Annotated in this window: 71 protein-coding genes, 1 tRNA gene and 1 riboswitch (1 of these 73 cut by a window edge); of the genes, 53 read left to right on the top strand and 19 right to left on the bottom strand. The window is 66.7% G+C overall.

The genetic code is table 11. The features are described 5' to 3' along the window. Both recN and CA234_RS18030 read left to right on the top strand, forming a co-directional pair. Positions 1–966 carry the 3' portion of a DNA repair protein RecN gene (recN, locus tag CA234_RS18035; RefSeq protein ID WP_126002396.1) on the top strand. 696 nt of this gene lie to the left of the window's left edge, so 966 of the gene's 1,662 nt are visible here — the last part of the coding sequence; its start codon lies off the left edge, out of view; it ends in the stop codon at positions 964–966. Between the two features lie 132 nt (positions 967–1,098). Next, a complete protein-coding gene (locus tag CA234_RS18030) occupies positions 1,099–1,428 on the top strand; it encodes a hypothetical protein (RefSeq protein ID WP_125974009.1) in 330 nt (109 codons plus the stop codon). Between the two features lie 371 nt (positions 1,429–1,799). Here CA234_RS18030 and CA234_RS18025 read toward each other — a convergent pair whose 3' ends face one another. From CA234_RS18025 to CA234_RS18015, 4 genes are all read right to left on the bottom strand, one after another. Beyond that, positions 1,800–2,342, bottom strand: coding sequence for a hypothetical protein (locus CA234_RS18025; protein ID WP_126002395.1), 543 nt, complete (start codon positions 2,340–2,342; stop codon positions 1,800–1,802). 78 nt (positions 2,343–2,420) lie between these two features. Then, complete coding sequence (locus CA234_RS24440) at positions 2,421–2,573, bottom strand: hypothetical protein (protein ID WP_164521862.1); 153 nt, start codon at positions 2,571–2,573, stop codon at positions 2,421–2,423. A gap of 47 nt (positions 2,574–2,620) precedes the next feature. Further along, positions 2,621–3,799: a glycosyltransferase gene (locus CA234_RS18020; protein ID WP_126002394.1), complete on the bottom strand. Its 1,179-nt coding sequence runs from the start codon at positions 3,797–3,799 to the stop codon at positions 2,621–2,623. A gap of 42 nt (positions 3,800–3,841) precedes the next feature. Then, positions 3,842–4,210, bottom strand: a complete 369-nt coding sequence (locus CA234_RS18015; RefSeq protein WP_125974003.1) for a glycine zipper 2TM domain-containing protein — start codon at positions 4,208–4,210, stop codon at positions 3,842–3,844. A 100-nt stretch (positions 4,211–4,310) separates the two neighbouring features. Between CA234_RS18015 and CA234_RS18010 the strand changes: the two genes are divergently transcribed. Both CA234_RS18010 and CA234_RS18005 read left to right on the top strand, forming a co-directional pair. Next, on the top strand, positions 4,311–4,739 hold the full coding sequence (locus CA234_RS18010) for a cupin domain-containing protein (RefSeq protein WP_241213570.1): 429 nt from the start codon (positions 4,311–4,313) through the stop codon (positions 4,737–4,739). A 432-nt stretch (positions 4,740–5,171) separates the two neighbouring features. Continuing rightward, positions 5,172–5,573, top strand: a complete 402-nt coding sequence (locus CA234_RS18005) for a low affinity iron permease family protein (protein ID WP_125973999.1) — start codon at positions 5,172–5,174, stop codon at positions 5,571–5,573. Positions 5,574–5,579: 6 nt separating this feature from the next. Here the strand turns inward: CA234_RS18005 and CA234_RS18000 are convergent, their stop codons facing one another. The 4 genes from CA234_RS18000 to CA234_RS17985 form a co-directional block, all read right to left on the bottom strand. Continuing rightward, the gene (locus CA234_RS18000) at positions 5,580–6,407 is read right to left on the bottom strand and encodes an ABC transporter substrate-binding protein (protein WP_126002392.1); all 828 of its coding nucleotides are present in this window, start codon (positions 6,405–6,407) and stop codon (positions 5,580–5,582) included. Continuing rightward, positions 6,404–8,254, bottom strand: a complete 1,851-nt coding sequence (locus CA234_RS17995) for a TonB-dependent receptor (protein ID WP_126002391.1) — start codon at positions 8,252–8,254, stop codon at positions 6,404–6,406. Before CA234_RS17995 ends, CA234_RS18000 begins: the two co-directional genes overlap by 4 nt. 100 nt (positions 8,255–8,354) lie before the next feature. After that, positions 8,355–8,552, bottom strand: a riboswitch (cobalamin riboswitch). A 37-nt stretch (positions 8,553–8,589) separates the two neighbouring features. Next, entirely contained in the window at positions 8,590–9,477 is an 888-nt protein-coding gene (locus CA234_RS17990; protein ID WP_126002390.1) for a bestrophin family ion channel, read from the bottom strand. A gap of 37 nt (positions 9,478–9,514) precedes the next feature. Beyond that, positions 9,515–9,682, bottom strand: coding sequence for a hypothetical protein (locus CA234_RS17985; RefSeq protein ID WP_241213569.1), 168 nt, complete (start codon positions 9,680–9,682; stop codon positions 9,515–9,517). 282 nt (positions 9,683–9,964) lie between these two features. Here CA234_RS17985 and CA234_RS17980 point away from each other — a divergent pair, with 282 nt between their 5' ends. Then, positions 9,965–10,582: a DUF4142 domain-containing protein gene (locus tag CA234_RS17980; RefSeq protein WP_125973989.1), complete on the top strand. Its 618-nt coding sequence runs from the start codon at positions 9,965–9,967 to the stop codon at positions 10,580–10,582. 18 nt (positions 10,583–10,600) lie between these two features. Here the strand turns inward: CA234_RS17980 and CA234_RS17975 are convergent, their stop codons facing one another. Beyond that, positions 10,601–11,041 carry a polymer-forming cytoskeletal protein gene (locus tag CA234_RS17975; protein WP_125974140.1) on the bottom strand — a complete coding sequence of 147 codons (441 nt, stop codon included), beginning with the start codon at positions 11,039–11,041 and terminating at the stop codon, positions 10,601–10,603. A 299-nt stretch (positions 11,042–11,340) separates the two neighbouring features. Here CA234_RS17975 and rpsL point away from each other — a divergent pair, with 299 nt between their 5' ends. The 37 genes from rpsL to CA234_RS17795 all read left to right on the top strand — a co-directional run bounded on the left by rpsL (position 11,341) and on the right by CA234_RS17795 (position 37,084). Further along, entirely contained in the window at positions 11,341–11,712 is a 372-nt protein-coding gene (rpsL, locus tag CA234_RS17970) for a 30S ribosomal protein S12 (protein ID WP_010545715.1), read from the top strand. Between the two features lie 63 nt (positions 11,713–11,775). Beyond that, complete coding sequence (gene rpsG, locus CA234_RS17965; protein WP_010545716.1) at positions 11,776–12,246, top strand: 30S ribosomal protein S7; 471 nt, start codon at positions 11,776–11,778, stop codon at positions 12,244–12,246. Positions 12,247–12,312: 66 nt separating this feature from the next. Beyond that, entirely contained in the window at positions 12,313–14,409 is a 2,097-nt protein-coding gene (fusA, locus tag CA234_RS17960; protein WP_125973987.1) for an elongation factor G, read from the top strand. Between the two features lie 81 nt (positions 14,410–14,490). Beyond that, the gene (gene tuf, locus CA234_RS17955) at positions 14,491–15,684 is read left to right on the top strand and encodes an elongation factor Tu (RefSeq protein WP_010545718.1); all 1,194 of its coding nucleotides are present in this window, start codon (positions 14,491–14,493) and stop codon (positions 15,682–15,684) included. Positions 15,685–15,987: 303 nt separating this feature from the next. Beyond that, positions 15,988–16,299 carry a 30S ribosomal protein S10 gene (rpsJ, locus tag CA234_RS17950; protein WP_010545719.1) on the top strand — a complete coding sequence of 104 codons (312 nt, stop codon included), beginning with the start codon at positions 15,988–15,990 and terminating at the stop codon, positions 16,297–16,299. A 364-nt stretch (positions 16,300–16,663) separates the two neighbouring features. After that, positions 16,664–17,413: a 50S ribosomal protein L3 gene (rplC, locus tag CA234_RS17945; RefSeq protein ID WP_126002388.1), complete on the top strand. Its 750-nt coding sequence runs from the start codon at positions 16,664–16,666 to the stop codon at positions 17,411–17,413. Then, the gene (gene rplD, locus CA234_RS17940) at positions 17,414–18,040 is read left to right on the top strand and encodes a 50S ribosomal protein L4 (RefSeq protein WP_064313339.1); all 627 of its coding nucleotides are present in this window, start codon (positions 17,414–17,416) and stop codon (positions 18,038–18,040) included. Further along, a complete protein-coding gene (locus CA234_RS17935) occupies positions 18,033–18,344 on the top strand; it encodes a 50S ribosomal protein L23 (protein WP_010545722.1) in 312 nt (103 codons plus the stop codon). Before rplD ends, CA234_RS17935 begins: the two co-directional genes overlap by 8 nt. A gap of 4 nt (positions 18,345–18,348) precedes the next feature. Beyond that, positions 18,349–19,200 (top strand): 50S ribosomal protein L2, encoded by an 852-nt coding sequence (gene rplB, locus CA234_RS17930; RefSeq protein ID WP_126002387.1) that lies wholly within the window; start codon positions 18,349–18,351, stop codon positions 19,198–19,200. 3 nt (positions 19,201–19,203) lie between these two features. Beyond that, a complete protein-coding gene (gene rpsS / locus CA234_RS17925; RefSeq protein ID WP_010545724.1) occupies positions 19,204–19,482 on the top strand; it encodes a 30S ribosomal protein S19 in 279 nt (92 codons plus the stop codon). Beyond that, positions 19,482–19,859: a 50S ribosomal protein L22 gene (rplV, locus tag CA234_RS17920; protein WP_010545725.1), complete on the top strand. Its 378-nt coding sequence runs from the start codon at positions 19,482–19,484 to the stop codon at positions 19,857–19,859. The genes rpsS and rplV overlap by 1 nt, the downstream gene beginning before the upstream one ends. Then, positions 19,859–20,569, top strand: a complete 711-nt coding sequence (rpsC, locus tag CA234_RS17915) for a 30S ribosomal protein S3 (RefSeq protein WP_010545726.1) — start codon at positions 19,859–19,861, stop codon at positions 20,567–20,569. Before rplV ends, rpsC begins: the two co-directional genes overlap by 1 nt. 16 nt (positions 20,570–20,585) lie before the next feature. After that, positions 20,586–21,017, top strand: coding sequence for a 50S ribosomal protein L16 (gene rplP, locus CA234_RS17910; RefSeq protein WP_064313338.1), 432 nt, complete (start codon positions 20,586–20,588; stop codon positions 21,015–21,017). A gap of 5 nt (positions 21,018–21,022) precedes the next feature. Continuing rightward, positions 21,023–21,226 carry a 50S ribosomal protein L29 gene (rpmC, locus tag CA234_RS17905; protein WP_010545728.1) on the top strand — a complete coding sequence of 68 codons (204 nt, stop codon included), beginning with the start codon at positions 21,023–21,025 and terminating at the stop codon, positions 21,224–21,226. 13 nt (positions 21,227–21,239) lie between these two features. Continuing rightward, positions 21,240–21,506: a 30S ribosomal protein S17 gene (gene rpsQ, locus CA234_RS17900; protein WP_064313337.1), complete on the top strand. Its 267-nt coding sequence runs from the start codon at positions 21,240–21,242 to the stop codon at positions 21,504–21,506. A 142-nt stretch (positions 21,507–21,648) separates the two neighbouring features. After that, positions 21,649–22,017 carry a 50S ribosomal protein L14 gene (rplN, locus tag CA234_RS17895; protein ID WP_010545730.1) on the top strand — a complete coding sequence of 123 codons (369 nt, stop codon included), beginning with the start codon at positions 21,649–21,651 and terminating at the stop codon, positions 22,015–22,017. Further along, entirely contained in the window at positions 22,017–22,334 is a 318-nt protein-coding gene (gene rplX / locus CA234_RS17890) for a 50S ribosomal protein L24 (protein WP_064313336.1), read from the top strand. The genes rplN and rplX overlap by 1 nt, the downstream gene beginning before the upstream one ends. Beyond that, positions 22,327–22,908 carry a 50S ribosomal protein L5 gene (gene rplE, locus CA234_RS17885; protein WP_010545732.1) on the top strand — a complete coding sequence of 194 codons (582 nt, stop codon included), beginning with the start codon at positions 22,327–22,329 and terminating at the stop codon, positions 22,906–22,908. Before rplX ends, rplE begins: the two co-directional genes overlap by 8 nt. Before the next feature lie 19 nt (positions 22,909–22,927). Further along, on the top strand, positions 22,928–23,233 hold the full coding sequence (gene rpsN, locus CA234_RS17880; protein WP_010545733.1) for a 30S ribosomal protein S14: 306 nt from the start codon (positions 22,928–22,930) through the stop codon (positions 23,231–23,233). A gap of 12 nt (positions 23,234–23,245) precedes the next feature. Then, a complete protein-coding gene (gene rpsH, locus CA234_RS17875) occupies positions 23,246–23,641 on the top strand; it encodes a 30S ribosomal protein S8 (RefSeq protein WP_010545734.1) in 396 nt (131 codons plus the stop codon). After that, positions 23,641–24,174 (top strand): 50S ribosomal protein L6, encoded by a 534-nt coding sequence (gene rplF / locus CA234_RS17870; protein ID WP_010545735.1) that lies wholly within the window; start codon positions 23,641–23,643, stop codon positions 24,172–24,174. Before rpsH ends, rplF begins: the two co-directional genes overlap by 1 nt. Then, positions 24,174–24,533 carry a 50S ribosomal protein L18 gene (gene rplR / locus CA234_RS17865; RefSeq protein ID WP_174539078.1) on the top strand — a complete coding sequence of 120 codons (360 nt, stop codon included), beginning with the start codon at positions 24,174–24,176 and terminating at the stop codon, positions 24,531–24,533. Before rplF ends, rplR begins: the two co-directional genes overlap by 1 nt. A 1-nt stretch (position 24,534) precedes the next feature. Then, positions 24,535–25,275, top strand: a complete 741-nt coding sequence (gene rpsE / locus CA234_RS17860) for a 30S ribosomal protein S5 (protein ID WP_064313333.1) — start codon at positions 24,535–24,537, stop codon at positions 25,273–25,275. 6 nt (positions 25,276–25,281) lie between these two features. Continuing rightward, entirely contained in the window at positions 25,282–25,461 is a 180-nt protein-coding gene (rpmD, locus tag CA234_RS17855; RefSeq protein WP_019369689.1) for a 50S ribosomal protein L30, read from the top strand. A 148-nt stretch (positions 25,462–25,609) separates the two neighbouring features. Further along, positions 25,610–26,911 carry a cation:proton antiporter gene (locus CA234_RS17850; RefSeq protein WP_126002386.1) on the top strand — a complete coding sequence of 434 codons (1,302 nt, stop codon included), beginning with the start codon at positions 25,610–25,612 and terminating at the stop codon, positions 26,909–26,911. Between the two features lie 137 nt (positions 26,912–27,048). Further along, positions 27,049–27,579, top strand: coding sequence for a 50S ribosomal protein L15 (rplO, locus tag CA234_RS17845; RefSeq protein ID WP_084583901.1), 531 nt, complete (start codon positions 27,049–27,051; stop codon positions 27,577–27,579). Positions 27,580–27,896: 317 nt separating this feature from the next. Continuing rightward, positions 27,897–29,261, top strand: coding sequence for a preprotein translocase subunit SecY (gene secY / locus CA234_RS17840; protein ID WP_125973981.1), 1,365 nt, complete (start codon positions 27,897–27,899; stop codon positions 29,259–29,261). 29 nt (positions 29,262–29,290) lie between these two features. Next, complete coding sequence (locus tag CA234_RS17835) at positions 29,291–29,944, top strand: adenylate kinase (RefSeq protein WP_126002385.1); 654 nt, start codon at positions 29,291–29,293, stop codon at positions 29,942–29,944. A gap of 361 nt (positions 29,945–30,305) precedes the next feature. Beyond that, positions 30,306–30,506 (top strand): hypothetical protein, encoded by a 201-nt coding sequence (locus CA234_RS17830; RefSeq protein WP_126002384.1) that lies wholly within the window; start codon positions 30,306–30,308, stop codon positions 30,504–30,506. 432 nt (positions 30,507–30,938) lie between these two features. Further along, positions 30,939–31,307, top strand: coding sequence for a 30S ribosomal protein S13 (rpsM, locus tag CA234_RS17825; RefSeq protein ID WP_010545744.1), 369 nt, complete (start codon positions 30,939–30,941; stop codon positions 31,305–31,307). A gap of 79 nt (positions 31,308–31,386) precedes the next feature. Then, a complete protein-coding gene (gene rpsK, locus CA234_RS17820; RefSeq protein WP_019368402.1) occupies positions 31,387–31,776 on the top strand; it encodes a 30S ribosomal protein S11 in 390 nt (129 codons plus the stop codon). A gap of 99 nt (positions 31,777–31,875) precedes the next feature. Beyond that, on the top strand, positions 31,876–32,943 hold the full coding sequence (locus CA234_RS17815) for a DNA-directed RNA polymerase subunit alpha (RefSeq protein ID WP_010545746.1): 1,068 nt from the start codon (positions 31,876–31,878) through the stop codon (positions 32,941–32,943). A 120-nt stretch (positions 32,944–33,063) separates the two neighbouring features. Further along, on the top strand, positions 33,064–33,528 hold the full coding sequence (locus CA234_RS17810) for a hypothetical protein (protein ID WP_126002383.1): 465 nt from the start codon (positions 33,064–33,066) through the stop codon (positions 33,526–33,528). A gap of 137 nt (positions 33,529–33,665) precedes the next feature. Further along, positions 33,666–34,088 (top strand): 50S ribosomal protein L17, encoded by a 423-nt coding sequence (gene rplQ, locus CA234_RS17805; protein WP_126002382.1) that lies wholly within the window; start codon positions 33,666–33,668, stop codon positions 34,086–34,088. A 181-nt stretch (positions 34,089–34,269) separates the two neighbouring features. Then, on the top strand, positions 34,270–34,398 hold the full coding sequence (locus CA234_RS25275; protein WP_277600222.1) for a hypothetical protein: 129 nt from the start codon (positions 34,270–34,272) through the stop codon (positions 34,396–34,398). 51 nt (positions 34,399–34,449) lie between these two features. Further along, entirely contained in the window at positions 34,450–36,591 is a 2,142-nt protein-coding gene (locus CA234_RS17800; RefSeq protein ID WP_126002381.1) for a prolyl oligopeptidase family serine peptidase, read from the top strand. Between the two features lie 16 nt (positions 36,592–36,607). Then, on the top strand, positions 36,608–37,084 hold the full coding sequence (locus CA234_RS17795; protein WP_126002380.1) for a vgr related protein: 477 nt from the start codon (positions 36,608–36,610) through the stop codon (positions 37,082–37,084). A gap of 154 nt (positions 37,085–37,238) precedes the next feature. Here the strand turns inward: CA234_RS17795 and CA234_RS17790 are convergent, their stop codons facing one another. Together CA234_RS17790 and CA234_RS17785 are read right to left on the bottom strand one after the other, a co-directional pair. Continuing rightward, a complete protein-coding gene (locus tag CA234_RS17790; protein ID WP_126002379.1) occupies positions 37,239–37,622 on the bottom strand; it encodes a VOC family protein in 384 nt (127 codons plus the stop codon). A gap of 16 nt (positions 37,623–37,638) precedes the next feature. Then, positions 37,639–40,386, bottom strand: a complete 2,748-nt coding sequence (locus CA234_RS17785; protein ID WP_125973967.1) for a [protein-PII] uridylyltransferase — start codon at positions 40,384–40,386, stop codon at positions 37,639–37,641. A gap of 181 nt (positions 40,387–40,567) precedes the next feature. Here CA234_RS17785 and CA234_RS17780 point away from each other — a divergent pair, with 181 nt between their 5' ends. The 4 genes from CA234_RS17780 to CA234_RS17765 all read left to right on the top strand — a co-directional run bounded on the left by CA234_RS17780 (position 40,568) and on the right by CA234_RS17765 (position 42,567). After that, complete coding sequence (locus CA234_RS17780) at positions 40,568–41,029, top strand: hypothetical protein (RefSeq protein ID WP_125973965.1); 462 nt, start codon at positions 40,568–40,570, stop codon at positions 41,027–41,029. A 68-nt stretch (positions 41,030–41,097) separates the two neighbouring features. Beyond that, entirely contained in the window at positions 41,098–41,592 is a 495-nt protein-coding gene (locus CA234_RS24655; RefSeq protein ID WP_206431234.1) for a hypothetical protein, read from the top strand. Positions 41,593–41,678: 86 nt separating this feature from the next. Next, the gene (locus tag CA234_RS17770) at positions 41,679–42,089 is read left to right on the top strand and encodes a glycine zipper 2TM domain-containing protein (protein ID WP_125973963.1); all 411 of its coding nucleotides are present in this window, start codon (positions 41,679–41,681) and stop codon (positions 42,087–42,089) included. 52 nt (positions 42,090–42,141) lie between these two features. Continuing rightward, positions 42,142–42,567: an OsmC family protein gene (locus CA234_RS17765; protein ID WP_125973961.1), complete on the top strand. Its 426-nt coding sequence runs from the start codon at positions 42,142–42,144 to the stop codon at positions 42,565–42,567. Between the two features lie 64 nt (positions 42,568–42,631). Here CA234_RS17765 and CA234_RS17760 read toward each other — a convergent pair whose 3' ends face one another. Genes CA234_RS17760 through CA234_RS17750 form a run of 3 tightly spaced genes read right to left on the bottom strand, consistent with a single transcriptional unit; the run spans position 42,632 to position 45,725 of the window. Further along, entirely contained in the window at positions 42,632–43,363 is a 732-nt protein-coding gene (locus tag CA234_RS17760; protein WP_241213568.1) for a hypothetical protein, read from the bottom strand. A gap of 11 nt (positions 43,364–43,374) precedes the next feature. After that, entirely contained in the window at positions 43,375–44,121 is a 747-nt protein-coding gene (gene rlmB, locus CA234_RS17755) for a 23S rRNA (guanosine(2251)-2'-O)-methyltransferase RlmB (protein ID WP_125973959.1), read from the bottom strand. After that, positions 44,121–45,725 carry a M20/M25/M40 family metallo-hydrolase gene (locus CA234_RS17750; protein ID WP_126002378.1) on the bottom strand — a complete coding sequence of 535 codons (1,605 nt, stop codon included), beginning with the start codon at positions 45,723–45,725 and terminating at the stop codon, positions 44,121–44,123. The genes rlmB and CA234_RS17750 overlap by 1 nt, the downstream gene beginning before the upstream one ends. Before the next feature lie 122 nt (positions 45,726–45,847). On the opposite strand from CA234_RS17750, the gene CA234_RS17745 reads away from it, so the two are divergent. Continuing rightward, positions 45,848–45,934: transfer RNA gene (locus CA234_RS17745), tRNA-Tyr, on the top strand. Between the two features lie 68 nt (positions 45,935–46,002). Here CA234_RS17745 and CA234_RS17740 read toward each other — a convergent pair. Then, entirely contained in the window at positions 46,003–46,203 is a 201-nt protein-coding gene (locus tag CA234_RS17740) for a hypothetical protein (RefSeq protein WP_125973955.1), read from the bottom strand. Positions 46,204–46,411: 208 nt separating this feature from the next. Between CA234_RS17740 and CA234_RS24435 the strand changes: the two genes are divergently transcribed. Next, positions 46,412–46,561: a hypothetical protein gene (locus CA234_RS24435; protein WP_164521861.1), complete on the top strand. Its 150-nt coding sequence runs from the start codon at positions 46,412–46,414 to the stop codon at positions 46,559–46,561. On the opposite strand, the gene CA234_RS17735 is transcribed toward CA234_RS24435, so the two are convergent. The 3 genes from CA234_RS17735 to rph form a co-directional block, all read right to left on the bottom strand. Continuing rightward, entirely contained in the window at positions 46,524–46,994 is a 471-nt protein-coding gene (locus CA234_RS17735) for a transcriptional regulator (protein WP_241213567.1), read from the bottom strand. The two genes, CA234_RS24435 and CA234_RS17735, sit on opposite strands and share 38 nt — an antisense overlap. Before the next feature lie 127 nt (positions 46,995–47,121). After that, positions 47,122–47,793, bottom strand: coding sequence for an RdgB/HAM1 family non-canonical purine NTP pyrophosphatase (gene rdgB, locus CA234_RS17730; RefSeq protein ID WP_125973951.1), 672 nt, complete (start codon positions 47,791–47,793; stop codon positions 47,122–47,124). Continuing rightward, positions 47,790–48,503, bottom strand: coding sequence for a ribonuclease PH (gene rph / locus CA234_RS17725; protein ID WP_126002377.1), 714 nt, complete (start codon positions 48,501–48,503; stop codon positions 47,790–47,792). Before rph ends, rdgB begins: the two co-directional genes overlap by 4 nt. Positions 48,504–48,593: 90 nt before the next feature. Between rph and CA234_RS17720 the strand changes: the two genes are divergently transcribed. The 5 genes from CA234_RS17720 to CA234_RS17700 all read left to right on the top strand — a co-directional run bounded on the left by CA234_RS17720 (position 48,594) and on the right by CA234_RS17700 (position 51,552). Beyond that, positions 48,594–49,175: a DUF6438 domain-containing protein gene (locus CA234_RS17720; RefSeq protein ID WP_126002376.1), complete on the top strand. Its 582-nt coding sequence runs from the start codon at positions 48,594–48,596 to the stop codon at positions 49,173–49,175. A gap of 35 nt (positions 49,176–49,210) precedes the next feature. Beyond that, complete coding sequence (hrcA, locus tag CA234_RS17715; RefSeq protein WP_125973945.1) at positions 49,211–50,254, top strand: heat-inducible transcriptional repressor HrcA; 1,044 nt, start codon at positions 49,211–49,213, stop codon at positions 50,252–50,254. 15 nt (positions 50,255–50,269) lie between these two features. Beyond that, positions 50,270–50,827, top strand: coding sequence for a nucleotide exchange factor GrpE (gene grpE / locus CA234_RS17710; RefSeq protein ID WP_126002375.1), 558 nt, complete (start codon positions 50,270–50,272; stop codon positions 50,825–50,827). A gap of 231 nt (positions 50,828–51,058) precedes the next feature. Continuing rightward, the gene (locus CA234_RS17705) at positions 51,059–51,271 is read left to right on the top strand and encodes a cold-shock protein (RefSeq protein ID WP_125973941.1); all 213 of its coding nucleotides are present in this window, start codon (positions 51,059–51,061) and stop codon (positions 51,269–51,271) included. 83 nt (positions 51,272–51,354) lie between these two features. Beyond that, positions 51,355–51,552: a hypothetical protein gene (locus CA234_RS17700; RefSeq protein ID WP_125973939.1), complete on the top strand. Its 198-nt coding sequence runs from the start codon at positions 51,355–51,357 to the stop codon at positions 51,550–51,552. 10 nt (positions 51,553–51,562) lie between these two features. On the opposite strand, the gene CA234_RS17695 is transcribed toward CA234_RS17700, so the two are convergent. Then, the gene (locus CA234_RS17695; protein WP_125973937.1) at positions 51,563–52,009 is read right to left on the bottom strand and encodes a DUF1003 domain-containing protein; all 447 of its coding nucleotides are present in this window, start codon (positions 52,007–52,009) and stop codon (positions 51,563–51,565) included. Positions 52,010–52,297 lie beyond the last annotated feature (288 nt).

Genomic DNA, 52,297 nt, shown 5'->3' with positions numbered 1-52,297 from the left:
GATCTGCTCGAAGGCTCCGACGGCGGGCTGGCGCGGCTGCGGCAGGCGGCGCGGATACTGGAGCGTGTGTCCGACGATCACGAAGCGCTGGCGGAGGCGCTGGCGGCGATCGATCGCGCGATCACCGAAGGCAGCGAGGCGCAGGCACAGGTCGATGCCGCGGCCGAGGCGCTGGCCTTCGATCCCGCCGCGCTGGAGGCCGACGAGGCGCGGCTGTTCGAGCTCCGCGCCGTCGCCCGCAAGCATCGCGTACAGCCGGACGACCTTCCCGCGCTGCTCGCCGAGCTGTCCGGCCGGATGGAACGGCTGAGCAGCGGCGGCGCGGGCATCGCCAGGCTGGAGAAGGCGGCGGCGGCGGCCCATGCCAGCTATCGCGAGGCGGCGCAGACGCTCTCCGCGATGCGCACCATGGCGGCGGCGCGGCTCGATGCGGCGGTGGCGGCCGAGCTCAAGCCGCTCAAGCTCGATGCAGCACGCTTCCGCACCATGGTCGAGCCGCTCGACGAGCACCAGTGGAGCGCCGCCGGCATGGACCGGGTGGAGTTCGAGGTCTCGACCAACCCCGGCGCGCCCTTCGCCCCGCTGATGAAGATCGCCAGCGGCGGCGAACTCTCGCGCTTCATCCTCGCGATGAAGGTGGCGCTGGCGGAGGAAGGCGGGGCGCGGACGCTGATCTTCGACGAGATCGATCGCGGCGTTGGCGGCGCGGTCGCCGATGCGATCGGCGAGCGGCTGGCGCGGCTGGCCCAGGGCTCGCAGCTGCTGGTGGTGACGCACAGCCCGCAGGTCGCGGCACGCGGGGCGCGGCATCTGCTGATCGCCAAGCGCCACGACGGCATCGTCACCCGCACCGGCGTCACCCCGCTGAGCCCCGAGCAGCGGCGCGAGGAAATCGCGCGGATGCTCTCGGGCGCCGAGATTACCCCCGAGGCGCGGGCCCAGGCGGAACGGCTGCTCGCCGCCTGAACCTGAACGAAGGTCGCAGGCTTGCGACAATTGGTGACGCAAAACCGCAGGGGGTGGGACAAAATCGCGACATCGGCGTTCCACAACGGCTCTCGACCGCAGGGGCGGTCTCGTCGAAGTGAGGAGTATCCGATGAAGAAGTTCATGCTGCTGATCGCAGGCCTTGGTGTCGCCACCGCTGCCGTTCCTGCATCGGCGCAGCCGGGCTGGCAGGCCATCAACGCCCGTCAGGATCGCATCGAGCAGCGCATCAACCAGGGCATCCGCTCGGGTTCGCTGAGCCGCCGCGAGGCGACGCAGATCCGCAACGAGTATCGCGGCCTGGTGCGCCTCGAGGCCCGCTATCGCGCCTCGCGCCCCGGCCTGACCCTGCAGGAGCGCCGCGATCTCGACCGCCGCTACGACGCGCTGTCGGCCAAGATCCGCTACGAAAAGCACGATCGCAACAACCGCCGCCGCTGATCGCGGCGGCTAACCAGCGAGACGGGCCTCGCCGCATGGCGGGGCCCGTTTTCTATGGGAATTTCGGAAAACCCCTTTCCGTCATTCCGGCGAAAGCCGGAATCCATTCGCCACTCGTTAGTAGCTGGAGCCCACACGGAGACCCCAATGGATCCCGGCTTTCGCCGGGATGACGATGTGGCAAGGCGGCGCGGGTCACCCCCGCAGCGGGGCGATCCGCTGGAGCAGCAGCCGCCACAAGGGAATCGTCGCCAGCGTCATCTGCGAGGCGAAGGGCAGCACCGGCGCCACCCGGAAGAACCATAAGAACGGCACAGTGCGTCTAGCGCTTGGTTGTTCTGCCGTGTCCCGGTGTCCCGGCAATCAGGCGATCAGCTCTCCGTCTTGGGCGGCGTGCGGCGGGTGCGCGGCTTGGTGGTGGTGTCTGCCTTCTTGCGGGTACGCCGCGGCGGCGGTGCCTTGGCGGGCTTGGCGGGCGCCGCCTCGGTGGCGACGGGCGCCGCGGGCGTGGCCGCGGCCTTCTCGACGGCAGCGGGCTTGCGGGGGCGACGTACCGGCGCGGGCTTGCCGGCGGCGGCAGCCTCGGGCGCGGCGGCGGGCTTGCGGATGCGCTTCACGGCCGGCTTGGCGGGGGTTGCCGCCGCTTCGGCCGCAGCCGGTGCGGGCGTGGCGTCTGGGGCGGGCGCCGGTTCGGCTGGGGTCTCGGCCTTGCCGCCGTCGCCCTTGATCCGTTGGGCGAGCGCGACCAGGCCGGAGGCGAGCAGATCGGCGATGACCGGATGCTTGGCGAGGGCGGTGAGCTGGCGGCGGGCATCCTTGGGCAGCTTGATGCCGTCGATCACCTTGGGCAGGAACGACGTCTTCTTGTCGTCCTTCTTCGCCTTCTTCGCCTTCTTCTCTTTCTTGCCGGCCATGCCGCACCTCCCTCTCTGGGTGAAGCGGCCAGCTTCCGCCAAGCGATTCGCGCTGTCAACGTTTGGCGGCGGACGCGCTCAGTGCTGGGTGGGGCCGTCGGCTTCCCATTCGAAGACGATGTCGAAATCGGTCTCGGCCGGCGCGGTGGCGGCGCGACGCAGCCGGCGCGGCGGCTGCGCGGCCGGGGAGGGGCGTCGGCGCGGCGATCGATAGGGCTTGGGCTTCTGCATCACGGGCTCCTTCAGCCCCCCGCAGCTACGAACCCCTGCAGATACGCTCAGGTTCCGCGACGTCGGGCGACGAGCCGTTCGAGGTGCCGGTGCAATCGTTCGCTGTTTGCCTCCCAGGTGAACGGGGCGGCGATACGGCGAACATCCTCGGGGGCAGGGGGGGCGGCGAGCAGCTGGGCAATGCCGGCGGCGAGCGCGGCGGGGGTGCGCGCGACGATGCGCCCAGCACTGGGCGACGTCACCACCTGCCGCGCGCCGCCGACATCGGGGATGACGATCGGCGTCCCGCTTGCCAGCGCCTCGAGCCAGGCATTGGCGAGTCCTTCGGAGGCGGAGGCGAGCGCCATCACATCGGCGGCGGCGAGCAGGTCGGCGATGGAATCGGGGGGAAGCGGGCCGCACAGTCGGATGCGCTCGCCGCAGCCCAGCGCCGCTATGCGGGCGGCGAGGCGATCGGCCTCCGGTCCCTGGCCGGCGATGGCGAGATGGACGCCGGGCAGGCCGGCGACTGCGTCGATCAGCAGGTCGTGCCCCTTGAGCGGGATCAGCGCGCCGACCGAGGCGACCAGTGGTCCCGCGATCCCCAGCGCGCGCTTGGCGGCGGCGCGGTCGCGCGGGGCGAAGCGGGCGAGGTCGACGCCGGTGACGATGCAGTCGGTCCGCTCGGCCGGCATGCCAAGCGCGAGCATGTCGTCGCGCAGTGCCAGTGATACCGAGAGCAGCCCGTCGGCTGCCTGTCCCGCCCGCACGATCTGGCGGGCGATGGCGGGGCGCCGGGTCCATTGGTGGATGTCGGAGCCCCGGGCCTTGATCGACACCGGCACGCCGAACGCCTTGCCCAGCGCGATCGCGGCTGGGCCATCCGGAAAGAAGAACTCGCCGTTGATCACGTCGAAGCGGAAGGCGCGGCGCAGGTCGGTGAGCGCCGGGCGGAGCGCGCGGGCGAGCATCGCGGCATGGAAGCGGCCGCCGGTGCCGGGCAGATTGAGGAAGCGCGGGCGGTGGACGGCGAGGCCGTTCCAATCCTCGCGCGCTGGCTGATCGGCGAGCGCGGCATAGCGCGGGTGACGATCGAGCGGGAAAGGCGGCAACCCGCGGGGAGCGACCACCCGAACCTCCACCCCGTCCCGCGCCGCGAGCGCCCGGGTCTGGCGCTCGACGAAGATGCCGAAATTCGGGCGCGCGGCATCCGGGAACAGGGTGGAGAGGATCAGGACACGAAGCATGCCCCGGGGTGTCTAGCACCCCGGGGTTAATGCTTCAGCGCATCAGCGGCAGTTGCTGCCGCCCTTTTCGATCGCGCGACCGGCCAGCGCGCCGGCGACGCCGCCGAGCAGGGTGCCGGCCATGCGGTCGCCGTCGGTGTCGATGGTGCGGCCGAGCAGCGCGCCGCCGACCGCACCGACCACGGTGCCGGTGGTGCCGTCGGGCTTGCGGCAATAGCGGCGGCCGTCGCGGCCGCGCCACTCGCGATAGGCGTAGCGGCGATTGTCATGGCGATAGCGGCGGTCGTCATGGCCGCGATAATAACGGTCCTGGCCGATCGATGCCTTGGCCTCGGCCTGGGTGGCGGGCAGCACGACCGCCGCGGGAATGGCGAGCGCCGCGGCGCTGAGCGAAAGCAGAAGGGTACGCATGGGATACTCCCCGAGTTGTTGTTGATGAAACGAACGTGTCGGGTTTAATCCCGGTTGCATGAACCCAATACTACGTCGCGTTCAGGCAGGAGGCAGGCAGTTGAACGAGGCGCGGGCAATCATCGAGAAACTGGGGCTGGCGGCGCATCCCGAGGGCGGCTGGTACCGCGAGACGTGGCGGGCGTCCGCCGAGGGGGAGAGCCGCTCGCCGGGCACGGGGATCCTGTTCCTGCTCGAGGCGGGGAAGCGCTCGCACTGGCACCGAGTGGATGCCGATGAGCTGTGGCTTTGGCACGCCGGATCGCCGCTCGACCTGCTGATCGAGGAGCCGGACCGGGCGATCGAACCGGTCCTGCTCGGCGGCGACGTGCTGGCGGGGCAGGTGCCGCAGGCGCGCGTGCCCGCCGGCCGCTGGCAAGCGACCGAGGCGTCGCGCGGCTGGGGGCTGGTTAGCTGCGTGGTGGTGCCGGGCTTCGACTTTGCCGGGTTCGAGCTCGCTGCGCCGGGCTGGGCGCCGCCGAGGGTCTGAGCGCGGGTTATCCCCGTTATCCACAGTATCAACAGGCGATGCTGCTTGGTGCGACTCGCCGCGAGTGAGACCCTCAGACCTGTAAGAAGGCTGGCGGCGCGGAGGCAAACCGAAGCAAGGTCAGCAGCTTGCAAGCTGGTGTCGGCGCTGGTCCCTTAGGGAAACCGCGCGACCCGGCAGGTGCGCGACGATCGCCCCTCCCGGTGGCGGTTCGCGTGCCGATCCGGCGAGCGTCCCCCTGCCGGGGCGCTTGCCGCAGGCCGCCGACGGGCCAGGCGATGCGCTTCGGCGCACCACCCGACCGGCCGGCGACATGGGGGGCTGGCGGCAACGCCGGCCCCCCTTTAGCGCCCTCACACCCCGGTAGAGCCCCGATTGGCAAGCGCCCGGCGCGCGCGCATAGCGGCGCAGCCAAGGATCGGGAGCATCGGCTTGGGACGGATTTTCGAACGGTTCGCACAAAGCGTCGCGGCATGGGCGGGGCGTCCGCCGGCCTTCGTCCTCGCCTTCCTGGTCATCATCGTCTGGGGGGTGAGCGGACCGGTGTTCCACTGGTCGGACACCTGGCAGCTGGTGATCAACACCGGCACCACCATCGTCACCTTCCTGATGGTGTTCCTGATCCAGAATGCGCAGAACCGCGACGCCGCCGCGCTGCAGGCCAAGCTGGACGAAGTGATCCGCGCGATCGCCGAGGCGCGCAACGAGTTCATCGGCATCGAGCATCTCAGCGAAAAGCAGCTGCTCGACATCCGCGACCGGCTGGAGCGCGAGTTCGGCGCGGCCGATCCGGCGCGGCACGAGTCGATCGAGAAGGTGCTTTCGCGCCGCTGAGGCGGCTTAGCGCACTTGCCGGCGGATCTCGGCGAGGCGGGCGAGCGCGGCGGGGATCACCGGGCCGCCGCAATTGACCAGCTGGCGCGCGAACTGCGCCTGGGTGACCTTGAGGCCGGTCTCGGCGATGGCGCGCTTGCGCAGGATCGCGGCGCGCGAATCGCTGTCGTGCCCGGCGCCTTCGGGAGCGAGCATCACGCGGGGCGGGTCAGCGATCACCCGCTCCATCGGCAGATGGCCGGTATGGGTGAGGCCATAATGCGCCGCCTGGTTGGAGAAGCCGGTAGTGGTCATCAGGTCGTCGAGCAGCGTCTGGCCGCCGGTGACGAGGTTGCCGCCGATCCACAGCAGGGCGGGGGCTTTGGGACCGGTCCAGCGGGCGGCGGCCATCGCAGCGTCGATGCGGGCGTTGAGCGCGGCGCCCTTGGCGGGGACACCCACGGCGTCGGCGAGGTCGGTAACCTGCGCCTTGCTGTCGGCGATCGAGGGCGGGATGCCGAGGTAGAGCACCTTCAGGCCAGCCCGTGCAAACGCCTCGCGGGTCGAGGGCGCGGTGAAGCTGCTGGCGATCACCAGATCGGGCTTGAGGCCGATCACTTCCTCGGCGGTGCCGTTGTTGCCGCGGAAGCGGCGGGCGACGTCGAGCGGGATCGAGGTGGAGTCGGGCGCTTGCGAATAATGGCTGATCGCGGCGATCCGCGACGGCGGGACCAGTTCCAGCAGCGTCGCGTCGGCGCAGGGATTCATTGAGACGATGCCCCCGCCGCCTTGGGACGGCGGCGCCGCGCAGCCCGCGAGCCCCAGGCAGGCAAGCAGCGCGGCGCCGAACCTCACTGGAAGCGCACCCGCACGCCGCCAAAGGCAGCGCGGCCATAGGTGCCGTAGCCGGTGATCTGCTGGTAGCGCACGTCGCCGATATTATCGACGCGGCCATAGACCGAAAGCAGCTTCGTCACCGGCATCTCCGCCCGCACGCCGGCCAGCGCATAGCCGTCGATCGGGGTCAGGTTGCCGACATCGTTGAAGCTGTCGCCCACCATCGTCACCGTGCCGCCGATCGCCAGCCCGAAGGGGAAGCGATAGTCGGCCGAGACATTGGCGGTATCGCGCGGGCGGCGCGGCAGGTCGTTGCTGCGATAGTCGGCGCTGCGATTCTCCGAGAAGACGTGCGTCACGTTCGCCCGCACCGTCAGCGCCTGCACCGGCTGGAGCAGCGCTTCGAGCTCCACGCCCTGGGCGCGGGTCTTGTTGAGGTTGTAATAGGTCGAGGTGTCGAAGTTGTAATCGATCTGCTTGTCCGAATCGCGGTGGAACCAGGTTGCGCCCAGCGCGACTTTGCCGCCGGCCAGCGTCTGGCGCACGCCGGCTTCGTAGCTCCTGGTGGTCTCGGGGCGGAGGGCGCGATCGCCATAGGCGCTGTAGAGCTGGTAGAGCGTCGGCGCCTTGAAGCCTTCGCCGAAGCTCGCGTGCAGCACGGTGCCGGCGGTGGCGCGCACGGCGAGATCGGCGTTCCAGGTCCAGTGGCCGCCGAAGGTATCGTGGTCGTCGTGGCGGACGCCGCCGGTCAGCGTCACGGGTGCTACCGGCGTGACGATCGCCTGGCCGTAGACGCTGGTGATGCCCACCGAGTAGCGCCCCCCGCTGCCGAAGCCCTCGTCATAGCGGATGCGGCTCTGCTCATGCTCGGCGCCGAACACCAGGCGGAGCTGCTCGGCCAGCGTCGCGTCGCCCTGATAGGTGTAGCGCTCGGCGCGGCCGCGATACCGGTACGCGATCGACGAATCTTCATTGTAGCCGTCGCGGTGGATGTCGGAGAGGGTGAAGCCCAGCCGGTTGTGCAGCCTGCCGCCGAACGCCTCATTCTTAAGCCCGGCATAGCCGTAGAGCTCCTGGGTCTTGGCATATTCGCCCGTGTCGCCAAAGGCGTAGGTTGGCGGGGCATAGCCGTCGAGATCGACCTTGCTGTCGGCATAATAGCCGCGCAGGTCGAGCGCGAGGCCGGGGGCCAGCTGCACCTCGACATTGCCGGTCGCGCCGACCTGGCGATAGCCGTCCGCCTCCTTGCCGTTCGCGGCCGCCGAAATGCCGTCGGTGGTGAGATAGCCCGCGGTCAGCCCGGCGGTGATGCGGTCGTTGCCGCCGGCGATCGCCGCGTTGCCGTTGAACGTGCCGAACGACCCGCCCTCGGCATTGCCGCGCACGTGCAGCCCCTGCGCGCCCTGCAGCGTGGTGACGTTGACCACGCCGCCGATCGCCTGGCTGCCCCAGATCACCGAATTGGGCCCGCGCAGCACCTCGACGCGCTCGACCGATCCGGCGAGCAGGCTGGCGAAGTTGTACGCCCCGCCGGTGGCGGAGGGGTCGGCCACGCGAATGCCGTCGATCAGCACCAGCGTCTGGTCGCTCTGCGCGCCGCGGATGCTGAGCGCGGTCGCGGTGCCGAGTCCGCCGTTGCGCACGGCGGTGACGCCCGGGGTTGTGGCGAGCAGGTCCGAGAGCGCGACGGTCTGGCGCTGCTCGATCTCGTCGCGGTCGATGGTGGTGATCGACCGCCCGACGGTGTCGGCGCGCTGGGCGACGCCGCTGGCGACGACGACGATGCGGTCGTCGTCGGGATCGGCATGGGCGACGAGCGGCGCGAGCGCGGCGGTGGCGAACAGGGAAAGCTTGCAGAAGTTCATTTCAGACACCCGAGATGGGGGAGCGCGATGCTCCCGCATGGTTTGGTGTCGCTCACACGGGGATTTCAGCCCCGATCACCCGGTGCACCCCGCCCGCGTGAAGGAATCGACCGTAGCGGGCAGGTCTCCTGGCTCCCGGGTCGTCGCAGGCACGCCGCCTTCCCGGAAGCATGCGGCTCCAGTGGCAGATTGGCGCGCCGGCTCACCGGCTACAGTTGCGGGGGCAGCGCCGGACTCTGGACCGGCTTCCCTTTTCACCCTCCCGTCGGGGGAAGGCACCCGTTACCCGGCGGCCTTTAGCGGCAAGCAGGGCAGGGCGGCAAGCCGCTGCGACATCACCACAGCACGCCGGCCTTGTCGGGTGTTGCCGGTTCGGGGGCGGGGTCGCCGATCGATTGCAGCAGGTCGATCTCGATCGTGCGGCACATCGCATTGAGCGGCAGGTCGTGCACCGTGTTGGCGAACGGGTCGACCAGGTCGTCGCCGATCGCGAGCACCGCCAGGAACATCAGTCCGGCGATGGTCGAGCCCAGTGGCGTGGCGACGCCCAGCGTCTCGACCAGCCCGATCGGCAGCAGCACGCAGAAGATATGGGTGAAGGCAGTCGGCACGAAGCGGAATTGCATCGGCAGCGGCGTGTTCTTCAGCCGCTCCATGCCGCCCTGGGCATTGGCGATGTCGATCAGCACGCTTTCCATCGAATGCTGCTGCATCGGATTGATCCAGCCCTTCGACCGCGCGATCTCGATCCGCCGGCCGGTGCCGTCGACGATGCCGTTGGCGATGTTGGTGCGGGCCAGCGCATAGTCCGCCTCGCCCCGCGAGAGGAAGCGCAGCACTTCCTGGTCCGCCGGCTGGCGGCGCAGCTGGCAGCGCAGCGCATTCACATAGGCGACCTGGCGCAGCACGATGGTGCGCTTGAGATCCACCGCCTCGCCGTCGGGCAGGTAGTTGCGCGCCATCCGCGCCAGGTTGCGGCTGGCGTTGATCATCAGCCCCCACAGTCCGCGGCCTTCCCACCAGCGCTGATAGGCGGAGTTGGAGCGGAAGCCGAGGAACAGCGCCAGCACCGATCCGAACAGCGTCAGCGGCAACGACGGCGCGCGGAACGGCAGCACGAAATAGACGATGGTGACGATGACGTCCCAGAGGAACAGCAGCGCCAGCGGCATCCAGATTTCGCGGAGGACCTGTTTGGCGCGGGGGGCGGTGGTGACGATCATGGGCGGACTATACGCGCGAGAAGGTTTGTAGGTCCGCTCAGCCGTCGTTCCGGTCGGGCGCGGGGCTCGCCGCGTGCGACATCGCCGCGGCGGTGCCGCTCGCGGGGCGCAGGTGGAACCATTCGGGGCGATCGATCGCGATCAGGAAAGCGAGCGTGCACAGCCCGAACAGCAGCAGCGCGATCGAGCTTCGCAGGCGTTCCATGCGGCGGGTTCGTTCATCCTGGTGCATTGTGGGCGTCCTTTTGCAGGTGAGGCGCCACAGCTAAGGATCGATTTTAACCGATAAATGGATGCAAAGTAACGTAAGTTTGCGCGCTGCATCAATCGCGCTGCGCTGCACCAATTTGTCGATGAATCGTGCGGCGCCGGCGCCAACAATTCGACGAATTTCATAACTTATGATGTTAACTCAAGCAGATAAGATGTTTGCTTCGGAACGCGGCCGGGGGCGGGGCGTTCGGTCCCGGAAACCCTGGAGGCCTGTATGATGAAGAAGCACCTGTTGATCCTGAGCGCCGCCCCGATCTTCGCGCTCGCCGCCTGCGGCGGCAACAGCAACGGCGGCACCGATGCCATGAACAGCGGCGACACCGTTACCAACGTTCCCGCCGGCGAGACCTCCATGGGCGACAATATGGGCGGCATGAACGGCATGGACGGCAACGCCATGGCCGCCACGCCGATGACCGGCCAGGACTTCGCCAACACGGTGGCGGCGAGCGACGCCTATGAGATCGCCGCCGGCAAGCTCGCCCAGCAAAAGGCGACGGCGAGCGACCTGAAGGATTTCGGCAAGCAGATGGTGGAGGACCACACCAAGTCCACCGCGATGCTGAAGACCGCAGGCAGCAAGGCCAGCCCGGCGATCACCCCGGCGCCGGCGATGACCGACGAGCAGCAGGCGAACCTGCAGACGCTGCAGTCGGCGACCGGCACCGCGTTCGATACGGCGTACAAGAGCCAGCAGGTCGTCGCGCACCAGAAGGCGCTCGCGGCGGTGCAGGCCTATGCGGGTGGCGGGGACGTGGCGCAGCTGCGCGACTTCGCGAAGGATGCGGAGCCCGTGATCTCCAAGCACTACGACATGATCAAGGGCATGTAAGAGCCGGGGGAAGCGGCCTCAGGCCGCTTCCTCGCTCGCCTTGATCAGCACCGGCGGCGCGACCGTGGCGGTCGCGCCGCCGATATGCTTGAGCCGGCCGTCGATATGGCCGCCCTGTTCGACCATGATCGTCTCATACTCGACGTCGCCGGTGATCCGTGCGGTGCGCTCGATCGTGAGCTGGCGGGCGCGCACCGATCCCTCGACGGCCCCGGCGAGCCGGGCGTCCTCGGCCTCGACTCGGCCGAAGATCTGGCTCTCGGCGCCCTGGACCAGGCTGCCGCAGCGGACGTCGCCCTCGATCCGCCCGTCGATATGCAGGTCCGAGGTGGCGACAAGGTTGCCGGTGATGACGATGTCGGCGCCGAGCACCGAGAACTGCCCGCGCCGGGCATTGCCCTGCGCCGCGCTTGCCGAGGCGCTGTTGCGATCCTCCCGATTGCGATTACCGTTGAACATGCGCGACACCCCCATGCGGAACCCATTCGGCACGCGGGCTAGCACAGCTGCCGCCGGGGATCAGCCCCTGGAAAGGGTTAACGCCGGCGCTGCGTCGGCTTGGGGGCGGCGCTGTTGACCGGATCGCCGCGCATCGGTATAGGCCGCCCGGTTCCGGGTAGGGCGATTCCTGCCTTGGGTACAAAGAGCTGAACGTTGCTGGAGACGCAATCGCCCGGGGGGCTGAGGCCTTCGGGGCTTTTTCGTATTCTGTCCAACAGGGCTCCAGCAAAGTAACCATCTGAAAGGTGAAGGGCTTCATGCCGACGATTAACCAGCTGGTCCGCAAGGGCCGCGAACCGCAGAAGGCCAAGTCCAAGGTCCCTGCGATGGAACAGAACCCGCAGAAGCGCGGTGTCTGCACCCGCGTGTACACGACGACCCCGAAGAAGCCGAACTCGGCGCTTCGCAAGGTGGCCAAGGTCCGTCTGACCAACAGCCGCGAAGTCATCAGCTACATCCCGGGCGAAGGCCACAACCTGCAGGAGCACTCGGTGGTGCTCATCCGCGGTGGCCGTGTGCGCGACCTTCCCGGCGTCCGCTACCATGTCCTTCGCGGCGTGCTCGATACGCAGGGCGTCAAGGATCGCAAGCAGAGCCGTTCGAAGTACGGCGCGAAGCGTCCGAAGTAATCAGGCCATAGTAAGCCCCGGACATGTTCCGGATCGGCTGAAGATCAGAAGGAATTAGTTGAGATGGCACGTCGTCGTCGTCCCGAAAAGCGGGAAATCCTGCCCGATCCCGTCTATGGGGATCAGGTCCTGTCGAAGTTCATGAATTCGGTCATGCTGGATGGCAAGAAGGCAGTCGCGGAAGCGATCGTCTATGGCGCCCTCCAGACCGTCGAGCAGCGCGCCAAGCGCGAGCCGATCGGCGTCTTCCATGACGCGCTGAACAACGTGAAGCCCGGCATCGAAGTCCGCAGCCGCCGCGTCGGCGGTGCGACCTACCAGGTTCCGGTCGAAGTCCGTCCGGAGCGTGCGCAGGCGCTCGCGATCCGCTGGCTGATCGCCTCGGCCCGCAACCGCAGCGAGCACACCATGGCCGCCCGTCTTTCGGGTGAGCTGATGGATGCGGCGAACAACCGCGGCAACGCGGTGAAGAAGCGCGAAGACACGCACCGCATGGCGGAAGCGAACCGCGCCTTCAGCCACTACCGCTGGTAACTTTCGACCCTACATATTGGGGAGCCGGACGGTCCGGCTCCCCAAATTTTCAAGGAAACCACGATCATGGCCCGCAGCCATCCGCTCGAGCGTTACCGCAACATCGGCATCATGGCCCATATCGACGCCGGTAAGACGACCACGACCGAGCGTATCCTTTATTACACCGGCAAGTCCTACAAGATCGGCGAAGTGCACGAAGGCACCGCGACGATGGACTGGATGGAGCAGGAGCAGGAGCGCGGGATCACGATCACGTCCGCTGCTACCACCTGCTTCTGGCGCGCCCAGGACGGCAAGGGCGAAGAGCACCGGATCAACATCATCGACACCCCCGGCCACGTCGACTTCACCATCGAAGTCGAGCGTTCGCTGCGTGTGCTCGACGGTGCGGTCGCGTGCTTCGACGGCGTTGCCGGCGTTGAGCCGCAGTCCGAAACCGTGTGGCGCCAGGCCGACAAGTACGGCGTGCCGCGCATGTGCTTCGTCAACAAGCTCGACCGCACCGGCGCCGACTTCTATTTCTGCGTGAACTCGATCATCGACCGCCTCGGCGCGCGTCCGGCGGTGCTGTATCTCCCGATCGGCATCGAGGGCGGCTTCAAGGGTCTCGTCGACCTGGTCGAGAACCGCGCGATCATCTGGCTCGAGGAGAGCCTGGGCGCGAAGTTCGAATATCAGGAGATTCCGGCGGATCTCGCCGAGAAGGCCGCGAAGTATCGCAGCGACCTGATCGAGATGGCCGTCGAGCTCGACGACGCGCTTATGGAAGCCTATCTCGAGGGCAACGAGCCGAGCGTCGCCGACCTCAAGCGTCTGATCCGCAAGGGCACGCTCGAGATGGCGTTCGTGCCGGTGATCTGCGGCTCGGCGTTCAAGAACAAGGGCGTGCAGCCCCTGCTCGACGCCGTGATCGACTATCTGCCGAGCCCGCTCGACGTTCCGGCGATCAAGGGCGTCAAGCTCGACGGCGAGACGCCGGACGAGCGTCCGTCCTCGGACACCGAGCCGTTCGCGGCGCTGGCGTTCAAGATCATGAACGACCCGTTCGTCGGCACCCTGACCTTCGCGCGCATCTATTCGGGCAAGCTCGAAGCGGCCACCACCGTGATGAACTCGGTGAAGGACAAGAAGGAAAAGGTCGGCCGCATGCTGCTGATGCATGCGAACAGCCGTGAGGACATCCAGGAAGCCTATGCGGGCGACATCGTCGCTCTCGCCGGCCTCAAGGATACCACGACCGGTGACACGCTCTGCGCGCAGAACGCCCCGATCATCCTCGAGCGGATGGAATTCCCCGAGCCCGTGATCGAGCTGTCGGTGGAGCCGAAGACCAAGGCGGACCAGGAAAAGATGGGCGTCGCGCTCAATCGCCTTGCCCGCGAGGACCCATCGTTCCGCGTCTCGTCCGACTCGGAGAGCGGCCAGACCATCATCAAGGGCATGGGCGAGCTCCATCTCGAGATCCTGGTCGACCGCATGAAGCGCGAGTTCAAGGTCGAGGCCAATGTCGGCGCGCCGCAGGTGGCGTATCGCGAATATCTCGCGAAGCCGGTCGACATCGACTACACGCACAAGAAGCAGTCGGGCGGCACCGGCCAGTTCGGTCGCGTCAAGGTCAAGCTGACGCCGGGCGAGCGTGGTTCGGGCATCGTCTTCAAGGACGAGATCAAGGGCGGTAACATTCCGAAGGAATATATCCCCGCGATCGAAAAGGGCTTCCGCGAGACGGCGGCTACGGGCTCGCTGGTCGGCTTCCCGATCATCGACTTCGAAGTGCTGCTGTATGACGGTGCGTACCACGACGTCGACTCGTCGGCGCTTGCGTTCGAAATCACCGCCCGTGCAGCGATGCGCGAAGCGGCGCAGAAGGCCGGCATCAAGCTGCTCGAGCCGATCATGAAGGTCGAAGTCGTCACCCCGGAAGACTATCTGGGCGACGTCATCGGCGACATGAACAGCCGTCGTGGCCAGATCCAGGGCACGGACACCCGCGGTAACGCGCAGGCCGTCACTGCCATGGTGCCGCTGGCGAACATGTTCGGCTATGTGAACGCGCTTCGCTCGTTCACCCAGGGCCGTGCGCAGTACACGATGCAGTTCTCGCACTATGACGAGGTGCCCGCCAACGTCGCCGACGAAGTGAAGGCAAAGCTGGCGTAATCGGAAAACAGCCGCTATGGGGCCGCGTTCTCGCGAGTCCCCATGGCGGCACGGGAAATTGAATCAGAAGGTAGGAAGACAATGGCGAAGGCAAAGTTCGATCGGAGCAAACCGCACCTCAACATCGGCACCATCGGTCACGTCGACCATGGCAAGACGTCGCTGACGGCTGCGATCACGAAGATCCTGGCGGAGAACGTTGCGGGCAACGCAGCGGTCGATTTCGCGAACATCGACAAGGCTCCGGAAGAGCGCGAGCGCGGCATCACCATCTCGACCGCGCACGTCGAGTATGAGACGAACAGCCGTCACTATGCGCACGTCGACTGCCCGGGTCACGCCGACTACGTGAAGAACATGATCACCGGCGCAGCGCAGATGGACGGCGCGATCCTGGTGGTGGCAGCGACCGACGGTCCGATGCCGCAGACCAAGGAGCACATCCTGCTCGCCCGTCAGGTCGGCGTGCCGACCATGGTCGTGTTCCTCAACAAGTGCGACCTGGTCGACGACGAGGAAATCCTCGAGCTGGTCGAAATGGAAATCCGCGAAGAGCTCTCCAAGCGTGAGTTCGACGGCGACAACATTCCGATCATCCGTGGTTCGGCGACCGCTGCTCTGAACGGCACCGACGACAAGCTGGGCAAGGACGCCATTCTGGCGCTCATGGCCGCTGTCGACGAGTCGATCCCGGAGCCGGAGCGTCCGCTCGACAAGCCGTTCATGATGCCGATCGAAGACGTGTTCTCGATCTCGGGTCGCGGCACCGTGGTGACCGGCCGTGTCGAAACCGGCATCATCAAGGTTGGTGAAGAAGTCGAGATCGTCGGCATCCACGACACCCGCAAGACCACCGTCACGGGCGTCGAAATGTTCCGCAAGCTGCTCGACCAGGGCCAGGCCGGCGACAACGTCGGTGCGCTGCTGCGCGGCGTCGCTCGCGACGAGGTGGAGCGTGGTCAGGTTCTGGCGAAGCCGGGCTCGATCAAGCCGCACACCGAGTTCAAGTCGGAAGTGTACGTCCTGTCGAAGGACGAGGGTGGCCGTCACACGCCGTTCTTCGCGAACTATCGTCCGCAGTTCTACTTCCGTACCACGGACGTGACCGGCACCGTCGAGCTGCCCGAGGGCACCGAGATGGTGATGCCGGGCGACAACATCGCCCTCGGCGTCAAGCTGATCGCGCCGATCGCCATGGACGTCGGCCAGCGCTTCACCATCCGTGAAGGCGGTCGTACCGTCGGCGCGGGCGTGGTTGCCTCGATCGACAAGTAAGCACCCCGCCGGCGTCCGCCGGCAGGTTGTAAGTACCTTGCGGGCCTCGGCCCGCCGGTGACTGCAAAAAGGTTCCGCCCGGCACTCAGAAAATGAGTGTCGGGCGGTTGCCTTTTTATAGAAGGCCCGTTAAAGGCGCGCCCTTCGAGTTTTGAGTTCAACAGCAAGAGGCGGCCATCCAGCCGCCGTTCCGGTTCAACCGGCGCCGCCCGAATCGCTCTAGCAAGCGGATGGGGCAGGGGCCGGGGCTTCGCCGGGATGGCAATTGGGTGCGTTGCCCCGCTCTTTCGCATCGGTAGGACCATGGAAACGCAGAATATCCGCATTCGCCTCAAGGCGTTCGATCACCGCGTGCTCGATCAGGCTGCCGGCGACATTGCCGACACCGCCCGCCGTACCGGCGCCCTCATCCGTGGCCCCATCCCGCTCCCGACTCACATCGATAAGTTCACGGTCAACCGTGGCCCGCACATCGATAAGAAGTCGCGCGAGCAGTTCGAGACGCGCACCTACAAGCGCATGCTCGACATCGTTCAGCCGACCCCGCAGACCGTGGACGCGCTCATGAAGCTCGACCTGGCCGCCGGCGTCGACGTCGAGATCAAGCTGGCCTGAGCCGGCTGACGCCCCCGCGCTTCGCGGGGGCTTTTGGCGTTCACCCTTTAATGCGGTGGACATGGAAGCCTAGCTGACGTAAAGGCGCCGCTTCCACGAGATTCGCGGCTCCGCATGCGGAGTCGCCATCCTCCTCGACCGGATCGTTTCCCGATCCAACGCAAGGAGTGGCGGGCCGACCAGGTCCGCAGCGACAAGGGATACCGCCGGCGGCTTTCGAGTGGCCGGGCCTGCGTCCCCCGTCTCTTCCACCGCAAGGTGGAGGTTCAGCCCGGACGGGGGCTTCGCAGTAAAGCATTCAGGGTTGAACACGCACCCGCGGGAATGGTCCCGGGGGTGCCTCTGTAATAGGAGCAACAGGCCGATGCGCACTGGCGTTATCGCGAAGAAGATGGGGATGACCCGCCTGTTCCAGGACGACGGCCGGCACGTGCCGGTGACCGTTCTGGCACTGGAAGGCGTCCAGGTGGTCGCACAGCGCACCACCGAAAAGGATGGCTATGTGGCCGTTCAGGTCGGCGCCGGCACGGCGAAGGCCAAGAACGTCGCCAAGCCGCAGCGCGGCCACTTCGGCAAGGCCGAAGTCGAGCCGAAGGCGATCCTCTGCGAATTCCGCGTCGAGGAAGATGGTCTGCTGGACGTGGGCGCCGAGATCTCGGCCGACCATTTCGTCGCGGGCCAGCTGGTCGACGTGTCGGGCCGTACCCAGGGTAAGGGTTTCGCCGGCGCCATGAAGCGTTGGGGCTTCGGCGGTCTGCGCGCCACCCACGGCGTTTCCGTCTCGCACCGTTCGCACGGTTCGACCGGTAACCGCCAGGATCCGGGTCGCGTCTTCAAGAACAAGAAGATGGCCGGTCACATGGGCGACCGCAATCGCACCCAGCAGAATCTGGAAGTGGTCGGCACCGATGCCGAGCGCGGCCTGATCTTCGTCAAGGGTTCGGTTCCGGGCTCGAAGGGCGGCTGGCTGATCGTGAAGGACGCCGTCAAGGTCGCCCGTCACGCCGAAGCGCCGTACCCCGCCGGTCTGAAGGCCGTCGCGAACAGCAACGAGGCTCCCGCCGAAGCGCCCGCCGTGGCCGCTCCGGAAGCCACCGAAGGCCAGGAGGGCTAAGTGAAGGTCAAGGTTCAAACCCTCGACGCCGCCGAGAAGGGCGATATCGAGCTCAACGACGAGATCTTCGGTCTCGATCCGCGCGCCGACATCCTGCACCGCGTCGTCACCTGGCAGCTCGAGAAGCGTCGCGGCACTGCCCGTGGCACCCGCGAGCGTTCGGACGTTGCGCGTTCGGGCAAGAAGTGGGGCCGCCAGAAGGGCGGTGGTACCGCCCGTCACGGCGATCGCCGCGCGCCGGTGTTCATCGGCGGTGGTAAGGCGCACGGTGCCCGTGTTCGCGACTTCAATCCGTCGCTGAACAAGAAGATCCGCGCGCTGGGCCTGAAGATGGCGCTGTCGAGCCACGCCAAGGCGGGTTCGCTGATCGTCATGGACAGCCTGGTCGTCGAGAACGGCAAGACCAAGGTCCTGGCCGGCAACCTCGAGAAGCTGGGCTTCGGCAAGAAGGCCCTGGTGATCGATGGCGACACCATCGAGAACAGCTTCGCGCTGGCGGCAGGCAACCTGCACCAGGTGGACGTGCTGCCGGCGATCGGCGCCAACGTCTACGACATCCTGAAGAGCGACACGCTGGTCCTGACCCGCGCTGCCGTCGAGAAGCTGGAGGCGCGCTTCAATGGCTAAGCAGTCCAAGCCGGTCGACATCCGTCACTACGACGTGGTGCTCGCCCCGCACATCACCGAAAAGTCGACGCTCGTCTCCGAGGCGAACGCCGTGGTCTTCAAGGTCGCCAACGACGCGACCAAGCCGGAGATCAAGGCTGCCGTCGAGGCGCTGTTCAACGTCAAGGTCACCGGCGTGAACACCCTCGTCCAGAAGGGCAAGACCAAGAAGTGGAAGGGCGCGCCCTACCGCCGTTCGGACTTTAAGAAAGCGGTCGTGACGCTCGCCCAGGGCGAACAGATCGACGTGACCACGGGGATCTGAGACCATGGCGCTCAAGAACTATAATCCGACGTCGCCTGGCGTCCGCGGGCTGATCCTGATCGACCGCTCGCAGCTCTTCAAGGGTCGCCCCGTCAAGGCGCTGACCGAAGGCAAGACGAAGAGCGGCGGCCGTAACAACAAGGGCCATGTCACCTCGCGTGGCATCGGCGGCGGTCACAAGCAGCGCTATCGCATCGTCGATTTCAAGCGCCGCCTGTGGGACGTCGAGGGCACCGTCGAGCGGATCGAGTATGACCCGAACCGCACCGCCTTCATCGCGCTGATCAACTACGGCGCCGACGAAGCCGGCAAGGATCGTCTGGCCTACATCATCGCGCCGCAGCGTCTCGCTGTCGGCGACAAGGTGATCGCGGGCAAGAAGACCGACGTGAAGCCGGGTAACGCCATGGAACTGGGCCAGATGCCGGTCGGCACCATCGTCCACAATGTGGAGATGAAGCCGGGCAAGGGCGGTCAGATCGCCCGCTCTGCCGGTGCGTACGTGCAGGTCGTCGGTCGTGACCGCGGCATGGTGATCGTGCGCCTGGGCTCGGGTGAGCAGCGCTACATCCACGCCGCCTGCATGGCGACGGTGGGTGCGGTGTCGAACCCCGACAACCAGAACCAGAACTTCGGCAAGGCCGGTCGTAGCCGCTGGCAGGGTGCGCGTCCGCTCACCCGCGGTGTTGCGAAGAACCCGGTCGACCACCCGCACGGCGGTGGTGAAGGCCGTACCTCGGGCGGCCGTCACCCGGTTACCCCGTGGGGCAAGCCGACCAAGGGTGCGCGCACCCGCCACAACAAGGCGACGGACAAGATGATCATCCGTTCGCGTCACGCGAAGAAGAAGGGCTGATAGATGGCTCGCTCCGTATGGAAGGGTCCGTTCGTGGACCTGCACCTTCTCAAGAAGGCAGAAGCCGCCCAGGATCAGGGCACGCGCGCTGGTCCGATCAAGACCTGGTCGCGTCGCTCGACGATCCTCCCGCAGTTCGTTGGTCTGACGTTCAACGTCTACAACGGCCGCAAGTTCGTGCCGGTGTCGGTCAACGAGGAAATGGTCGGCATGAAGCTCGGCGAGTTCGCGCCGACCCGCTTCTTCCCCGGCCACGCCGCCGACAAGAAGGGTAAGCGCTAATGAGCAAGCAGGCAGCCCCCCGTAAGGTCGGCGACAAGGAAGCCCTTGCCGTCGCCACCCAGATCCGTGGTTCGGCCCAGAAGCTGAACCTGGTTGCCGGTCTGATCCGTGGCCGCACCGCCGCGGAAGCGATGAACATCCTCGCCTTCTCGAAGAAGGCGATGGCGGTCGACGCCCGCAAGGTGCTGGCTTCGGCCATCGCCAATGCCGAGAACAACCACAACCTCGACGTCGACGCGCTCGTCGTCGCCGAGGCCTCGGTCGGCAAGTCGATCACGATGAAGCGCTTCGCGACGCGCGGCCGTGGCAAGTCCACCCGCATCCTGAAGCCGTTCAGCCGTCTGCGCATCGTCGTGCGCGAGCAGGAAGAAGCATAATGGGTCAGAAGAGCAATCCCATCGGTCTGCGCCTGCAGATCAACCGCACCTGGGACAGCCGCTGGTTCGCGGAAGGTCATGACTATGGCCGTCTGCTGCTGGAGGACCTCAAGATCCGCAAGTTCATCCTCAAGACGCTGCCGCAGGCCGCGATCTCAAAGGTGGTCATCGAGCGCCCGGCCAAGCTGTGCCGCATCTCGATCTTCGCGGCGCGTCCCGGTGTGATCATCGGCAAGAAGGGCGCGGACATCGAGAAGCTGCGCAAGACGCTCGGCGCGATGACCTCGTCCGACGTCTCGCTCAACATCGTCGAGATCCGCAAGCCGGAAGTCGATGCGAAGCTCGTCGCGCAGGGCGTGGCGGACCAGCTGGAGCGCCGTATCGCGTTCCGTCGTGCGATGAAGCGCGCGGTGCAGTCGGCCCTCCGTCTCGGCGCCGAAGGCATTCGTATCACCTGCGCCGGCCGTCTGGGCGGCGCGGAAATCGCCCGCACCGAATGGTACCGTGAAGGCCGCGTTCCGCTGCACACGCTGCGCGCGAACGTCGACTATGCCGAGGCCGAAGCCCACACCGCCTATGGCGTGTGCGGCGTGAAGGTCTGGATCTTCAAGGGCGAAATCCTCGGTCACGATCCGATGGCGCAGGACCGGCTGAACCTCGAGGCACAGACCTCGGGTGTTCGTCCGTCGCGCGACGATCATCGCCGCTAAGGACTAGGACAGAACAATGCTGCAACCGAAGCGCACCAAGTTCCGTAAGGCCTTCAAGGGCCGCATCCATGGCGATGCCAAGGGTGGTACGGCGCTCAACTTCGGCTCCTATGGCCTGAAGGCGATGGAGCCCGAGCGGATCACCGCGCGCCAGATCGAGGCGGCTCGCCGCGCGATCACGCGTCACATCAAGCGTCAGGGTCGTCTCTGGATCCGCATCTTCCCGGACGTTCCCGTTTCGTCGAAGCCGGCCGAAGTCCGCATGGGCTCGGGCAAGGGTTCGCCGGAATTCTGGGTCGCCCGCGTCAAGCCGGGCCGCATCCTGTTCGAGCTGGACGGCGTCCCCGGCCCGCTCGCAGCGGAAGCGTTCGAGCGCGCCGCGATGAAGCTGCCGATCAAGACCAAGGTCGTCGCTCGCCTCGGCGACACGACGCACCTGGAGGGCTGAGAGAAATGACCAAGGCAACCGACTTTCGGGCCAACACCGACGACCAGCTCGCCGAGCAGCTGGGCAACCTGAAGCGCGAGCAGTTCAACCTGCGCTTCCAAGCGGCCACCAGCCAGCTCGAGAAGCCGACCCGCGTGCGGGAAGTGCGTCGCGACATCGCCCGTATCAAGACGCTGCAGAACGAGCGCTCGCGCTCGACTGCCAAGTAAGAGGACCGAGACCATGCCGAAGCGCGTGCTGACCGGAAATGTCGTCTCGGACAAGGGCGACAAGACCGTGGTGGTTCTGGTGGAGCGTAAGGTGAAGCACCCGCTCTACGGGAAGATCATCCGCCGCTCGAAGAAGTACCACGCCCATGACGAGGCGAATGAGTACAAGGCCGGCGAGACCGTGCGCATCGAAGAGACTGCGCCGATCTCCAAGCTGAAGACCTGGAAGGTGATCGGGCGGGTTGATACCCACGCGACGCCGAACACGGTCGACGCATAATCGTCATCTCCGCTCTTGCGGAGAACTCGAGTTGCGGTCATAGGCCGCCGCTTTGGTGCCCCGGCCGTGAGGCCGGGGTGACGCATTAGAAACGGAACCACCGGGCGCGTCCCGGCAGGCCAAACGAGAAGGAACCGGATCGATGATCCAGATGCAGTCCAATCTCGACGTCGCTGACAACAGCGGCGCGAAGCGGGTGCAGTGCATCAAGGTGCTGGGCGGGTCGAAGCGTCGCTTCGCCGGCGTGGGCGACGTCATCGTCGTCAGCATCAAGGAAGCCGCTCCCCGCGGCAAGGTTAAGAAGGGCGACGTCCACCGCGCGGTTATCGTCCGCACGGCGAAGGACATCCGCCGCACCGACGGCTCGGTGATCCGTTTCGACGGTAACGCTGCCGTGCTGGTCAACAAGAACGAGGAGCCGATCGGCACCCGTATCTTTGGCCCGGTGGTCCGCGAGCTCCGCTCGAAGGGCTTCATGAAGATCATTTCGCTCGCCCCCGAGGTGCTGTGATGGCTGCTGCCAAGATCAAGAAGGGCGACAAGGTCGTTGTCCTGTCCGGCAAGGACAAGGGCAAGACCGGTGAGGTCGTCAAGTCGCTGCCGAAGGACGACAAGGTCGTCGTTTCCGGCGTGAACATCGCCGTGCGTCACAAGAAGCCGACCCAGGGCGAGCCCCAGGGTGGCCTGGTGCGCATCGAGGCGCCGCTGCATGTCTCGAAGGTCGCGCACGTGACCGCCGACGGCAAGCCCACGCGCGTCCGCTTCGAAGAACGCGACGGCAAGAAGGTTCGCGTCGCCGTCAAGACCGGGGAGGTCATCAATGGCTGACAAGTACACGCCCCGCCTGCGCAAGCTCTATGACGAGCAGATCGTCAAGGCGATGACCGAGAAGTTCGGCTACAAGAACGTCATGGAAATTCCGCGCATCGAAAAGATCGTGCTGAACATGGGCGTTGGCGAAGCCACCCAGGACAAGAAGAAGGTCGAGCAGGCCGCTTCTGAAATGGAACTGATCGCCGGCCAGAAGCCCGTCGTGACCAAGGCGAAGAAGTCGATCGCGCAGTTCAAGCTGCGTGAGGGCATGCCGATCGGCGCGAAGGTTACCCTTCGTCGTGAGCGCATGTACGAGTTCCTCGATCGTTTCATCACGATCGCGCTCCCGCGCGTCCGCGACTTCCGCGGCCTGAACCCGAAGTCGTTCGACGGTCGTGGCAACTATGCCTGCGGCCTGAAGGAACAGCTCGTGTTCCCCGAAATCAACTATGACCGCATCGACAAGGTGCGCGGCATGGACGTGATCGTTACCACCACTGCCAAGACGGATGACGAGGCTCGCGAGCTTCTCCGTCTCTTCGGTTTCCCGTTCCCGCAGGCGGACGGCGAAACGAAGCAGGCGGCGTAAGGAAGGAAGAACTTAAGTCATGGCGAAACTGAGTTCGATCAACAAGAACGAGCGTCGCAAGCAGCTGGTGAAGAAGTATGCCGGCAAGTATGCGAAGCTCAAGGCGATTGCGAACGACGAAAGCCTGGATGAGACCGAGCGTCTCATCGCACGGCTCAAGATGGCCGAGATTCCCCGCAACGGGAACCCGACCCGCATTCGCAACCGGTGTGAGCTGACGGGTCGTCCCCGCGCTTATTACCGCAAGTTCCGTCTCGCACGTGTCATGCTGCGCGATCTGGCCAACAAGGGCCTGATCCCGGGTGTCACGAAGTCGAGCTGGTAAAGGACACGCAAGATGGCAGTGACCGATCCCCTGGGTGACATGCTCACCCGCATCCGCAACGGTCAGCGCGCGCGCAAGGACTCCGTCCTCACGCCGGCGTCGAAGTTGCGTGTCCGTGTCCTCGACGTGCTTCAGCGCGAGGGCTATATCCGTGGCTACAGCGAAGAGCAGATGGGCCCCGCGGCCGGCATCCGCATCGAGCTGAAGTATTTCGAGGGTCAGCCGGCGATCAAGCACGTCGCGCGCATCTCGAAGCCCGGCCGCCGTGTCTATTCGGGTTCGCAGGAGCTTCCGCGCGTCCGCAACGGCCTCGGCATCACGATCGTCTCGACGCCTCGCGGCGTTCTGTCCGACGCCGAAGCGCGCGAACAGAATGTCGGCGGCGAAGTGCTGGCGGAGGTGTTCTGATGAGCCGCATCGGTAAGAAGCCGGTTCCCGTCCCTGCGGGCGTGACCGCGAACATCGACGGCGGGCAGATCTCGGTGAAGGGTCCCAAGGGCACCCTCACCATGCCGCTCGCGGACGACATCAAGTACGAGCTCACCGACGGCGGCATCTCGGTGCAGCCGGCGAACGAGACCAAGCGCGCGCGTGCCTTCTGGGGCATGCAGCGTACCCTGGTGCAGAACCTCGTCACCGGCGTGACCACCGGCTTCACCAAGAAGCTGCTGATCACCGGCGTGGGCTACCGCGCTGCCTCGCAGGGCAAGGTCCTGAAGCTGCAGCTCGGCTATTCGCACGACGTCAACTTCGACATCCCCGAGGGGATCGAGATCAAGACGCCGGATCAGACCACGGTCGAGATCTCGGGCATCGACAAGCAGAAGGTCGGCCAGGTGGCCGCGGAAATCCGCCGTTGGCGCAAGCCGGAGCCCTATAAGGGCAAGGGCATCAAGTACGATGGCGAATTCATCTTCCGCAAGGAAGGGAAGAAGAAGTGATCAGCACCAAGGGTCTTTCGCTTTTCGAAAAGCGTCGTCGCCGCAACCGTACCGCGCTTCGTGCGCGGGCCGGTGGCCGTCCTCGTCTGTCGATCCATCGCTCGGGCAAGCACATCTATGCCCAGGTGATCGACGACGCCGCAGGTCGCACCGTCGCCTCGGCTTCCACGCTCGAGAAGGACGTGCGTGGCCAAACCGGCGCCACGATCGCCGCGGCACAGGAAGTGGGCAAGCGCGTTGCCGAGGCCGCCAAGGCCGCCGGCATCACCCAGGTCGTCTTCGACCGCGGTGGCTTCCTCTACCATGGTCGCGTCAAGGCGCTGGCGGATGCCGCGCGTGAGAGCGGATTGGAGTTCTAAGATGGCCGATGAAATCAACACGACCGAAGCACCGGTCGAGGCGCAGGACGCCGGCCAGGCGGCTCCCGACCAGCAGCAGCAGGGTCGTGGTTCGCGTGGCGGCCGTGGCCGTGGCGGCCCGGGCGGCGGCGGTGACAACCGCGGCCGTGGCGGTCGCGATGGCAACCGTGGTCGCCGCGACGATCGTCGCGGTGGTCCGCAGGACGACGGTGGCGAGGAGCTGATTGAAAAGCTCGTCCACATCAACCGCGTCTCGAAGACGGTGAAGGGCGGCAAGCGCTTCGGCTTCGCAGCGCTCGTCGTCGTCGGCGACGGCAAGGGCCGTGTCGGCTTCGGTCATGGCAAGGCGCGCGAAGTGCCGGAAGCCATCTCGAAGGCGACCGCTTCGGCGAAGAAGGCGATGATCCGCGTTCCGCTGAAGGAAGGCCGCACGCTCCACCACGATGGCAACGGCCATTTCGGCGCAGGCCGCGTGACCGTCCGTTCGGCGCCCCAGGGTACCGGCATCATCGCCGGCGGCCCGATGCGCGCGATCTTCGAATCGCTGGGCGTGGCCGATGTGGTGACCAAGTCTGTCGGCACCTCGAACCCGTACAACATGATCCGCGCCACGTTCGAGGCACTGGGTGAGCAGACTTCGCCGAAGTCGGTCGCGCAGCGCCGTGGCAAGAAGATCGCCGACCTGCTCGGCCGCGGTGGTTCGCAGACCGCCGAGGCGGACGCTGCGGCCGTTACGGAGTAAACGATCATGGCGAAGATCAAGATCAAGCAGATCGGCTCGCCGATCCGCCGCACCAAGGATCAGCGCGCCACGCTGATCGGCCTTGGCCTCAACAAGATGCACAAGGTTTCGGAGCTGGAAGACAGCCCCGAGGTCCGCGGCATGATCCGCAAGCTGCCGCACATGGTGGAAGTGATCGAGGGCTGAGCCTTCGGTCTGCCGAGCCAGGCGACAAAACGAAAAGGGCGGTGGGCAACCACCGCCCTTTTTCGTTGTGACCGACGGAGAGGGGCGGGGCGGCGTGCAAATCGCCGCCGGCGAGGACCGATCCGCTACCCCGATCGCTTATCCAGCGATGAACGCCACTGCTCTGTTTCCAGACCCGTACATCCTGATCCTGACGGGGTTGGGCGTGCTTATCGCGCTGGTCGCGTGGCTGCCCTTGGCGCTGCGGCGGTTGCCGTTGTCGCTTCCGATCGTCTGCATTGCCATCGGGGCGGGTATCTTCCTGCTCCCCGGCGTGACGCTGCGCCCGCTGCCCTGGCGCTATCCCGAGATCACCGAGCGCTTCACCGAGCTGATCGTGATCATCGCGCTGATGGGGGCCGGGCTGAAGATCGACCGCCTGTTCGGCGTGCGGCGCTGGGCCTGCACCTGGCGGCTGATCGGTGTAACGATGCCGCTCAGCATCCTCGCCATCGCCATGCTCGCAGGATGGGCGCTCGGCTTGCCGATCGCGATAGCGCTGCTGCTGGCGGCCAGTCTCGCGCCGACAGACCCCGTATTGGCAGCGGATGTCCAGGTGGGGCCGCCGAGGACCGGCGAGGAGGACGAGGTTCGGTTCGGGCTGACGTCGGAGGCCGGTGTCAACGACGGTGCGGCCTTCCCGTTCGTCCACTTGGCCGTCATGCTCGCTGCTGCCACCGCGTCCGGGACGCCGTGGCTCGTGGAATGGCTCACCTATCGGGTGGCCTGGGAAATCGTGGGGGGTGGGGTCGCGGGATGGCTGGTCGGCCGCGCTTTTGGTTGGGTCACCTTCCACATCCAGGCAGAGACCAAGCTGGCGAGGACCGGGGACGGTCTGATCGCCCTGTCCGCCACCTTCGTTTCCTACGGCCTCACCGAGGCGATCCACGTCTATGGCTTCCTGGCGGTCTTCGTAACCGCGCTCACCTTCCGCCATGCCCACCGGGAGCATGATCTACATCACGAGATGCACACCATCATCGAGCAGGTGGAGCGGCTAGTGATGATGATCCTGCTGATCCTGTTCGGCGGTGCCCTGGTGAGCGGCTTGCTGGCGGCGGTGACCTGGATCGATGCCGCCGTTGCCGCAGTGATCCTGCTGGTGATCCGGCCCCTCTGCGGCTGGATCGGCCTGCTGGGATATCCCGCCGATGCGGGAGAGAAATGGACGCTGGCGTTCTTCGGGATCCGCGGAGTGGGAACGATCTACTACCTCGCATATGGCCTGAATCACATGGAGGTGGCCGATGCAGGGCGGCTTTGGGGCCTGGTCGGTCTCGTCGTATTCTTCTCGATCCTGCTGCATGGCCTGACGGTGACGCCGATCATGCGCTCGCTGGACCGATGGCATGGCCGGGATCCGGATGCCGCGGGTGCCCCACCGGGGCTGCAGGGGCCTGCGCACGACTGATCGGCTGAAGCCCGTGCCCCGATCGATGCGAACCGGCTCCGCAAGGGTCAAACAAGAGTCGACATTCCCCCCGCTCGCCGCTATGAGCCCGCGCTTCCCATCAACGCGCGACAAAAGCGAAAGCGAGTGCACACATCATGAAGCTGAACGAACTCAACGACAACCAGGGCGCCCGTCATCGCCGCATGCGCATCGGCCGTGGTATCGGCTCGGGCAAGGGCAAGACCGGTGGCCGCGGCGTCAAGGGTCAGAAGAGCCGCGAAGGCGTCTCGATCAAGGGCTTCGAGGGCGGTCAGATGCCGCTCCACATGCGCCTGCCGAAGCGTGGCTTCAACAACATCTTCGCCAAGGACTATGCCGAGGTGAACCTGGGCGAGATCCAGAAGGCTGTCGATTCGGGCAAGCTGACCGGCACCGACATCGATCACGCCGCGCTGAAGGCCGCCGGCCTGGCCCGTGGCGGCAAGGACGGCGTCCGCCTGCTCGGCAAGGGTTCGCTCACCGCGAAGCTGAACTTCACCGTCGCCGGCGTCTCCGCCGGTGCGCGTGAGGCGGTCGAGAAGGCCGGTGGCTCGGTCACCGTGCCGGAGATCGTTCCGGCCGCCGAGAAGCACAAGGCGAAGCACCGCACGGCCCAGGCCGCTGCCAAGGCCGCCAAGCAGGGCTGACGAAATGCGAAGGCGGGGCCCAAGGCTCCGCCTTCCTTCGTGCTGGGCTGGTGCGCGTCGCTGAAGACGCCGCTTCCCCCGTTTCCGTCATCCCGGCGAAAGCCGGGATCCATTCGCCGCTCCGTTGCGGCAAGCGCCGATACGGTGGCCCCAATGGATTCCGGCTTTCGCCGGAATGACGAAGGATGGGGCGAAGGTCGGTGCAGGTGCCGGTTCCCTTCCGCGCCCGCAGCCATTAGACAAGCCGCGCACAACCCCTATATGCGACTCCGCAGGGCGGGGGAGCGCCCGTCACTTATCCGGGACGAAGATACGAAATGGCATCCGCAGCCGACCAGCTGGCCTCCAGCATCAATCTGGCGAAGTTCAGCAAGGCCACCGACCTCAAGAAGCGCCTGTGGTTCACCCTCGGCGCGCTGATCGTCTTCCGCATGCTGAGCTATGTGCCGCTGCCGGGTATCGACCCGACCGCGCTCGGCCTGCTCGCGCAGCAGACCCAGGGCGGCGTGCTCGACTTCTTCAACAACTTCACCGGCGGCGCGCTGTCGCGCATGTCGATCGTGGCGATGGGCGTGATGCCCTACATCACCGCGTCGATCGTCGTGCAGCTTGCCTCGTCGCTGTCGCCGCAGCTGGCGGCGATCAAGAAGGAAGGCGAGAGCGGCCGCAAGCGGCTGAACCAGTACACCCGCTACGGCACCGTGCTGCTCACCGCCATCCAGGGCTATTTCCTGGTGCAGGGCCTCGAGGCTGCCGGCGCCGCTAACGGTCTCAGCCCGGTCGTCGAACCCGGCATCGCCTTCACCATAACCGCCGTGGTCAGCCTGATCGGCGGCACCATGTTCCTGATGTGGATCGGCGAGCAGATCACCAGCCGCGGCATCGGCAACGGCATTTCGCTGATCATCATGGCCGGGATCGTCGCCCGCCTGCCGGTCACGCTCGTCCAGCTGTTCGAGAGCGGCCGTTCGGGCTCGATCGATCCGCTGCGGCTGATCTTCGTGATCGTCTGCGTCGCCGCGCTCGTGCTGTTCATCTGCTTCATGGAGCGCGCCCAGCGCCGCATCCTGATCCAGTATCCGAAGCGCCAGACCGCGCGCGGCGTCCAGGCCGAGCGCAGCCACCTGCCGCTCAAGCTCAACACCGCCGGCGTGATCCCCCCGATCTTCGCCTCGTCGCTGCTGCTGCTGCCGCTGACGATCACCCAGTTCGCCGGCCAGGCCGCGAGCGGCGACAGCTGGTGGGGCGACCTGATCGCGAACCTGAACATCTGGCTGCGCCACGGTTCGCCGATCTACATGTCGCTCTATGCGGCGGGCATCATCTTCTTCTCGTTCTTCTACACCGCGGTGGTCTTCAACCCCGAGGAGACCGCGGACAATCTGAAGCGCTATGGCGGCTTCGTCCCCGGCATCCGCCCGGGCAAGAACACCGAGCTGTATTTCGACTATGTGCTGACCCGCATCACCGTGATCGGTGCAGCCTATCTGACCATCATCTGCCTGCTGCCGGAATGGGCGTTCTCCGCTATGAGCATCCCGTTCCTGATGGGCGGCACTAGCCTTCTCATCGTCGTCAACGTAACCATGGACACGGTGACGCAGATCCAGTCGCACCTGCTGGCCCACCAGTATGGCGACCTGATCAAGAAGGCGAAGCTCAAGGGCGGCCGCGCGCGCTGATCGGCGCGCGGCACTAGGGGAGGTACCTTTTGAACATCATCCTGTTGGGTCCGCCGGGGGCCGGTAAGGGCACCCAGGCGAAGCGTCTCGAGACCGAGCGCGGCATGGTACAGCTGTCCACGGGCGACATGCTGCGCGCCGCGGTGAAGGCGGGGACGCCCACGGGCCTGAAGGCCAAGGCAGTGATGGAGGCGGGCCAGCTCGTCTCCGACGCAATCGTCTCGGGAATCATCGGCGAGCGGCTCGACATGGCCGACACCGAGAAGGGTGCGATCTTCGACGGCTATCCGCGCACCTATGCGCAGGCCGAGTCGCTGGATGGGCTGCTCGCCGAGCGCGGCCGCAAGCTTGACTATGTGATCGAGCTGCTCGTTAACGAAGAGGCGCTGGTCGATCGCGTCGAGGGCCGCTTCACCTGTGCGAAGTGCGGCGAGGGCTATCACGACAAGTACAAGCTGCCCAAGGCGGACGGCGTGTGCGATGTGTGCGGTTCGACCGAATTCAAGCGCCGCCCCGACGACAATGCCGAGACGGTGCGCACCCGCATGGCGGAGTACCGCGCCAAGACCTCGCCGATCCTGCCCTTCTACGAAGAGAAGGGATTGGTCCGGCGAGTCGACGGCATGGCCGATATCGACGAAGTGACCCGGCAGATCGCCGTGGTGCTCGACGGGCTGAAGTAACGGGAAGGGCGGGGGAGACCTCGCCCTTTTTGATTCGTGGGCGCGCTTAGTCGGCTCCCGGCCGATTGCGGGCATTCGCGAATGACGGAAGATTGAGGCATGGGAAAGCGATCAGGTGTTCCTCACCGCGACGACGAACTGGAGCAGCTCAATCTCGGGGAGCTTGAGGCGGAGCTTGAGCGTTCTCGCGCCCGTGGGAGCATCGCCCCGTCCTCCAAAATGAAAAAGCTGTGGGACAAGCGCGTTCATTGGCTGGCAGCTGAGATAGCCCGGCGCGACTGAAAGTCGGCTTCTCACCATTCTCGCCATGGCGGCTCGCGCTCCACTAGCGGACATGCTGATATTCTCATAAATGATGTGAATGCGATCCAAGAATGTCGAAGCAGGCGTCTATGCCATATTAGGCCTGGTCCCGGCCTTTCTGGTGCGCTGGGGCGGCACGGCGCTCAAGCTGCCCACCATCCTCACCGCTATTCTCATGCTTGTCAGCGCATTCGGGTGTGGCTGGCTCTTCGGGGCACTGCAAAAGAGACGAGCGACCCGAAAGCTCAACGGCAACTAACCACCAAAAATCGCCGTCATCCCGGCGAAAGCCTGGATCCGTTTGCCGCTCGGTTGCAGCACGAGCCGATAGCGAGGCCCCAATGGACCTCGGCTTTCGCCGGGGTGACGGCGTGGGGGGGATGATGTGTTCTTGTCTATGCAACTTGGTATTGGCCGCATCCCCCTATACGAAACGGGACGCGCTTCGCCGCCGCGCCCCTCGCCGCGCTTGGCGCGCCGGGAACCTTGCTATATAAGGAGGGTTCGGCATTTTCCGGCTCCGCGGCGCTTGACAGTTCGCCTGCGGCCCCGTATCTCGCCCAACTTCCGGAACAGTAGATTACGGCGGCGCTCCATCGCGTGCGTCGTGCCGCTGCATTTCGGAAGGCAACGCTACGAGATGGGGCGCCGCTGCCATGCAGTGCCTCGTGGAGCTGGGAGAATATGTTTCATGGCACGTATTGCGGGTGTTAACATCCCGACCAACAAGCGCGTCGTCATCGCGCTGCAGTATATCCACGGCATCGGCCCCGCAAAGGCCAAGGAACTCACCACGCAGCTCGGCATCGCGCCGGAGCGCCGCGTGCAGGACCTGAGCGACCAGGAAGTGCTGCAGATCCGCGAAGCGATCGACGCCGGCTACACCGTGGAAGGTGATCTTCGTCGCCAGGTGGCGATGAACATCAAGCGCCTGATGGACCTGGCCTGCTATCGCGGCCTGCGTCACCGCAAGGGCCTGCCGGTCCGCGGCCAGCGCACGCACACCAATGCGCGCACCCGCAAGGGCAAGGCCAAGCCGATCGCCGGCAAGAAGAAGTAAGCAGCGCTCCCCAGCGCGCACTTCTTCCCCCGAGGCCTCGCGCCTCCAGGCACCAAGCTTCTAGGTCAGGAAATTCCAAATGGCACGTGAACCGCAGCGTATTCGCCGTCGCGAACGCAAGAACATCACCGCCGGCGTCGCGCATGTGAACGCCAGCTTCAACAACACCATGATCACCATCACCGACGCGCAGGGCAACGCGATCAGCTGGTCCTCGGCCGGCATGATGGGCTTCAAGGGCTCGCGCAAGTCGACCCCGTATGCCGCGCAGGTCGCCGCCGAAGACGCCGGCCGCAAGGCCGCCGAGCACGGCGTTCGCACCCTCGAGGTCGAAGTCAAGGGTCCGGGTTCGGGCCGCGAGTCGGCGCTCCGCGCGCTGCAGGCGGTCGGCTTCCAGATCACCTCGATCCGCGACGTGACGGCGATCCCCCATAACGGCGTGCGGCCGTCGAAGCGTCGCCGCGTCTAAACGTCCTGCTTGCACCGCGGGCCCTGAGGCGGGTCTCGCGGTCTTGCAGTAAATACCTGGCGGGGAATGCCTCTTCCCCGCCCAACATGAGGAAAGCCCGTGTCGGTCAACGCTAAGAACTGGCAGGAACTCAAGAAGCCCAACGGCCTCGAGAAGAAGCCCGGTGGCGATCCCAAGCGGAAGTCGACGTTCGTCGCCGAGCCGCTGGAGCGGGGCTTCGGCCTCACCCTCGGCAACGCGCTGCGCCGCGTGCTGCTGTCGTCGCTGCAGGGCGCGGCAGTCACCTCGATCAAGATCGAGAACGTGCTGCACGAATTCTCGTCGCTCGCCGGCGTGCGCGAGGACGTGACCGACATCGTCCTCAATGTGAAGCAGATCGCGCTCAAGATGCAGGGCGAAGGCCCGAAGCGTCTGCAGCTGTCGGCCACCGGCCCGGCGGAAGTGAAGGCGGGCGACATCGCGGTTTCGGGCGACATCGAAGTGATGAACCCCGAGCTGGTGATCTGCCATCTCGACGACGGCGCGACCCTGAACATGGAACTGACCGCGGACGTGGGTAAGGGCTATGTGCCCGCTACCGCGAACCGCCCGGCGGATGCGCCGATCGGCCTGATCCCGGTCGATGCGCTGTTCAGCCCGGTGCGCCAGGTGTCCTACAAGGTCGAGAACACCCGCGTCGGCCAGGAGCTCGATTACGACAAGCTCACGCTGACCGTCGAGACCGACGGCACGGTGACCCCGGAGGACTCGCTGGCCTACGCCGCGCGGATCCTGCAGGACCAGCTGGCGCTGTTCGTCCACTTCGACGACTCGTCGATCACCCGGGCGGCCCCGGTCGGCATGGCGCCGGCAGCGGCTCCGGCGGAAGGTGGCGCAGGCGATGCCGCGCAGATCAACCGCTACCTGCTCAAGAAGGTCGACGAGCTGGAGCTTTCGGTCCGCTCGGCCAACTGCCTCAAGAACGACAACATCATCTATATCGGCGATCTGGTCCAGAAGACCGAAGCCGAGATGCTGCGCACGCCGAACTTCGGCCGCAAGTCGCTCAACGAGATCAAGGAAGTCCTCTCCAGCATGGGCCTGCGCCTGGGCATGGAAATCCCGGGCTGGCCGCCCGAGAACATCGAGGAAATGGCCAAGAAGCTCGAACAGGAGATCATGGGCTGAGCCCCTCTCCGCTTCGGCTGAAGGTACAGAAGGGGCTTCGCAGCAATGCGGAGCCCTTTTTACTGCGCGTTCTGTAGCGCGTCGGCTTGCGGAGGCGTCGCGTCGCGATAAGATAGTGCCGTGGGTCGCCTAGCTATCCTTCTCGTCACGCTTTGCGTCGTTTTTGCCGCGGAAGCCCTGTATCGATGGTCCAACGGACTCGAACTGGATTGGGGTTGGGCAGTCGGGAGGGCGTGCTTTCTGCTGGTCGTCGGAGGCGGTTCGAGTTTCGGCTCTTGGCTGGACTCGAGAAAGCGCGGCAGGTCCAGAGATAGCGGGGGTGGCATCCTGAGTGCGCTGTTCTTCCTGTCGATCGGCGGGTGGGGTGTCGCGGTCTGTGCATGGCGTGTTGCCGCCGCGATCTGGTCCGGTCGCATCGTCGTTTCGACCGCGACGGATGCATTCACATCCTGGACGATCAATCCTTTCGGATTTGGAGTGGCGCTGGCAGCAGCGTTGTTCGGCGCGCTCTTTTTCCTCGTCCTGTTCGCGGCGGGCGGTTTTCAGCTGGCCTTGTGGATGTCGCGGCGCCGCCGGCTTCGGTAAGACTTGACGAATCGGTCGTTTTGCGGTCTTGGGCGCAGCTTCACGCATTCGTGAGTTGGGTTTTGGGCGGTGGCCCCGTTTCACCGCCTGGTCGGCAGTACCTTGAACGGCTGCCGGACGAACGAAAGGAAGATACCATGCGTCATCGTTATGGCGGTCGTAAGCTGCAGCGTACCTCGGCCCATCGCGCGGCCCTGTTCCGCAACATGTCGGCCGCGCTGATCAAGCACGAGCAGATCACCACCACCGTCGCCAAGGCGAAGGAACTGCGCCCCTACGTCGAGAAGCTCGTTACCCTCGCCAAGAAGGGTGGCCTGTCGAACCGTCGTCTGGCGCACGCCCGCCTGCTGGACGACGCCCAGCTGGTGAAGCTGTTCGACGTGCTGGCAGCGCGCTACGCCGATCGCAACGGCGGCTACACCCGCATTATCAAGGCCGGCATCCGCGCCTCGGACGCGTCGCCGATGGCGATCATCGAGTTCGTCGACCGCGACGTCTCGGCCAAGGGTCAGGATTCGGGTCCGGTGCTGTCGGACGAGGAGTTCGACGACGCCGCCTGATCGGCGCTTCGTTGGGAACGAACCGGGGAAGGGCGGTCGCGATGCGGCCGCCCTTTTCTTTTGGGCAGGTTTTCTTACCGCCACCCAAGTTTCGTTTCGCTTGCAATCCATCGCACGCTCCCCATCTCCGCGCCCGAACAACAGGGTGCGCCGCCGCGTCTGGCGGCGCTGGAGAACTACCATGTCTCGCAAGTCCAACCGGGCGCGCAGGTCCGCGCCCATCGATGTCGGCGCGTGGATCGCCGCGCTGCTGGCGCTGTCGCCGCTCGCCGCCTTTGCCTGGGTGATCGAGGTTACCGGCTTTGCTTGAGCCGGGGCACCGGGCTGCCTAAGGGTGGGCGCATTCTTTGGGAGCCCTTGAATGCGCCGTGCATTGATCCTGCCTTTACTCTTCGCCAGCCCCGCCTACGCCCAGACCACCAAGCCGGAGACCAATGCGCCGATGTCCAACTTCGCCTATCCCGAAACCCGCCGTGTAGACGTGGTGGACGAACAGTTCGGGGTGAAGGTCGCCGACCCCTATCGCTGGCTGGAAAACGACGTCCGCAATGACGAGGAAGTCGCCGCTTGGGTCGAGGCCGAGAACAAGGTCACCGACGCCTATCTGACGACGTTGCCTGGGCGCGATACGCTCAAGGCCCGCATCAAGCAGCTGTTCGATTATGAGCGCTTCGGCCTGCCCGAGCAGAAGGGCGGCCATTATTTCTATGCGCATAACAGCGGGCTGCAGAACCAGTCCGTGCTGTTCGTGCGCGATGGGCTCAAGGCCGAGGGCCGCGTGCTGATCGACCCCAATGGCTGGTCGAAGGACGGCGCCACCGCGCTCGCCGAATGGCTGCCCAGCGAGGACGGCAAGCTGCTCGCCTATTCGATCCAGGACGGCGGCACCGACTGGCGCACGATCAAGGTGCTCGACGTCGCCACCGGCAAGGAGACCGGCGACACGGTGAGCTGGGCCAAGTTCACCATGGGCGTGGCCTGGGCCAAGGACGGTAGCGGCTTCTTCTACTCGCGCTATCCCGAGCCGCCGGCGGACGCCAAGTTCCAGGCGCTCAACGAGAACCACCGCGTCTATTTCCACAAGCTCGGCACCCAGCAGAGCGCCGACCGGCTGGTCTATGAGACCCCGGCGACGCCCAAGCAGAGCCATTATGCCGGCATCACCGACGATGGCCGCTATCTGGTGATCACCACCAGCGAGGGGACCGACAACAAGAACCTCGTCCACATCGTCGATCTGCAGGATCCCGCCTGGAAGGCGAAGACGGTCATCGGCACGCTGGAGCATGACTGGTCGGCGATCGGCAATGTCGGCACCAAGTTCTGGTTCGCCACCGACGACGGCGCGCCTCGCCAGCGGATCGTCACCATCGATCTTGCCGATCCCGCGCTCACTCCGCACGAGGTGGTGCCCGAGCAGAAGGAGACGCTGGCGGGTTCGTCGATCGTCGGCGACCGGCTGATCCTCAGCTACATGGTCGATGCCGCCACCGAGGTGCGCCGCTACACGCTGGAGGGCAAGGCCGACGGCACGGTGGCGCTGCCGGGGATCGGCACCGCCAGCGGGTTCGGCGGGCATCCGCACGAGGGCGAGACCTTCTTCGCCTTCACCAGCTTCAACTATCCGACGACGATCTTCCGCTACGACGTGCAGACCGGCAAGGCCGAGCCCTGGGCGCAGCCGAAGGTTGCCTTCAACCCGCAGGACTATGCGGTCGAGCAGCGCTTCTATGCCTCGAAGGACGGCACCAGGGTGCCGATGTTCATCGTCCGCAAGAAGAGCGTCACCGGTCCCGCGCCGACGATCCTCTACGGCTATGGCGGGTTCAACATCCCGATCACCCCGGGCTTCTCGGCGGGCCGACTGGCCTGGCTGGAGCAGGGCGGCGTGTTCGTCGTGGCGAACATCCGCGGCGGCGGCGAGTATGGCAAGGCATGGCACGATGGCGGCCGCCTCGCCAACAAGCAGAACGTGTTCGACGATTTCATCGGCGCGGGCGAGTATCTGATCAAGGAAGGCATCACCGGCAAGGGCCAGCTGGCCATCCAGGGCGGCTCCAACGGCGGTCTGCTGGTCGGTGCGGTCACCAACCAGCGCCCGGACCTGTTCGCCGCCGCGCTGCCGGCGGTGGGCGTGATGGACATGACCCGCTTTGACCGGTTCACCGCCGGCCGCTACTGGGTCGACGATTACGGCTATCCCTCGAAGGAAGCCGATTTCAAGCGGCTCTACGCCTATTCGCCCTACCACAACATCAAAAGCGGCGCGGACTATCCCGCCATCCTGGTGAGCACGGCGGACACCGACGACCGCGTCGTGCCGGGGCACAGCTTCAAATACACGGCGGCGCTGCAGCATGCGCAGATCGGCGACCGTCCGCACCTGATCCGCATCGAGACGCGCGCCGGCCACGGTTCGGGCAAGCCGACCGACAAGGTGATCGAGGAAACCGCCGACCTCTGGGCGTTCGCCGCCAAGTGGACGGGGCTCGCGATCCAGTAAGCAGGGGAGGGCGGCCATGTCCGGCGACGACCCGCGACAGGGCCGCCCCCTCACCGATGCCGAGCGCGCGCTGGCCCGCGGCATGTTCGGCGATGCGATCGACCTCGATCCGGTGCGGATTTTCCGGCGGAAATGGTTTCCCTTCCAGCCGCGGAACGTGACGATGGCGCCGCGCGGGCATCTCCACTTCCATCCGGCGGGGGAGGCCTATCGGGACTGTTTCGCCAGCGCGGGGCTGGGGCTGCAGGGGCATCTGATCCACGAGCTGGTGCATGTCTGGCAGCACCAGCAGGGCCTGAACCTGGTGCTGCGTCGGCACCCGTTCTGCCGCTACCACTACAGCATCAAGGCGGGCTGGACGCTGACGCGCTACGGCATCGAGCAGCAGGCCGAGATCGTCCGCCACGTGTTTCTGCTGCGCCAGGGTGCGACGGTGCCGGGGGCGCTGCTGTTGGCGACGCTGGAGTCGATCCTGCCGTTCGGGACGGGGTAGCCGCGGCGGGTAGCCGCGTCGAACGCTACATGCCGTCATCCCGGCGAAAGCCGGGATCCAGTCGCCTCTCCGCCTGAGCAAGAGCCGCGACGGAGACCCCAATGGATCCCGGCGTTCGCCGGGATGACGATGGTGGAGGCGGCGGCGCTTTCCGCTACTCCGCCGGCGGCTCCCACAGCTCGATCGGATTGCCCTCCGGATCATGGATTCGGGCGAAGCGGCCGGTCTCCGGCGTGTCCCATTCGGCCCGCGTCTCGATGGCGACGCCCGCGGCGTTGAGCTGCTCGAGCAGCCCGTCGAGGTCGATCACCCGCAGGTTGAGCATCACCTGTTTGTCACCGGCGTAGTAGGTGGTGTCCGCCTGGAACGGCTGGAAGATGACGCCGCCGGGCTCGGGGTGCCAGAACCAGGGGCTCGCCTGGCCGCTGGGATCGGTGCCGCAGCCGCCGCCGACGCCCAGCATCTCCTGGTACCAGCTCTTCAGCCCTTCCGGATCCTGTGCGCGAAAGAAAAACCCGCCCAGCCCCACTACCGGCATGTTGGTCCCCCCCCGATCAGGCGGCCTGGGCAACCTCCTCGCCGGCCGCGGCCTCCAGCAGGCGCCGCTCGATCGTCTTGAGTCGCGACGTCGAGCTGATCTTATCGCCGATCAGGTCGGTCAGATAGAAGGTATCGACCGCGCGCTCTCCGTACGTCGCGACATGCGCCGAGTGGATCGTCACCTTCGACTGGAACAGCGCATTGGCGAGACTGTAGAGCAAGGCTGGCCGATCGCGCGCATTGACTTCGATGACGGTGAAGCGGTTCGACGCCTTGTTGTCGATGAACACATTGGGTTCGATCGAGAAGGCGTCGGCGCGCAGGCGCACCGGCGCCTTGGTCTTGAGCCGTTCGGAGAGCCGCGCGCGGTTGGCCAGCGCATCGGCGATGCCGGTCTTGAGCCGGGTAAGCCGCGCTTCCTCGTCGAAGGGCTGGCCGAACGGGTCCTGGACGAGAAAATTGTCGAGCGCCATGCCGTCGCGCGTCGTGTGGATGCGCGCGTCGATGATATTGCCGCCGGCGACGTGGATGGCGCCGGCGATGCGGTAGAACAGGCCGGGATGGTCGGCGGCATAGACCGTGACCAGCGTCGCACCGCGATCGGGATAGACCTGCGCCTCGACGTGCAGCGTCGCGTCTCCCGCCGCGGCGACCATCGCGGCGTTGCGTTCCAGCACGTCGATCGGCTCGGCGATCCAGTAGCTTTCGGTGAAGCGGCGCTTGAACGCCTCGAACTTGGCGGGCGTCCAGCCGAGGGCGGCGGCCAGCTCCTCCTGCTTGGCGGCGATCCGTTCGGTGCGGCCGCGCTGCTTGTGGCCGAGCCGCAGCACTTCCTCGGCGGCTTCGTACAGCCCGCCAAGCAGCTGGCGCTTCCAGCCGTTCCACACGCCGGGGCCGACCGCGCGGATGTCGACCACGGTCAGCGCCAGCAGCATGCGGAGGCGCTCGGCGCTCTGCACCTGGGCGGTAAAGTCGAGGATGGTCTTGAAGTCGGCAAGGTCGCGCTTGAAGGCGGTGGCGGACATCAGCAGGTGCCAGCGGACCAGCCACGCCACCATCTCGGTCTCGCCCGGCGTGAGGCCGAGGCGCGGGCAAAGCCGCTCCGCCACTTCGGCGCCGAGGATCGAATGGTCGCCGCTGCGCCCCTTGGCGATGTCGTGGAGCAGCACCGCCACGTACAGCGCGCGGCGCGAGGCAAGCTGGTGGAGGATGCCGCTGGCGAGCGGATGGTCTTCCTTGAGCTGCCCCTTCTCGATCTTGCTGAGCAGCCCGATCGCGCGGATCGAATGCTCGTCCACCGTGTAGTGATGGTACATGTCGAACTGCATCTGCGCGACGACACGGCCGAAGTCGGGCACGAAGCGGCCGAACACGCCCGCCTCGTTCATCCAGCGCAGCACCGTCTCCGGATCGCGCGGCGAGGTCAGCACGTCGAGGAACAGCGCGTTGGCGCGCGGGTCGGTGCGGACGTCGTCGACCAGCTTGGCGTCGCGCGCGGCGGCGCGCATCGCCAGCGGGTGGATCTCCACCTCGTGCAGGTCGGCCAGCGCGAACAGCTCGATCAGGCGGACGGGATCCTCGCGGAAGAAGGTGTCGCGCGGCAGCGCCAGCCGGCCGCGCTCGAGCACGAAGCCCTTGAGCTTGCGCCGCCCGCGCCACAGCGCCGGGAAGCCGAAGCGGCGGCCGCGCGCGGCGAACTTCTCGTCGAGATGGGCGAGGAAGACGCCGGTGAGGTCGCCCACCACCTTCGCCTGGAGGAAGTAATAGCGCATGAAGCGCTCGACCTTGGACATGCCAGGACGATCGGCGAAGCGCATCCGCTCGGCGATTTCGCGCTGGACGTCGAAGGTGAGGCGATCCTCGGGGCGGTTGGTGATCAGGTGGAGCTGGCAGCGCACCGCCCAGAGGAAATTCTCGGCGCGGCGGAACTGGCGATACTCCGCCGGCGTCAGCAGCCCGGCCTCGACCAGCTCGGCAGGCTCGCGCACATTGTAGGCGAACTTGCCGATCCAGAAGAGCGTGTGGAGATCGCGCAGCCCGCCCTTGCCCTCCTTCACATTGGGTTCGACGACATAGCGGCTGTCGCCCATCTTCTTGTGGCGGGCGTTGCGTTCCTCGAGCTTGGCGGTGATGAAGCCGCGCGCGCTGTCGGCCTGGACCTCGGCCTTGAAGCGCCGCGCCGCCTCGTCATACAGCTCGGTATCGCCCCAGACATAGCGCGCCTCGACCAGTGCGGTGCAGACGGTGACGTCGGCCTTGGCCTGGCGCACCATCTCGTCCAGCGAACGCGACGAATGCCCCACCTTCAGCCGCATGTCCCACAGCGAATAGAGCATCGATTCGATCACCTGCTCGCTCCAGCCGGTGACCTTCCAGGGGGTGAGGAAGCCGATATCGATATCTGAATGCGGCGCCATTTCGCCGCGGCCATAGCCGCCCACCGCGATCAGCGTCATCCGCTCGGCGGCGGTGGGATTGGCATTGGGATGGAGCCGCTCGACGGTGAAGTCCCATAGCAGGCGCAGGATCTGGTCGGTGAGGAAGGCGCCCGCCGCGGCGGCTTCGAGGCCACGCGAGGGGTGTTCGGCGAGGCGGCGGGCAATCTCCGCCTGGCCGGTGGCGAGGACGGCCTTGAGCTCGGTGGCCCCCGCCTGGCGCAGCGCGGCGGTGTCGCGGGCCTCCAGCGCGGCGAGGCGTTCGGCGACGGCACGGCGATCGATCAGGGCGCGGCGGTGGGGCACGGAAGCGAAGCGGGTCGGCATGGGGAGTCAGATAGGAGGAATTGGGAGGAAGTTCACGCGGGAAGGGGTGGGGGGCGCATTTCTCTTCTTAAGCCCCTCCCCTGCAGGGGAGGGGCTATTGCTTGCTGTGCCGTCTAAGCGGGAACAAAAGCTGTGCTGCTCGGTAGGGCGGGGCAACCTCATGCGGAGACGCCGTTTGCCCTTGAAGACCCGCTCCATCGCTGCGGCGCTGCTGCTCCTCGCACCGCTGGCCGCCTGCAACAGCCCGCAGGTCGCCGACACCACCGCGACGGCGAACGTCGACTCACCGCTCGTCGCAACCCCCAGCCCCGCGCCGGTGCCCATCGACACGCCTGTGGCGAAGGACGAAGCCGCGCCGCGCTCCGCCGCCAGGCGATGCCGCTTCGAGGTCGACGGCAAGACGCTGCTCGACGGGCAGTGCCAGGTCTATCCGATGGGGGACGGCGGCTACACCCTCAACACCTGGAGCGCCGGCAAGCCCGCCCAGTCGCACTTCGCCGTGGTCACCACCCGCGCCGACGGCATGGCCGATGCGACCTGGAATGCCGATCCCGACGACGACAGGGCTGGCGATCCGCTGGGCACCGTCACCCGCAAGGATGGCTGCTGGGTGAACCAACGCACCCGCATTTGCGTCCGCTGATCGCGCATCGCTCGGAACACCCCCGCATCCCGGCCCGTTGACCGTGCCGTAACCGAAAGGAGATTTCGATGGCCACCGCCAGCAAGACGCCCAAGACCCCCACGCCGCGCAAGCGCACGCCCAAGGCCGCGACCGCGGCTGCGGCTGCCGGCACCAAGCCGGAGCCGGCGGCTGCAAAGCCTGCCCCCAAGGCTCGCCCGAAGCGGGCGCCCAGGGCAGCCGCGCCGGCGACCACGGTCCGGAAGCGCTCGACGCTAGGACGGACCGGCATTGCGGCCATCGCTGCCGCCGGGCTGGGCGCAGTCGGTGCGATTGCGTTCGGCACGCTGTGGAATCGCCGCGCTGGTGCGGCGGAGTCGGGCACGGTGCCGACCGACCTGATGGGCGACAGCCATCCCGATGGCAGCCAGCGCGCGATCGAGCAGTTCCGCCCCGATCCGACTGCGTCGATCCCGGCGAACGAGCGCGAGGCCTTCGCGCCCGCGCTGGCCGGTGGCTCGGCGCCGACGCTGGTCGCCGGCCAGGCCGACGAGCTTCGCCGCAACGACGCAGCACCTTCCTGATCCTCCCCGGATCGGCACGGCCGCGCAACCTTCCGCGCGGCCGCGCATTGCCCACGCACATCAACATGGATCAGGAGAGAGACAAGATGCGCATCTTCGCTCTGAGCATGGTCGCTGCGGCGACGCTGGTTTCCGGCTGCGCCGAAGGCGGCTACGGTCTCGGCAATGCCGGCGACCGCGGTTATCGCCAGTATGACTATAACCGTCCGGACCCGGCCTATAACGGCTATTATGCCGACCGTTATTATCGCGAGAATCCGCGCGCCCGCGAGCGTCGCCTGTCGCAGAATGATCGCGTCTATCGCGGCCAGGACGGCCGCTATTATTGCCGCCGCAACGACGGCACCACCGGCCTGATCGTCGGCGGCGTGGCCGGCGGCCTGCTGGGCAACGTGATCGCGCCGGGCGGATCGCAGACGCTGGGTACGCTGCTCGGCGCCGCGGCAGGCGCGGCCGCGGGGCGCTCGATCGATCGCAACAACGTCACGTGCAAGTGATACAAGCGGGCCGGGGTCGATTCCCCGGCCCGTGCCTTTTGAGGAGCCTGCCATGACCACCCGCACCGCCACCGCCCGTTATGAAGGTTTCGGCAAGGCCGGCAAAGGCCAGCTGACCAGCCCGTCGGGCGTGCTGGAGGCGACGCCCTACAGCTTCAACACCCGCTTCGGCGACGAAAAGGGCACCAATCCGGAAGAGCTGATCGCGGCGGCGCATGCCGGCTGCTTCACCATGGCGCTGAGCTTCGCGCTCGCCCAGGCGGGGTTCAGCGACGGCACGCTCGAGACGACGGCGGCCGTGAAGCTGGAGCAGGATGGCGACGGCTTCACCATCACCCGTTCGGACCTGAAGCTGCGCGCCGAAGTGCCCGGCATCAGCGAGGAGCAGTTCGAGGCGCTCGCCAAGGGCGCCGAGGCGAACTGCCCGGTCTCGAAGCTGCTCAAGGCCCAGATCGCCCTGGAGTGGGAACTGGCCTGAACCCTATCCCCAAAGGGGTGTGGAGAGGGCGGGCGGGTGCGTATCGCACCCGCCCGTTTTCGTATCAGCTCAATGGCGCCACGCGCAGCGACGCCATCGGGGCGTCCTTGGTCCGGGTGTCCACCTTCCAGATGATCACCTTCTCGCTGCCGACGGTTTCGGCACCGGCCTCGTTGTTCTGGCTGATCACCTCGGCATCGGTGGTGAGGGTGAAGGTCCCCTCCATGCGATCGGCCGCCTCCTCGCCTGCGGACATGCCGGCGCCCATGCCGCCCAGGCCCGCCGCCTCGCTCTTCTGCCGGGCGAAGCCCTGCGCCTTCACGCGCACCGCATCCTTGCCGCGCAGCTCGATTGCGATCCAGGGCAGGATGATCTCATTGTCCTGGTTGTACGGGTAGACGAACGCGTGATCGAGCACACCCGACAGCGCGAAATCGACATAGAAGATGCCGTTGCCGCGATAGTCGACGCTGCGATAGCCGGCCTCCTTGGCCAGCTCGACCGCGAGCTTGCGATATTCCTCGTCGCGCTTCACTTGCTCGGCCGCCTTGACCTTGGCCGGATCGGCCGAGCCGTTCTTGCCCTTCTTGCCGCCCTCTTCCTCGGCGATCTTCAGGAAGTCGCCGCCCAACCCCTTGAGGTCGAGGGCGACGACTTCACCCTTGTAGGTGAAGGTGAAGCTGCGATCGCGGTGGATGGTCAGCGCGGATTCGAACTTGCCGGGCACGAACAGGCAACTCGCCAGCACCAGCGGGGCGAGCAGCACCAGCGCCAGCGTCCGCAGCATCCTGGACATGCGTGTGCTCCTCAGCCGCGCGTGTTGACCGCGTAGAGCGCCACGGCCGCGGCGTTCGACACGTTCAGGCTTTCCACCTTGGGCGAGATCGGCAGGCGGGCAAGCTGGTCGCAATGCGCCTCGGTATTCTGGCGCATGCCTTCGCCCTCGGCGCCCAGCACCAGCGCCACGCGGCCTTCGCCCATCACCTCGCCCAGCGTCGCCTTGGCATGGCCGGTGAGGCCGACGCGCCAGAAGCCGGCCTCGGCAATCTCGTCGAGCGCGCGTGACAGGTTCACCACGCGCACCCAGGGCACCACTTCCAGCGTCCCCGCCGCCGACCGGGCGAGGGTGCCGGTCTCGGGCGGCGCGTGTCGGTCCTGGGTGACGATGCCGAGCGCGTCGAACGCCGCTGCCGAGCGCAGGATCGCGCCGACATTGTGCGGATCGGTCACCTGGTCGAGCACCAGCAGCGGGCGCTTGTCCTCCGCACCCTGTTCGAGAAGATCCCCGAGCCAGATCTCCTCGAGCGGATCGACCTCGGCCACCAGCCCCTGGTGCGGCGCGTCGGACGGCACGAGGCGGCCGAGATCGGCCGCGTCGGCATAGGTGATCGGGATGACCGGGGGCAGGTCCAGCGCCGACAGCGCCTCGCGCGTGCCCCAGATCTTGCGCACCGTCCGCTCGGGGTTGGCGAGCGCCGCGAGCACCGCGTGGCGGCCGTAGAAGCGCGGCCGCGATGCGGATGCCTGGCTGGGACGATGGCCTCGACGTTTCATCAGTGTGCGGACTCCGGGAAGGGATAGAATTGATCGGCCGGGGTCGGCGCGGTCGCAAGCGGCGCGCGCGGCAGCGGCTGATCGCTGTTGGCGGCGTTGATCAGGAATGCGGCGAGGATGGTTGCGCCCTGGCGCATATCGTCGGCCTTCAGATGATCGAACGTATCGACGTCCGTATGATGCACCCTGGAGCCATAGTCGAGGGGGTCCTGGATGAACTGGAACGCCGGGATGCCCACCGCGTCGAAGAAGACATGGTCGGTGCTCCCGGTGCGGCGCGCGGAAACCATGGTCGCGCCCATCGTGTGGAAGGGCGTGAACCACTGCTCGAAGATCGGCATCACCGCCGTGTTGCCCTGCGCATAGATGCCGCGGATCTTGCCCGAGCCGTTGTCGAGGTTGAAATAGGCGGCGAGCTTGCCGTGGTCCGGGCCGGGCGTGATCGGGAAGGCGCGGCTCCACGTCATGTAGCGAACGATGCCGCCCGCGCTGGGATCGACCGGGCGCTTGGCGATGTGCGCCTCGACATAGGCCATCGAGCCGAGCAGACCCTGTTCCTCGCCCGCCCACAGGGCGAAGCGGATCGCGCGCTTGGTCTTGATACCCGAGGCGCGGATGATGCGCGCGGCCTCCATCACCATCGCGCTGCCGGCGGCGTTGTCGGCTGCGCCGTCGCCCATCGCCCAGCTGTCGAGATGCGCGCCCGCCATCACGTATCCCGCCTTGGGATCGGTGCCGGGGATGTCGGCGAGGATGTTGTAGCCCTTGGTGTCGCTGTCGTCGAAGCGATTGACCGCGTCTATCTCCAGCGTCGGCTTGGCCCCCATCTTGGCGAGGCGGGCGAGGCGGCGATAGTCTTCCGCCGCGATCTCGATGCCCGGCAGGGTACCCGACTGGCCGACCTGGAACTGGCTGTTCTGGCCATGGACCAGCTTGCCGTTGCGGCTGGACATGATCGCATAGCCGATCGCGCCCTCTGCCTTGAGGAAGGCGTCGCGCTTGCCCGCGAAGGTGTAGCGGGCAGGGTTGAAGGGGCGTTCGCCGTCGCCGTTGGGGAGGTCGTAGAAGTCGCGCTTCGCCAGTTCCTCGACGCTCCAGCGCTTGAACGGTGCTTCGGTGGGGTCCTCGATGTCCTTGGGCTCGGTGATCAGTACCACCTTGCCCTTCAGCTTGCCCTTGTACTGGGCGAAGGCGGCCTCGTCGGCGAGCGGGGCGAGCACGACCTCGCCGGTGATCGCGCCACTGGTGCCGGGGGTCCAGGGCAGGGGGGCGGCGATCAGCTGGAGCGGGCGGGGGGCGACCATGCGCACCGCCAGTTTCTCGTTCGACCAGCCCCGACCGAACTCGAAGCCTTCCTTGTGGACGTTGACCAGGCCCCATTCGCGGAACTTGGCCTGGGTCCAGTCCTCGGCCCTGCGGATGCCAGGCGAGTTGGTGAGGCGCGCACCGATCACGTCGGTGAGGTACTGCGCGATTCGCATCACCTCCGAATGGTTGGTGCCCTGGTCGATCACGCGGTCGGTCGCGCTGGTCTGGATCGTCTGGGCGGCGATCGGTGCGCTGGCGAGCAGCGCGGCGGTAAGAGCAAGGACGGTGCGACGCATATGTTATCCCCCCAAAAAGTGAAGGCGGGACGCTATGCGCGCAAAAGAGTGCACGCAAGGCGTTGACAGGCCCGCTTCGCTTCGGCATTGGGCCCACCTCGCTCGCAAGCGGCGGTCTCCATGGATAGGTGGCCGAGTGGTTAAAGGCAGCAGACTGTAAATCTGCCGGGCTTCGCCCTACGGTGGTTCGAATCCATCCCTATCCACCACCGCCGCTGCGAGCGATACTCCCTTCCGGATCGCGAACAGTGGACCCCGCGGATCACGCCAGGCGCGATCAGCGGTTGCCGTACAGCGCCAGCGTCCGGTCGCGATACTCGATCAGCTGCAGAAGGTGATCGAGCTCGCAGATCTGCTGCGCCGGCGCGCCTTCGCGGATGGCCGTCTCAATCCGATCGAGCAGATAGCGTGCGCTGCCGGTACCATGGGTGAGGTAGATGGCTTCGGCGCGCTCCAGGAGTGTAGAAAGCGGCGTCACGGGCCTTCCCTGCGGCAAAGCAGAGTTAATATCCAAAACGGATATAGTCAGGCAATGCACAAAGGCTTGCGATCGCATTGCGCGATGCACTAGGTGTGTCCCGCGTCGGGAATATTCCTGACTTGTCCGTGCGTACCCGAAAATCCAATACGGATATAAAGATACGCGAGTTTTTGAAAAAATGGACGAACGGGGCGCAGGTATCGAGATGGTGTGCACGCACCTGGTGGACGCGATCGCGCTGCTCGACCTTCTGGGCGAGGATGCCGAGGCCGCCAACATCTCACTGTCGCTCGAGCGACTGACGACCAAATACGGGGTTACGGCGTCGTCGGGTGCGCTGCGCGATCCAGGATGAGGTCGAAATAGCGGTCCAGCGCCGCGCCCGTTTTCTCGGTCAGTTCCAAGTAGGTGAAGCGCCGGTCGGTCGCGAGGCTGCGCTTGTGGATCATGCCGCGCCGGGCGAGCGCGTTGATCCAGCGCAGTGCGGTGGTGGTCGGCACGCCGGAGGCGGTGCAAGCCGCCGAGGTCGACACGTCCTTGCCGTCGGCGCGGCTGACATAGAGCGTCAGCAGGATGTTGAACGCCGGGTCAGCGAACAGATCCTTCGCGACTTCGCGTTCCAGCAGCGAGCGGCCCCAGAGAATCATCCGGGCGAGTTGCAGGCGGCCGAACGAACCAGCCGGCGATTCGCTGGCCGCCGCAGGAGCTTCGCCGGCGAACTGCGTGAAAAGTCGCTTGATTTCGCTCAGCCGCGCATCGACTTCATCGAATAGTTCGGTGCCGCGCACCCCCAATTTTTCCTCCATCGTCGCCCGTGCTTAGGCAGCGATCGTTACTCGATCAACATATGGACGTCGTTAGGATAGCTTAAACCTTCGCTCCCATGAATATCGTCGCAGCCGAAACAGACCCGCCTCAGAAGACCGATGCGACCAATTGGCGAAATGCGTCGGCACGGTGGCTCATGCCATGTTTCGCCGCCGGCTCCATTTCGCCAAACGTTTCCGCAAACCCCTGCGGTACGAACATCGGATCATAGCCGAAGCCCTTTTCACCACGCGGCGGCCAGACGAGGTCGCCATGGACCCGCCCCTCGAACCATTCGACATGCCCGTCCGGCCAGGCAAGCGCCAGCGCGCAGACGAAATGGGCGGCGCGGCTGGTCTCGGGCGGGAGTGCCGCCAGCTTGTCCTCGACCCGCTGCATCGCCAAGCGGAAGTCGCGGCCCTCGAACGGGGCGACGGGCTCAAGCCCGTCCATCCCCGGCGCCGCCATGCCCCAGCGGGCGGAGTAAATGCCGGGGGCGAGCCCCAGCGCCTCGACGCACAGCCCCGAATCGTCGGCGAGGGCGGGGAGCCCCGACAGGTCCGCCGCTTGCAGCGCCTTCAGCTCGGCATTGGCGACGAAGCTGGTGCCGGTTTCCTCGGGCTCGGGCAGGTCGAGCTCGGCGGCCGAGACCGGCTCGATCCCATAGGGACCGAGCAGTTCGCGGATCTCACGCACTTTGCCCGCATTGTGGCTGGCGATCACCAGCTTGCCGGGGGCGAGCTTGCGGATCGCCTGGGGGGCCTCGCCCTCGCCGCTCATCCGACCGCCTTGAGCTGCGCGTCGAAGATGCGCGCGCAACCGATGCGGGCGAGGCGGAGCAGGCGCAGCAGGCCTTCCTCGTCATAGGTCGCGCCCTCCGCAGTGGCCTGCGCCTCGGCGATGTTGCCATTGGCGAGCAGCACGAAGTTCGCGTCCGCATCGGCCGACGAATCCTCGGGATAGTCGAGGTCGAGCACCGGCGTGCCCTGGTAGATGCCGCAGCTTACCGCCGCCACCTGGGTGGTGATCGGATCGGTGGTGATCGCGCCTTCCGCCATCAGCTTGTTGACCGCGAGCCGCAGCGCCACCCAGGCGCCGGAGATCGCTGCGGTGCGGGTGCCGCCATCTGCCTGGAGCACGTCGCAATCGAGCGTGATCTGGCGCTCGCCGAGCAGCTTGAGGTCGGTGACCGCCCGGAGCGAGCGGCCGATCAGTCGCTGGATCTCCTGGGTGCGGCCCGATTGCTTGCCCTTGGCCGCCTCGCGCTGGCCGCGGGTGTGGGTGGCGCGGGGGAGCATGCCGTATTCGGCCGTCACCCAGCCTTCGCCCTTGCCGCGCAGGAACGGCGGTACGCGCTCTTCGACGCTGGCGGTGACGAGCACGCGGGTGTCGCCGAAGCCGATCAGCACCGATCCTTCGGCGTGGCGGGTGAAGTTCGGCGTGATGGTGATCTCCCGCATTTCGTCGGGGGCGCGGCCGGATGGGCGCATGCGATTCAGTCTCCCTAAAGGTCGAGCCGGGCACCTAGACCGTGGCGGCGCGTTCCGCCAGTCTTGCACGATTAGGGGAGAAAGACACGCATGCGCCTGTTGGTTGCACTGGTTTGCGGCGGAGCGATGCTCGGCGGCTGCATTCCGCAGGTGGCGCCGCCCGAGGGATCGTCGCGCCCGACGCCCGCCAGGCCCTCCCGCCCGGCGGCGGCGTCGCCGGTCAGTGGCGGGATCCCCATCGGCCCGTCGGCGCCGATCGTGCGCGGCGAGATGATCCGTTACGCCACCAGCCCCTGCGGCGGCGCCTGCCCGGTCTATTCGATCACGGTGCGGCCGGACGGGACCGGCACCTTCGAGGGGCAGCGCTTCACCGCAGTCATCGGCGCGCGCGACTTCCGGGTGTCGCCGGCACAATATGAGGCGTTCCTCACCCGGCTCGCACCCTATCGCCCGCGCAGCGGCAGCGTCCGCACCGCGCCGGGCACGCCGGCTTGCGGCCAGCACGCTACGGACATGCCGAGCGTCGAGGTCCAGTGGGACGGGAAGGCGGGGCATCGCGCGCTCTCCTATTATTTCGGCTGCGACCGCACGCGCAGCCCCGGCGTCGCCGATGCGCTGGGGTCGGCGCCCGATCTGTTGCCGATCGCCGACCTGATCGGCGCGCGGCCTTGAAGCCGACCCGTCGCACCGCCTAGATAACAGCCACCATGATCACGCCGCCGATCCACGAGCTGACCGACCGCGCGCGCGACGTGTTCCGCATCGTGGTGGAATCCTATCTGGATACCGGCGCGCCGGTGGGGTCGCGCACCATCTCGCGTATCTCGGCGCTCAACCTGTCGCCGGCGTCGATCCGCAACGTGATGCAGGATCTGGAGGAAGTGGGGCTGCTCGCCGCACCCCACACCAGCGCCGGCAGGATGCCGACCGAGAGCGGGCTGCGCCTGTTCGTCGACGGGATGATGCAGGCGAGCGAACCCTCGGTCGAGGAACGCGCGGCGATCGAGGCGCGCGCCGGCATCGGCGGCCCGGTCGAGGATGCCATCGCCGAAACCACCGCGGCGCTGTCCGGCCTGTCCGCCTGCGCCGGGCTGGTGCTGGTGCCCAAGGCGGAGACGGTGCTGCGCCAGTTCGGCTTCGTGCCCTTGAGCCAGGACCGTGCGCTCGCGGTGCTGGTCGGCGAGGACGGCTCGGTCGAGAACCGCGTCGTCGAGCTGCCCGGCGGCGTCGATCCGATGTCGCTGCAGCGCGCGGCCAATTACATGAGCGCCACGCTCGCCGGGCTCACGCTCGCCGAGGCGCGCGGCCGGATCGAGCGGGAGTTGCGCCAGCAACAGGCCGCACTCGACGCCGCAGCTTCGGAACTGGTCGAGCGCGGGCTCGCCGTGTGGAGCGAGGATAGCGGCCGCCGCCCGGTGCTGATCGTCCGCGGCCAGGCCCGGCTGATCGACACCGGCGCCGCCGAGGATCTCGACCGCGTCCGCCAGCTGCTCGACGAGCTGGAGGGCAAGGAGGAGATTGCCCGGCTGCTCGACAGCGCCCGGGAAGGCGAGGCGGCGCGGATCTTCATCGGCTCCGAGAACAAGCTGTTCGCGCTCTCCGGCTCGTCGGTGATCGCCAAGCCGGTGCGATCGCTGGACGGCCGGGTGGTCGGCGTCGTCGGCGTGATCGGCCCGACCCGGTTGAACTATGCCCGCGTCGTGCCCATGGTGGATTTCACGGCGGCCACATTGGCCCGTTTGCTGGCCTGAAGAAAACAGGGAACCATGTCCGAGAATATCGAAAATACCGAACCGACCCAGGGCGCAACGCTGGGGCAAGAAACTGCACAGGCTGCCCCCGAGGTTGCCGAGCAGGACCGTGTCGCCGAGCTGGAGGCGCAGCTGGCCGAGGCCAAGCAGGCGCATCTCTACGTCCAGGCCGACATGCAGAACCTCCGTCGCCGCACCGAGAAGGAAGTGGCGGATGCGCGGGCCTATGCCGCGACGAGCTTTGCCCGCGACATCCTCTCCGTCGCCGACAATCTCGGCCGGGCGCTGCAGGCCATTCCGGCCGAGCTGCGGGAAGACGAGAAGATGAAGGGCCTGGTCACCGGCCTGGAAGCCACCGGCCGCGAGCTGGAGGCGATCTTCGGCCGTCACGGCATCTCCAAGGTGGTGGCGCTGGGCGAGGTGCTCGACCCCAACAAGCACCAGGCGATGATGGAAATGCCCGTCGCCGACAAGGAGCCCGGCACCGTGGTGCAGGAGATCCAGTCCGGCTACATGATCAAGGACCGGCTGCTCCGCCCGGCGCTCGTCGCCGTCGCCAAGAAGCCCGACTGACCGGCCGTCGCCCCGCTCCGAACAGGGGCGGGGCATTGCCTCGCAGCGCCGCCATGCTGCCTCCGTTCCTCGCACTGCCATTGCATTCCCTCCGCCATGCGCCCACATAGGGGCTGCTGAAGTCGCAAATCGTTGGTCTCTGGTGCTTTGCGGCTCCGTTTTCCTTCCATCCCTGCCCTGAAGCGCGAGGTCCGCCCGCACGGGGCGCGCCGACAATGTAAGGAAAACACCATGAGCATCACTGGCACCGTCAAGTTCTTCAACGCCGACAAGGGCTATGGCTTCATCGCGCCGGACACCGGCGGCAACGACGCCTTCGTCCACATCACCGCGGTGGAGCGCGCCGGCATGGTCACGCTGCAGCAGAACCAGCGCGTGACCTACGAACTGGAAGAGGATCGCCGCGGCAAGATGGCCGCGGTCAACCTCCAGGCGGCCGACTGACCTGAACCCCAAGACGGCGGTCCCATCCGGGGCCGCCGTTTTCGCATGTCCCTCCCTCCTTCCCCAGCGAGGCACCCCCGCCGATGACCGAAATCGAACTGTTCCGCGCCCGTGCCGACGAAGCCGGCAATGCCGCCGCCGGCTGCGAACTCGACAATGTCCGCGAGCGGCACCTCCGGTCCCAGGCGGCCTGGGAAGCGATGGCGGTGCGCGCCGAGCGGGTCGCCACCCAGCGCGCGCTCAACGAAGCCGAGAAGGAAGCCCGCGCCGTCGCCTTCTGAGGCGAGCGGATCAGCGCGGCGCCCGGACCTCGACCAGCCGGGCAATGTCGGCGTGCAGCGAATCGATCTTCGCGTGCAGCTCCTCGATCTGCGCCTCGGCGCGCAGGTTGGTCTCATAGTCGAGCCGCGCCTCGAGCCGGTCCTTCGCCGCCTGGCGGTTCTGGCTCATCATGATGATCGGGGCCTGGAGCGCGGCGAGCATCGACAACATCAAGTTCAAGAAGATAAACGGGAACGGGTCGAAGGCGTGCGCGGCCAGCACGACCGTGTTCAGCACCGCCCAGGCGGCGAGGAACAGGCCGAAGCCGATGATGAACCCCCAGGAGCCGCCGACCGCCGCGACCCGATCGGCGAGGCGCTCGCCGAAGGTCAGGCGTTCGTCGAACACCGTGTTGAGGTCCCGCGACGCGCCGCCGATCCGGCGCAGGTCGTTCAGGAAACGAATGGCTGCATTCATGGATACACCTCACTGCCGACCGGCCCCCCGGGGCCGGCGCGAGTGACGTGACCCAGCAGGATCAGTTCAGCGCGGCGGCCCTGGCAGGCGCGGTCGGTCTACTTTGATCGTTACTGGGCATGGTTCCTTCTCGGATCCGTTGGCGTTTGGACGGCACCGCCTGGCTGCGCTTCTCCAACGAACAGGGCAACGAAGTACCCCATATCACGCGCCGCTGCAGTCCAGCTCACATCTTCACCCGCCCCTCACACACATCGTACCGCGCATCTCCATGATCGCGACCCGCTC

This window comes from Sphingomonas sp. ABOLE (assembly GCF_003950455.1).
Taxonomy (GTDB): Bacteria; Pseudomonadota; Alphaproteobacteria; order Sphingomonadales; family Sphingomonadaceae; genus Sphingomonas; species Sphingomonas trueperi.
Note: the sequence above shows the minus strand (reverse complement) of the source record. Positions and strands in the feature narration are given on the sequence as shown.

Bases quoted from the DNA above. Each gene is read 5' to 3' on its own strand.
- fusA (WP_125973987.1), top strand. From the start codon at position 12,313: ATGGCCCGCAGCCATCCGCTCGAGCGTTACCGCAACATCGGCATCATG.
- rpsE (WP_064313333.1), top strand. From the start codon at position 24,535: ATGGCCGATGAAATCAACACGACCGAAGCACCGGTCGAGGCGCAGGAC.
- rpsQ (WP_064313337.1), top strand. From the start codon at position 21,240: ATGCCGAAGCGCGTGCTGACCGGAAATGTCGTCTCGGACAAGGGCGAC.
- rplQ (WP_126002382.1), top strand. From the start codon at position 33,666: ATGCGTCATCGTTATGGCGGTCGTAAGCTGCAGCGTACCTCGGCCCAT.
- CA234_RS18030 (WP_125974009.1), top strand. From the start codon at position 1,099: ATGAAGAAGTTCATGCTGCTGATCGCAGGCCTTGGTGTCGCCACCGCT.
- rph (WP_126002377.1), bottom strand. From the start codon at position 48,503: ATGCGCCCATCCGGCCGCGCCCCCGACGAAATGCGGGAGATCACCATC.
- CA234_RS17765 (WP_125973961.1), top strand. From the start codon at position 42,142: ATGACCACCCGCACCGCCACCGCCCGTTATGAAGGTTTCGGCAAGGCC.
- CA234_RS24435 (WP_164521861.1), top strand. From the start codon at position 46,412: ATGGTGTGCACGCACCTGGTGGACGCGATCGCGCTGCTCGACCTTCTG.
- CA234_RS17790 (WP_126002379.1), bottom strand. From the start codon at position 37,622: ATGCCGGTAGTGGGGCTGGGCGGGTTTTTCTTTCGCGCACAGGATCCG.
- CA234_RS18015 (WP_125974003.1), bottom strand. From the start codon at position 4,210: ATGCGTACCCTTCTGCTTTCGCTCAGCGCCGCGGCGCTCGCCATTCCC.
- secY (WP_125973981.1), top strand. From the start codon at position 27,897: ATGGCATCCGCAGCCGACCAGCTGGCCTCCAGCATCAATCTGGCGAAG.
- CA234_RS17795 (WP_126002380.1), top strand. From the start codon at position 36,608: ATGTCCGGCGACGACCCGCGACAGGGCCGCCCCCTCACCGATGCCGAG.
- rlmB (WP_125973959.1), bottom strand. From the start codon at position 44,121: ATGAAACGTCGAGGCCATCGTCCCAGCCAGGCATCCGCATCGCGGCCG.
- rplV (WP_010545725.1), top strand. From the start codon at position 19,482: ATGAGCAAGCAGGCAGCCCCCCGTAAGGTCGGCGACAAGGAAGCCCTT.
- CA234_RS17700 (WP_125973939.1), top strand. From the start codon at position 51,355: ATGACCGAAATCGAACTGTTCCGCGCCCGTGCCGACGAAGCCGGCAAT.
- rdgB (WP_125973951.1), bottom strand. From the start codon at position 47,793: ATGAGCGGCGAGGGCGAGGCCCCCCAGGCGATCCGCAAGCTCGCCCCC.
- CA234_RS17850 (WP_126002386.1), top strand. From the start codon at position 25,610: ATGAACGCCACTGCTCTGTTTCCAGACCCGTACATCCTGATCCTGACG.
- CA234_RS24655 (WP_206431234.1), top strand. From the start codon at position 41,098: ATGGCCACCGCCAGCAAGACGCCCAAGACCCCCACGCCGCGCAAGCGC.
- tuf (WP_010545718.1), top strand. From the start codon at position 14,491: ATGGCGAAGGCAAAGTTCGATCGGAGCAAACCGCACCTCAACATCGGC.
- CA234_RS17980 (WP_125973989.1), top strand. From the start codon at position 9,965: ATGATGAAGAAGCACCTGTTGATCCTGAGCGCCGCCCCGATCTTCGCG.
- CA234_RS17750 (WP_126002378.1), bottom strand. From the start codon at position 45,725: ATGCGTCGCACCGTCCTTGCTCTTACCGCCGCGCTGCTCGCCAGCGCA.
- CA234_RS17770 (WP_125973963.1), top strand. From the start codon at position 41,679: ATGCGCATCTTCGCTCTGAGCATGGTCGCTGCGGCGACGCTGGTTTCC.
- CA234_RS17705 (WP_125973941.1), top strand. From the start codon at position 51,059: ATGAGCATCACTGGCACCGTCAAGTTCTTCAACGCCGACAAGGGCTAT.
- CA234_RS17990 (WP_126002390.1), bottom strand. From the start codon at position 9,477: ATGATCGTCACCACCGCCCCCCGCGCCAAACAGGTCCTCCGCGAAATC.
- rplE (WP_010545732.1), top strand. From the start codon at position 22,327: ATGGCTGACAAGTACACGCCCCGCCTGCGCAAGCTCTATGACGAGCAG.
- rpsK (WP_019368402.1), top strand. From the start codon at position 31,387: ATGGCACGTGAACCGCAGCGTATTCGCCGTCGCGAACGCAAGAACATC.
- rplX (WP_064313336.1), top strand. From the start codon at position 22,017: ATGGCTGCTGCCAAGATCAAGAAGGGCGACAAGGTCGTTGTCCTGTCC.
- CA234_RS17785 (WP_125973967.1), bottom strand. From the start codon at position 40,386: ATGCCGACCCGCTTCGCTTCCGTGCCCCACCGCCGCGCCCTGATCGAT.
- CA234_RS17800 (WP_126002381.1), top strand. From the start codon at position 34,450: ATGCGCCGTGCATTGATCCTGCCTTTACTCTTCGCCAGCCCCGCCTAC.
- CA234_RS18025 (WP_126002395.1), bottom strand. From the start codon at position 2,342: ATGGCCGGCAAGAAAGAGAAGAAGGCGAAGAAGGCGAAGAAGGACGAC.
- rpsL (WP_010545715.1), top strand. From the start codon at position 11,341: ATGCCGACGATTAACCAGCTGGTCCGCAAGGGCCGCGAACCGCAGAAG.
- CA234_RS25275 (WP_277600222.1), top strand. From the start codon at position 34,270: ATGTCTCGCAAGTCCAACCGGGCGCGCAGGTCCGCGCCCATCGATGTC.
- rpsM (WP_010545744.1), top strand. From the start codon at position 30,939: ATGGCACGTATTGCGGGTGTTAACATCCCGACCAACAAGCGCGTCGTC.
- CA234_RS17720 (WP_126002376.1), top strand. From the start codon at position 48,594: ATGCGCCTGTTGGTTGCACTGGTTTGCGGCGGAGCGATGCTCGGCGGC.
- rpmC (WP_010545728.1), top strand. From the start codon at position 21,023: ATGACCAAGGCAACCGACTTTCGGGCCAACACCGACGACCAGCTCGCC.
- CA234_RS17695 (WP_125973937.1), bottom strand. From the start codon at position 52,009: ATGAATGCAGCCATTCGTTTCCTGAACGACCTGCGCCGGATCGGCGGC.
- CA234_RS18020 (WP_126002394.1), bottom strand. From the start codon at position 3,799: ATGCTTCGTGTCCTGATCCTCTCCACCCTGTTCCCGGATGCCGCGCGC.
- rplC (WP_126002388.1), top strand. From the start codon at position 16,664: ATGCGCACTGGCGTTATCGCGAAGAAGATGGGGATGACCCGCCTGTTC.
- CA234_RS17760 (WP_241213568.1), bottom strand. From the start codon at position 43,363: ATGTCCAGGATGCTGCGGACGCTGGCGCTGGTGCTGCTCGCCCCGCTG.
- rpsN (WP_010545733.1), top strand. From the start codon at position 22,928: ATGGCGAAACTGAGTTCGATCAACAAGAACGAGCGTCGCAAGCAGCTG.
- rplO (WP_084583901.1), top strand. From the start codon at position 27,049: ATGAAGCTGAACGAACTCAACGACAACCAGGGCGCCCGTCATCGCCGC.
- rpsH (WP_010545734.1), top strand. From the start codon at position 23,246: ATGGCAGTGACCGATCCCCTGGGTGACATGCTCACCCGCATCCGCAAC.
- CA234_RS17985 (WP_241213569.1), bottom strand. From the start codon at position 9,682: ATGGAACGCCTGCGAAGCTCGATCGCGCTGCTGCTGTTCGGGCTGTGC.
- rpsG (WP_010545716.1), top strand. From the start codon at position 11,776: ATGGCACGTCGTCGTCGTCCCGAAAAGCGGGAAATCCTGCCCGATCCC.
- rpsS (WP_010545724.1), top strand. From the start codon at position 19,204: ATGGCTCGCTCCGTATGGAAGGGTCCGTTCGTGGACCTGCACCTTCTC.
- CA234_RS24440 (WP_164521862.1), bottom strand. From the start codon at position 2,573: ATGCAGAAGCCCAAGCCCTATCGATCGCCGCGCCGACGCCCCTCCCCG.
- rpsJ (WP_010545719.1), top strand. From the start codon at position 15,988: ATGGAAACGCAGAATATCCGCATTCGCCTCAAGGCGTTCGATCACCGC.
- rplB (WP_126002387.1), top strand. From the start codon at position 18,349: ATGGCGCTCAAGAACTATAATCCGACGTCGCCTGGCGTCCGCGGGCTG.
- rplN (WP_010545730.1), top strand. From the start codon at position 21,649: ATGATCCAGATGCAGTCCAATCTCGACGTCGCTGACAACAGCGGCGCG.
- grpE (WP_126002375.1), top strand. From the start codon at position 50,270: ATGTCCGAGAATATCGAAAATACCGAACCGACCCAGGGCGCAACGCTG.
- rpmD (WP_019369689.1), top strand. From the start codon at position 25,282: ATGGCGAAGATCAAGATCAAGCAGATCGGCTCGCCGATCCGCCGCACC.
- CA234_RS17830 (WP_126002384.1), top strand. From the start codon at position 30,306: ATGCGATCCAAGAATGTCGAAGCAGGCGTCTATGCCATATTAGGCCTG.
- rpsC (WP_010545726.1), top strand. From the start codon at position 19,859: ATGGGTCAGAAGAGCAATCCCATCGGTCTGCGCCTGCAGATCAACCGC.
- hrcA (WP_125973945.1), top strand. From the start codon at position 49,211: ATGATCACGCCGCCGATCCACGAGCTGACCGACCGCGCGCGCGACGTG.
- rplP (WP_064313338.1), top strand. From the start codon at position 20,586: ATGCTGCAACCGAAGCGCACCAAGTTCCGTAAGGCCTTCAAGGGCCGC.
- rplF (WP_010545735.1), top strand. From the start codon at position 23,641: ATGAGCCGCATCGGTAAGAAGCCGGTTCCCGTCCCTGCGGGCGTGACC.
- CA234_RS17935 (WP_010545722.1), top strand. From the start codon at position 18,033: ATGGCTAAGCAGTCCAAGCCGGTCGACATCCGTCACTACGACGTGGTG.
- CA234_RS17975 (WP_125974140.1), bottom strand. From the start codon at position 11,041: ATGTTCAACGGTAATCGCAATCGGGAGGATCGCAACAGCGCCTCGGCA.
- CA234_RS17995 (WP_126002391.1), bottom strand. From the start codon at position 8,254: ATGAACTTCTGCAAGCTTTCCCTGTTCGCCACCGCCGCGCTCGCGCCG.